Source organism: Roseospira navarrensis (genome assembly GCF_009601025.1).
Taxonomy (GTDB): domain Bacteria; phylum Pseudomonadota; class Alphaproteobacteria; order Rhodospirillales; family Rhodospirillaceae; genus Rhodospira; species Rhodospira navarrensis.
The window spans coordinates 1-50,782 of record NZ_WIVE01000030.1 but is presented as its reverse complement, the minus strand read 5'-3'; the positions used below and the strand labels follow the sequence as shown (position 1 = coordinate 50,782).

Annotated in this window: 42 protein-coding genes; 19 read left to right on the top strand and 23 right to left on the bottom strand. The window is 69.3% G+C overall.

Features of this window, described 5'->3' with window-relative positions; all coding sequences use genetic code 11:
• Positions 1-75: 75 nt before the first annotated feature.
• Positions 76-294, bottom strand: a complete 219-nt coding sequence (locus GHC57_RS10775) for a hypothetical protein (protein ID WP_153344046.1) — start codon at positions 292-294, stop codon at positions 76-78.
• Positions 295-494: 200 nt separating this feature from the next.
• Between GHC57_RS10775 and crcB the strand changes: the two genes are divergently transcribed.
• The 11 genes from crcB to GHC57_RS10720 all read left to right on the top strand — a co-directional run bounded on the left by crcB (position 495) and on the right by GHC57_RS10720 (position 12,850).
• Positions 495-878 (top strand): fluoride efflux transporter CrcB, encoded by a 384-nt coding sequence (gene crcB / locus GHC57_RS10770; protein ID WP_343031157.1) that lies wholly within the window; start codon positions 495-497, stop codon positions 876-878.
• A gap of 53 nt (positions 879-931) precedes the next feature.
• On the top strand, positions 932-1,918 hold the full coding sequence (locus GHC57_RS10765; RefSeq protein ID WP_153344042.1) for an RluA family pseudouridine synthase: 987 nt from the start codon (positions 932-934) through the stop codon (positions 1,916-1,918).
• Positions 1,915-2,361, top strand: a complete 447-nt coding sequence (locus GHC57_RS20450) for a DUF2059 domain-containing protein (protein WP_153344040.1) — start codon at positions 1,915-1,917, stop codon at positions 2,359-2,361. The genes GHC57_RS10765 and GHC57_RS20450 overlap by 4 nt, the downstream gene beginning before the upstream one ends.
• The gene (locus GHC57_RS10755; protein WP_153344038.1) at positions 2,358-3,038 is read left to right on the top strand and encodes an HAD-IA family hydrolase; all 681 of its coding nucleotides are present in this window, start codon (positions 2,358-2,360) and stop codon (positions 3,036-3,038) included. Before GHC57_RS20450 ends, GHC57_RS10755 begins: the two co-directional genes overlap by 4 nt.
• A gap of 149 nt (positions 3,039-3,187) precedes the next feature.
• Positions 3,188-5,701 (top strand): AsmA family protein, encoded by a 2,514-nt coding sequence (locus GHC57_RS10750; RefSeq protein WP_153344036.1) that lies wholly within the window; start codon positions 3,188-3,190, stop codon positions 5,699-5,701.
• Positions 5,702-5,801: 100 nt separating this feature from the next.
• On the top strand, positions 5,802-6,563 hold the full coding sequence (locus GHC57_RS10745; RefSeq protein WP_153344034.1) for an ATP12 family chaperone protein: 762 nt from the start codon (positions 5,802-5,804) through the stop codon (positions 6,561-6,563).
• Positions 6,564-6,632: 69 nt separating this feature from the next.
• Positions 6,633-7,697: an MBL fold metallo-hydrolase gene (locus GHC57_RS10740; protein ID WP_153344032.1), complete on the top strand. Its 1,065-nt coding sequence runs from the start codon at positions 6,633-6,635 to the stop codon at positions 7,695-7,697.
• Between the two features lie 127 nt (positions 7,698-7,824).
• On the top strand, positions 7,825-8,799 hold the full coding sequence (locus tag GHC57_RS10735) for an exopolyphosphatase (protein ID WP_153344030.1): 975 nt from the start codon (positions 7,825-7,827) through the stop codon (positions 8,797-8,799).
• A gap of 69 nt (positions 8,800-8,868) precedes the next feature.
• Positions 8,869-10,158: an adenylosuccinate synthase gene (locus GHC57_RS10730; RefSeq protein WP_153344028.1), complete on the top strand. Its 1,290-nt coding sequence runs from the start codon at positions 8,869-8,871 to the stop codon at positions 10,156-10,158.
• Positions 10,159-10,261: 103 nt separating this feature from the next.
• Entirely contained in the window at positions 10,262-12,331 is a 2,070-nt protein-coding gene (locus GHC57_RS10725; RefSeq protein WP_153344026.1) for a protein kinase family protein, read from the top strand.
• Positions 12,332-12,373: 42 nt separating this feature from the next.
• On the top strand, positions 12,374-12,850 hold the full coding sequence (locus tag GHC57_RS10720) for a hypothetical protein (protein ID WP_153344024.1): 477 nt from the start codon (positions 12,374-12,376) through the stop codon (positions 12,848-12,850).
• Positions 12,851-12,883: 33 nt separating this feature from the next.
• Here the strand turns inward: GHC57_RS10720 and htpG are convergent, their stop codons facing one another.
• Entirely contained in the window at positions 12,884-14,788 is a 1,905-nt protein-coding gene (gene htpG, locus GHC57_RS10715) for a molecular chaperone HtpG (RefSeq protein WP_153344023.1), read from the bottom strand.
• Positions 14,789-15,163: 375 nt separating this feature from the next.
• Here htpG and GHC57_RS10710 point away from each other — a divergent pair, with 375 nt between their 5' ends.
• The 5 genes from GHC57_RS10710 to GHC57_RS10690 all read left to right on the top strand — a co-directional run bounded on the left by GHC57_RS10710 (position 15,164) and on the right by GHC57_RS10690 (position 21,887).
• Positions 15,164-15,505: an HPF/RaiA family ribosome-associated protein gene (locus GHC57_RS10710; RefSeq protein ID WP_153344021.1), complete on the top strand. Its 342-nt coding sequence runs from the start codon at positions 15,164-15,166 to the stop codon at positions 15,503-15,505.
• A 120-nt stretch (positions 15,506-15,625) separates the two neighbouring features.
• Positions 15,626-18,208 (top strand): helicase-related protein, encoded by a 2,583-nt coding sequence (locus GHC57_RS10705; RefSeq protein ID WP_211369173.1) that lies wholly within the window; start codon positions 15,626-15,628, stop codon positions 18,206-18,208.
• Positions 18,205-18,591, top strand: coding sequence for an RNA-binding S4 domain-containing protein (locus GHC57_RS10700; protein WP_153344017.1), 387 nt, complete (start codon positions 18,205-18,207; stop codon positions 18,589-18,591). Before GHC57_RS10705 ends, GHC57_RS10700 begins: the two co-directional genes overlap by 4 nt.
• 299 nt (positions 18,592-18,890) lie before the next feature.
• Complete coding sequence (locus GHC57_RS10695) at positions 18,891-20,924, top strand: elongation factor G (RefSeq protein ID WP_153344015.1); 2,034 nt, start codon at positions 18,891-18,893, stop codon at positions 20,922-20,924.
• Positions 20,925-21,374: 450 nt separating this feature from the next.
• A complete protein-coding gene (locus tag GHC57_RS10690; protein WP_211369172.1) occupies positions 21,375-21,887 on the top strand; it encodes a hypothetical protein in 513 nt (170 codons plus the stop codon).
• Positions 21,888-21,992: 105 nt separating this feature from the next.
• Here the strand turns inward: GHC57_RS10690 and dnaE are convergent, their stop codons facing one another.
• Positions 21,993-25,472, bottom strand: a complete 3,480-nt coding sequence (gene dnaE / locus GHC57_RS10685; RefSeq protein WP_153344011.1) for a DNA polymerase III subunit alpha — start codon at positions 25,470-25,472, stop codon at positions 21,993-21,995.
• A gap of 54 nt (positions 25,473-25,526) precedes the next feature.
• Here dnaE and GHC57_RS10680 point away from each other — a divergent pair, with 54 nt between their 5' ends.
• Positions 25,527-26,954, top strand: coding sequence for a hypothetical protein (locus tag GHC57_RS10680; RefSeq protein ID WP_153344009.1), 1,428 nt, complete (start codon positions 25,527-25,529; stop codon positions 26,952-26,954).
• A 138-nt stretch (positions 26,955-27,092) separates the two neighbouring features.
• Here GHC57_RS10680 and GHC57_RS10675 read toward each other — a convergent pair whose 3' ends face one another.
• The 19 genes from GHC57_RS10675 to GHC57_RS10585 all read right to left on the bottom strand — a co-directional run bounded on the left by GHC57_RS10675 (position 27,093) and on the right by GHC57_RS10585 (position 48,007).
• Positions 27,093-27,974, bottom strand: coding sequence for an MBL fold metallo-hydrolase (locus tag GHC57_RS10675; RefSeq protein WP_343031156.1), 882 nt, complete (start codon positions 27,972-27,974; stop codon positions 27,093-27,095).
• Between the two features lie 3 nt (positions 27,975-27,977).
• The gene (locus tag GHC57_RS10670; protein WP_153344007.1) at positions 27,978-28,775 is read right to left on the bottom strand and encodes a TatD family hydrolase; all 798 of its coding nucleotides are present in this window, start codon (positions 28,773-28,775) and stop codon (positions 27,978-27,980) included.
• Positions 28,776-28,778: 3 nt separating this feature from the next.
• Positions 28,779-30,335, bottom strand: coding sequence for a methionine--tRNA ligase (metG, locus tag GHC57_RS10665; protein WP_153344005.1), 1,557 nt, complete (start codon positions 30,333-30,335; stop codon positions 28,779-28,781).
• Positions 30,336-30,384: 49 nt separating this feature from the next.
• Positions 30,385-31,533: a DNA polymerase III subunit delta' gene (locus GHC57_RS10660; protein ID WP_153344003.1), complete on the bottom strand. Its 1,149-nt coding sequence runs from the start codon at positions 31,531-31,533 to the stop codon at positions 30,385-30,387.
• A 10-nt stretch (positions 31,534-31,543) separates the two neighbouring features.
• Positions 31,544-32,221 (bottom strand): dTMP kinase, encoded by a 678-nt coding sequence (tmk, locus tag GHC57_RS10655; RefSeq protein WP_153344001.1) that lies wholly within the window; start codon positions 32,219-32,221, stop codon positions 31,544-31,546.
• A gap of 7 nt (positions 32,222-32,228) precedes the next feature.
• Positions 32,229-33,497 carry a D-alanyl-D-alanine carboxypeptidase family protein gene (locus GHC57_RS10650; RefSeq protein ID WP_153343999.1) on the bottom strand — a complete coding sequence of 423 codons (1,269 nt, stop codon included), beginning with the start codon at positions 33,495-33,497 and terminating at the stop codon, positions 32,229-32,231.
• Positions 33,498-33,598: 101 nt separating this feature from the next.
• Complete coding sequence (locus GHC57_RS10645) at positions 33,599-34,522, bottom strand: septal ring lytic transglycosylase RlpA family protein (RefSeq protein WP_153343997.1); 924 nt, start codon at positions 34,520-34,522, stop codon at positions 33,599-33,601.
• Positions 34,523-34,700: 178 nt separating this feature from the next.
• Entirely contained in the window at positions 34,701-36,002 is a 1,302-nt protein-coding gene (locus tag GHC57_RS10640) for a lytic murein transglycosylase (RefSeq protein WP_153343995.1), read from the bottom strand.
• Positions 36,003-36,099: 97 nt separating this feature from the next.
• Entirely contained in the window at positions 36,100-37,410 is a 1,311-nt protein-coding gene (locus GHC57_RS10635) for a hypothetical protein (protein ID WP_153343993.1), read from the bottom strand.
• A gap of 165 nt (positions 37,411-37,575) precedes the next feature.
• Positions 37,576-39,354 (bottom strand): single-stranded-DNA-specific exonuclease RecJ, encoded by a 1,779-nt coding sequence (gene recJ / locus GHC57_RS10630; RefSeq protein ID WP_153343991.1) that lies wholly within the window; start codon positions 39,352-39,354, stop codon positions 37,576-37,578.
• Positions 39,351-40,376, bottom strand: coding sequence for a fructose-bisphosphatase class II family protein (locus GHC57_RS10625; RefSeq protein ID WP_153343990.1), 1,026 nt, complete (start codon positions 40,374-40,376; stop codon positions 39,351-39,353). The genes recJ and GHC57_RS10625 overlap by 4 nt, the downstream gene beginning before the upstream one ends.
• 159 nt (positions 40,377-40,535) lie before the next feature.
• Positions 40,536-41,828, bottom strand: a complete 1,293-nt coding sequence (locus GHC57_RS10620) for a homoserine dehydrogenase (protein ID WP_153343988.1) — start codon at positions 41,826-41,828, stop codon at positions 40,536-40,538.
• 5 nt (positions 41,829-41,833) lie between these two features.
• Positions 41,834-43,057 (bottom strand): LL-diaminopimelate aminotransferase, encoded by a 1,224-nt coding sequence (locus GHC57_RS10615; protein ID WP_153343986.1) that lies wholly within the window; start codon positions 43,055-43,057, stop codon positions 41,834-41,836.
• Positions 43,058-43,188: 131 nt separating this feature from the next.
• Positions 43,189-44,460: a TRAP transporter large permease subunit gene (locus GHC57_RS10610; protein WP_170294827.1), complete on the bottom strand. Its 1,272-nt coding sequence runs from the start codon at positions 44,458-44,460 to the stop codon at positions 43,189-43,191.
• Positions 44,457-45,023: a TRAP transporter small permease gene (locus tag GHC57_RS10605; protein ID WP_153343985.1), complete on the bottom strand. Its 567-nt coding sequence runs from the start codon at positions 45,021-45,023 to the stop codon at positions 44,457-44,459. The genes GHC57_RS10610 and GHC57_RS10605 overlap by 4 nt, the downstream gene beginning before the upstream one ends.
• 93 nt (positions 45,024-45,116) lie before the next feature.
• Positions 45,117-46,130, bottom strand: coding sequence for a TRAP transporter substrate-binding protein (locus GHC57_RS10600; protein WP_211369171.1), 1,014 nt, complete (start codon positions 46,128-46,130; stop codon positions 45,117-45,119).
• 252 nt (positions 46,131-46,382) lie between these two features.
• Positions 46,383-46,898 carry a 30S ribosomal protein S9 gene (rpsI, locus tag GHC57_RS10595; protein ID WP_153343983.1) on the bottom strand — a complete coding sequence of 172 codons (516 nt, stop codon included), beginning with the start codon at positions 46,896-46,898 and terminating at the stop codon, positions 46,383-46,385.
• Positions 46,899-46,901: 3 nt separating this feature from the next.
• Entirely contained in the window at positions 46,902-47,366 is a 465-nt protein-coding gene (gene rplM / locus GHC57_RS10590) for a 50S ribosomal protein L13 (protein ID WP_153343981.1), read from the bottom strand.
• A 152-nt stretch (positions 47,367-47,518) separates the two neighbouring features.
• Positions 47,519-48,007, bottom strand: coding sequence for a PaaI family thioesterase (locus tag GHC57_RS10585; protein ID WP_153343979.1), 489 nt, complete (start codon positions 48,005-48,007; stop codon positions 47,519-47,521).
• A gap of 91 nt (positions 48,008-48,098) precedes the next feature.
• Here GHC57_RS10585 and GHC57_RS10580 point away from each other — a divergent pair, with 91 nt between their 5' ends.
• Together GHC57_RS10580 and GHC57_RS10575 are read left to right on the top strand one after the other, a co-directional pair.
• The gene (locus GHC57_RS10580; protein WP_153343977.1) at positions 48,099-48,722 is read left to right on the top strand and encodes a hypothetical protein; all 624 of its coding nucleotides are present in this window, start codon (positions 48,099-48,101) and stop codon (positions 48,720-48,722) included.
• 56 nt (positions 48,723-48,778) lie between these two features.
• A complete protein-coding gene (locus GHC57_RS10575) occupies positions 48,779-49,573 on the top strand; it encodes an enoyl-CoA hydratase (protein WP_153343975.1) in 795 nt (264 codons plus the stop codon).
• 19 nt (positions 49,574-49,592) lie between these two features.
• Here the strand turns inward: GHC57_RS10575 and GHC57_RS10570 are convergent, their stop codons facing one another.
• Positions 49,593-50,447 (bottom strand): hypothetical protein, encoded by an 855-nt coding sequence (locus GHC57_RS10570; protein ID WP_153343973.1) that lies wholly within the window; start codon positions 50,445-50,447, stop codon positions 49,593-49,595.
• Positions 50,448-50,782 lie beyond the last annotated feature (335 nt).

The window sequence follows — 50,782 nt, the reverse complement described above, 5'->3', positions numbered from 1 at the left end:
GCTGGAATTCGAGCAGGGATCGAGGAAACTTGCTCATGGTCGGGCTCCGGAAATGGCGTGCGTTCACGTTATGTTCTACGCCGTTTCAGGCCACCTGTCACCACATGATGTGGTCCCGGACTCAAAGGGATAAGCCCTCTCTGCCTTTTCGGCCTGGGAAATTCCCTCGGGAAACGGCAAAAATACGAACCCGAGTGTGATGAAGAAGCCGAAGAACAGGACGGTCAGGACGATCATCAGGCGGACGAACGACCCGCGGCTGCGTCGCCCACTCAATGTCATGTAGTTCAGCATGCGCCGCCCTCCGCCGTTGGGTGCCAATCCGGTCATTATACCCGCATTGACGGTACGGATTTGCCCCTGATTGATCCACCAAAAAGCGCTTCCTCTCGTGAAAAAAGCCAAAGCGGTGTATGGCGGTGCGTCCCCTTGCCGCCCGACCCGGGCGATGCTATCCCCGCCGTGCCCCCGCTGCCCCAACCGGAGACCCGCCCGTGAACCCGACCCTGTTGATCGCGGTTGCGGCCGGTGGAGCCGTGGGCGCCATCGCCCGCTACACCGTGACGTCGGCGGTGCCGCGCTGGCTCGGCCACGGGTTCCCCTGGGGCACGGTGGTGGTCAACGTGGCCGGGTCCTTGCTGATGGGCCTGCTGATCGACATCATGGCGCGGCGCTGGTCCGCTCCGCCCGAGGCCCGGGTGTTCCTGGTCACCGGCGTGCTGGGGGCGTTTACCACGTTCTCGACCTTCTCGCTGGACGTGGTCACGCTGTACGAACGCGGGGCCCTGATGGCGGCGGCGCTGTACGTGGCGGGCTCCGTCATCGCCGGTGTGCTCGCCCTGTTCGCCGGGATGTGGCTCGGCCGGGTTCTGCTTTAAAACCAACGGTCTTTGCCGAAGGCCGGTGCCGCTGATACAAGAGAGGGCCGCTCATGAGCGGGGTTCAGACCATTCAGGTGACGCCGGACGAGGCCGACCAGCGACTCGATCGCTGGTTCCGGCGGCGCTTCCCCGCGCTGTCGCACGGCCGGCTGGAAAAGCTGCTGCGCACGGGGCAGGTGCGGGTGGATGGCGGCCGGGTGAAGGCCAGCACCCGTCTGGCCACCGGGCAGACGGTCCGCGTGCCGCCGCTCGATCCCGCGCCGGACGCGCCGCGTCCGGCGAAGCCCGCGCCCGAGGTTCGCGAGTCCGATCTCAAGGACCTGCGCAAGACCATCCTGCATCAGGACGACTGGCTGATCGCGCTGAACAAGCCGGCCGGCCTGGCGACCCAGGGGGGCAGCGGCCTGACCCACCACCTGGACGCCATGCTGGACGGCCTGAAGCGTCATCCGAACGACGAGCGGCCGCGCCTGGTCCACCGTCTGGACAAGGACACCTCGGGCGTCCTGCTGCTGGCGCGCACGGCCAAGGCGGCCAAGGCGCTGGCCGAGGCCTTCCGGCGGCGCGAGACCCGCAAGGTCTATTGGGCGTTGGTGGTCGGCACGCCAAAGCCGCGCGCCGGCACCATCCGCGCCGGGCTCGCCAAGGAGGGCGGGGCGCGCGGCGAACGCATGGTGCATGACGACACCGAGGGCAAGCCCGCGATCACTGACTTCCAGGTGGTGGACGACGCGACCGGCACCGTCTGCTGGCTGTGGATGGAGCCGCGCACCGGCCGCACCCACCAATTGCGCGCCCATGCCCTGGTGCTGGGCACGCCGATCCTGGGCGACGGCAAGTACGGCGGGCAGGGGGCGTTCCTGCCGGGGGCCGAGGTCGCGCGGCAGATGCACCTGCACGCCCGCCTTCTGTCCATGCCCCATCCCGCCGGTGGCACCCTGACGGTCGAGGCGCCGCTGCCCCGCCACATGACGGAGGCGTTCCGGTATTTCGGGTTCCAGCCCAAGGACGCGCCGCCCCTGGAGGAGATCGCGTGAGCCCGAACCGCATATCCTGGATCGCCGCGGGCCTGCTGACGGTCGCCCTCGGCGGGCCGGCCCTGGCGCTGGAAGACACGCCGGAGAACCGGCGCGCCCAGGCCATCCGCTACGAGGCCGCCATGCCGGTGCGCGACACGCTGGAGACCAGCACGTTGCGGGTGGCCCGCATGCTGCCCCGCGAACACCGCCAGGACTTCATCGACTTCGCCATGGTTCGGCTGGATCACGCGGAAATCCGGTCCACGGTGCTGGTGGTGCTGACCGAGACCTTCACCGCCCGGGAACTCAAGGCCATGGCCGATTTCTTCGGCTCGTCCGTCGGCCGGTCCGTGGCCGGCAAGATGGGCGTCTACACGGACCGGATCATGCCCCTGATGATGATGTCGGTGCAGCAGGCCGCCACCGCCTATGCCCGCGACCATGGAGCCGCGCCCGAATGACCACGCTGTGCCTCGCCGTCTTCGACGTGGACGGCACGCTGGTGGACAGCCAGCACAACATCGTCGCGGCCATGGCCATGGCCTGCCAGGCGGCCGGCGTCACCGTCCCGTCCGACGACGCCACGCGGGCGATCATCGGGCTGTCGCTGGACGAGGCCGTGGCGGCCGTCACGCCCTCGGCCACACCGGATCAGCAAGCGCGCGTCGCGGACCTGTACAAGCAGGCGTTCGTCTCTCTGCGGGCGCGCCCGGATCACGACGAGCCGTTGTTCCCGGGTGTGCACGCCATGCTGGATCGGTTGGAGGCGGACGGCGTCCTGCTCGGCATCGCCACCGGCAAGTCCCGCCGGGGCGTGGATGTGGCCCTGGAGCGGCACGGGCTCGACGGCCGCTTCCTGAGCATCCAGACGGCCGACGACGGCCCCGGCAAGCCCCATCCGGGCATGCTGCTGCGGGCGATGGCCTCGCTGGGCACGGACCCGGCGGGCACCGTCATGATCGGCGACACCACCTTTGACATGCAGATGGCCCGCGCCGCGCGGACCGACGCCATCGGCGTGGCCTGGGGCTATCATCCGGCGGCGGCCCTGCTGGGCGCGGGCGCCCGTGTGGTCGCGGCGGACTGCGATGCGGTGCCGCTGCACGTGGGCGGCGCGCGGGCGGTTGCCGCATCCTGACGCGGGTTTTTTCTCGCCGGGCGTGGCGCGCGCGCCCAAGGACAGCCACATTTGAGGCATGAGATCGCTTCGGTTGCGGCGGGCCACGGGGGCTCGGGGCACCGACCGGGCCGGGCCCGGAGCATGCGGACCGTGGGGAGGACCGTTCCATGAAACTCTCGACCATCCTGAAGGTGCTGGTCGGCCTGATCCTGTTGATCGTCGGGGCCATCGGCGTGTTCATCGCGACCCTTGACGTCAGCCAGTACAAGGGCCGGATCGTGGCCCTGATCGAGGAGAACACGGGCCGGTCGGTGGCCATCGACGGCGAGATGGACCTGGCCATCGGCCTGACGCCCGCCCTGGTGGTGGAGGGCGTGACCATCGGCAACGCGCCCTGGGCGCAGGACTCCGACATGGTCACGGTGGGCCGCCTGGAAGCCCAGGTGGAACTGATCCCCCTGATCTCCGGCGACATCAACGTGGTGCGTCTGGTGCTGGTGGAGCCGGTCGTCAACCTGGAGACCAATGCCGAGGGCGAGGGCAACTGGGTCCTCGCCGGACCCACCGACGAGGCCGCCCCAGACGAGGATGCGGCCGAGACGGCCGCCGAGGACACCGCGGACGCCACGGAAGAGGGCGGTCCGGGCGACACCGGCGCCGCGCCCAATCTGCAGATTCAGGAAGTCCGGCTGGAGAACGGCGCCCTGGTGTACCGCGACGGCGTCTCCGGCCAGACCATGTCGGTGGCGCTGGAGCGGGTCTCGCTGACCGGCGGCGGCCTGACCGATCCGCTGACCCTGGACATCGCCGGCGCCTACAACGAGGCGGCCTTTACCCTGGCCGGCACGGTCGGCGCGCTGACGGCGCTCAACGATCCCGGATCGTCCGGCTGGCCGCTGGACCTGGAGGCCACGGCCGGCGGCGCGACCGTCACGGTCAACGGCTCCATCGCCGACCCGGCGGCCGCCAAGGGGATCGACCTCGCGGTTACGGTGCGGGGATCGCAGGTGGCGGATTTGGCCGCGCTGGCGCAGGCCGCCGGGCAGACGGTGGACATCCCCGCCCTCGGTCCCTACTCGGTCGCGCTGAAGGTGCAGGGGGATGCGGATGCGCTGTCCGTCAGCGACCTGGACGCGGGCCTGGGCTCCCCCGATGCCTTCCGCGTCGCCGCCACCGGCGCCATCGCGAACGCGCTCGCCCCCTCGGGTCTGGACCTGACCCTGTCGGTGAACGTGCCCGATCCGGATGCGCTGGCGGACCTGGGGGCCACCCTCCCCGTGCCGCTGAAGGCCAACGCCTCGGTCATGGACATCGAGGGCGGATACGGCCTGCGCGATCTGGCGGCCACGCTGGGCCGCAGCAGCGTGACGGGCTCCCTGGACGCCCGCCTGGACGGTCCGCGTCCGGCGGTGTCGGGGCAGTTGTCGTCGCCGCTGCTGGACCTGAACGAATTGTCGGGGAGCAGCGGGCCGGGCGCGGACTCCGGGTCAGGATCGGACGGGGGCGCGGCGACGGGCAACCAGGCCACGGCCGGCGGTCCCATGATCCCGGACACGCCGCTGCCGCTTGATGCGCTGACCCTGGCGGATGCCGATCTGACCATCGGCGTGGACACGGCGGTGCTGCCGGGCGGCGCGGAGGTCTCGGGCCTGACCCTGGGCATCACGCTCAATCGCGGCGCGCTGGCCATCAGCCCGATGCAGGCGACCGTGGCCGGTGGATCACTCTCGGGGTCGGTGGGTCTTGAGCCCGTGGGCAACGGCGCGGCCAGCGTCGCCGTGGAGCTGAGCGGCGAGGGCGTTCGCCTGGGTGATCTGGCGAAGACCTTCGGCGGATCGGACGCCCTCACCGAAGGCCCGTCCACCATTCGCGTGCAGTTGACCGGGCGGGGGGCCACGCCGCACGAGATCGCCGGCACGCTCGACGGGTCCGTGCTGCTGCACACGGTCGATGCCCGCATCAACAACGGCGCGGTCAACTGGGCCGGTGGCGACGTGTTCACGCAGTTGGGCAGTCTGGTCAATCCGTTCGCCCAGAAGGAGGACACCACGCCCGTTCAGTGCCTGGTGTTCAACATGTCGGCCGCTGATGGCGTTCTGACCAACGACAACGGGATCGCCATGGAGACCGACAAGATGGTGGTCGGCGGCGGCGGGGCCATTGATCTGGGCGAGGAGCGCCTGAGTGTCCGCATCGCGCCGCGTCCCCGTCCGGGAATCGGCCTGGAGACCGGCTTCGGCAAGATCGTCGAACTGTTCGCCGTGACCGGCCCCTTCGCCAATCCCTCGCTTGAGCTGGACGCCGAGAAGGCCCTGGAAACGGGCCTGAGGACCGCGGCCAGCGCCGCCGGGGCCGTGGCCACGGGTGGTCTGTCGTTGCTGGGCGAAAGCCTTCTGGTCAGCGAGGACGGCGAGATGGAACCCTGTCTGGTCGCCCTGGGCGAGAAGGAGCCCGGCACGGGCGGCGGCGGGGCGGCGGACGCCGGCTCCGGCGAGGCTGCGTCCGACCCGGTCAGCGGGGCGGCCGAGGACATCGGCCGCGCCGTGGAAGGGATCATCGGCGGCGGCAGCGGCGGGGGATCGTCCGACGGCGGCGCCACGGACGGCGGCTCCGACGGTGGTGGCAGCGACGATGTGGGCGGCGCCATCCGCGAGGGCATCGGCGGTCTGCTGGGGAACTGATCGGGCGGATGCCGCGGGCCTCCGGAGGCTGGTCCGGGGGCCCGGTCCGTGGTACCGCAGGGTCGCATTCACTCCCACGCACCCGATGCCTGATCTGACCATGACCGAGAGCAAGTCCATCGATCCCGTCGCCGCCGCGCGCGCCAGCCAGGCCGCCAAGCGCGCCCGCCGCTTTTATGCCGCCGCAACGGCCGCGCCGCTGGGGGACGGCGGCCACGGCGTGTGGCTGGATGGCCGCCCCGTCCGCACCCCGTCGCAGGGGCCGTTGCGCCTGCCCACGCCGGCCCTGGCGGACGCGGTGGCCGTCGAATGGAACGACCAGGGCGAGTCCATCGATCCCACCACCATGCCGCTGACCCAGCTTGCGAATACGGCGCTGGAGCGGGTGGCCTCGGGCCGGGCCGCCGTGGTGGCGGAACTGGTCCGCTTCGTGGATGCCGATGGGCTGTGCTATCATGCGGACCATCCGCCGGAACTGGCCGCCCGTCAGGCCGAAGCCTGGCAGCCGCTGCTGGACTGGGCGTCGGCGGACCTGTCGGCGCCGCTGGTCGCCACGCAGGGTGTCATGCCGCTGCGTCAGCCGCCGCAGGTCTCGGCCGCCCTGGAGGGCGCGCTGTCCGATCTGGACGACTGGGGCCTGACCGCCGCCCAATGCATCGCGGGCGCCGCCGGTTCGCTGGTGCTGGCTCTGGCGGTCATCCACGCCCGCCTTGACGGCGCGACCTGCTTCGCCCTGTCCCGGCTGGACGAGTCGTTCCAGATGGAGACATGGGGCGAGGATGCCGAGGCGATGGCGGCCCGCGAGGTGGTGCGCCGCGACATCCTGGCGGCGGAAACGCTGTGGCGCCTGAGCCGGGCCTGAGCCGGGTCGGGGAGGGGCCGGCGTGCGGGCGGCCTTGCGCCGGGACCCGGAGCGCGCTACCACCCGGGCATGACCACGCATTCCGATGGCGCCGGACCGGGCGGCGCGCTCCGTTTTCCCCACGCCGACCCGCCGGCCCCCGGCACGGTCGTCAGCGTGGCGCCGGGCGTCGGCTGGCTGCGCATGCCGTTGCCGTTCGCGCTCGACCATATCAACCTGTGGGTCCTGGAGGACGGCGACGGCTGGACCCTGGTCGATACCGGCATCGCCAACGACCACACCCGGGATCTTTGGCGGACGCTGATGGAGGGGCCGTTGGCCGGTCGGCCCGTCAAACGGCTGATCTGCACCCACTTCCATCCCGACCACATGGGGCTGTCCGGGTGGCTGACCGACTGGCTCGGCGTGCCGCTCTGGGCGCCGCTGGGCGAGTGGGCCTTCGGGCGCCAGCTTCAGGCGCTGTCCGATGCGGACTTCGCAGGCATTTCGCGCGACCTGTACGCCCGCGCCGGCGGCGGACCCGACCTCATGGCGCTGGTGGACCGGCGCGGCAACCCGTACCGCAAGCGCACGGTGGCGCATCCGCTCGCCTTCCGCCGCATCCGCACCGGGCAGGACGTCCGCATCGGCGATCACGACTGGCGCGTGATGATGGGCCACGGTCACGCCCCGGAACACGCGGGGCTGTGGTGCCCTGGCCTGGGGGTTCTGATCTCCGGCGATCAGGTGTTGCCCCGGATCAGCCCGAATGTGAGCGTCTGGCCGTCGGAGCCGGACGAGGACCCTCTGTCGCTGTTCCTGGAGAGCCTGCGCCTCTGGCACGACGTGATCGACGATCCGGACGTGCTGGTGCTGCCCTCTCACGGGCTGCCCTTCCACGGGTTCCACGCCCGGGTCACGGAGCTGCTGCACCATCACGACGCCCGGCTGGAGGAAACGCGCGATCTGTGCCGCGCCGCGCCCCTCAGTGCGATGGCTCTGCTGCCGCGCCTGTTCAATCGGACCCTCGACGATCACCAGATGTTCTTTGCGCTGGGCGAGACTCTGGCGCACCTGCACCACCTGGAGCGAACCGGGGCCGTCGTCCGCCACCGGGGGCCCGACGGCGTGGAGCGGTTCGCGGCCGCGGAATGACACCAGGGCGCGCACGCCGGTTGGCCACCACCGTGCGGGCGGGTATTGTCCTCCGGACGGGGCAGCGGGGGCGATCGGCCCCCGGTCTTGACGGTGGTATCCCGGAACAGAACGGCATGAGGCATCCATGAGCGCGGGCAACGGCGACGACACGGGCGAGATCGAGGCCATCGGCGGGCAGGGGCCCTACCGTCTGGTCACGCGCGCGGATCTGGACGGCATCATCTCGGCGGTGCTGCTGCGCGAACGCGGGCTGATCGGCGATGTCGCCTTCGCCTCGCCCAACGCCATGCAGGGGGGGCGCGTTCCGGTCTCGGACCAGGACATCACCTCGAACCTGCCCTATGTGGAGGGCGTGCATCTGGCCTTCGACCATCATGTGTCCGAAGTGACGCGGGTGGGGGCGCGCGAAAACCTGGTGAACGACCCGGAGGCACCGTCGGCGGCGCGCGTGATCTACAATCACTATGGCGGAGCGGAGGGCTTCCCCGGCATAAGCGAAGAGATGATGGCCGCGGTCGATCAGGCCGATTCCGCCGACTATACCGAGATGGACATCCTGGCGCCCGACCGCTGGACGATGCTGAACTTCGTCGTGGATCCGCGCACCGGGCTGCACCGCTTCGGGGATTTCGAGATCTCCAACGAACAACTGATGCACGATCTGACGCGCTACTGCCGGCGTCACTCCATCGAGGAGATCCTGCGCATTCCCGACGTCGAGGCGCGCGTTCACCTCTACCTGGAGCACAAGGAGAAGGCCGAGCATCAGGTGCGCCGTTGCGCCACCCGGCGCGGCCCCCTGCTGGTGGTGGATCTCCGCGAGGAGCCGGTGCTCTATCCCTGCAATCGGTTCATGATCTACGCGCTCTATCCCGAGACCACCGTTTCGCTGACGCTGGCGCGCGCCTCGCGGCCCGGGTTCACCGAGATCGCCCTGGGCCGGTCCATCCTGAACCGGGCCTCGCGGACGGACGTGGGCACCCTGCTGCTGGACTTCGGCGGCGGCGGGCACGCCACCGCCGGCACCTGCCAGATCGAGGAGTCGCGCGCAACGGAGGTTGCCGAAACGCTGGCCGCCCGCATCCTGGCGGACGGCTGATCGACCGGGCGGCCGCCGCCGCGCCGTCACACCTGACACACCCAGACGAGCAATCAATCGGAGCAAGGCATGACCAATGTGGCCGTGGTCGGCGCCCAGTGGGGCGACGAAGGCAAAGGCAAGGTGGTGGACTGGCTGTCGGAGCGGGCGGACGTGGTCGTGCGGTTCCAGGGCGGCCACAACGCGGGCCATACGCTGGTCGTGAACGATGCCGTGTACAAGCTCAGCCTGCTGCCGTCCGGCGTGGTGCGCGGCAAGCTGTCCGTCATCGGCAACGGCGTGGTGATCGATCCGTGGGCGCTGTTTGACGAGATCGACCGCGTGCGCGCCCAGGGTGTGGACATCACGCCCGAGACCCTGCGCATCGCCGACAATGCCTGCCTGATCCTGCCGATTCACGGGGAACTGGACCGGGCCCGCGAGGAAGCCGCCGGGGGCGGCAGGATCGGCACCACGGGGCGCGGGATCGGCCCCGCCTACGAGGACAAGGTGGCCCGCCGCGCCGTGCGCGTCTGCGATCTGGCCGAGCCGGAGACGCTGCGCTTCAAGATCGACCGGCTGATGACCCATCACAACGCCCTGCGCAAGGGCCTGGGCGCGACGCCGCTGGACGGCGAAAAGCTGTTCGAGTCGCTGCAGGCGCTGGCGCCGCGCTTCGCGCCCTATGTGGCGCCGGTCTGGCGGGTGCTGGACGAGGCCCGCCGCGCCGGCAAGCGCATCCTGTTCGAGGGCGCGCAAGGCGCGATGCTCGACGTGGAACACGGCACCTATCCCTATGTGACCTCGTCCAACACGGTCTCCGGGCAGGCCGCCGCCGGCTCAGGCATGGGGCCGGGCGCGGTCGCCTATGTGCTGGGCATCACCAAGGCTTACACCACCCGCGTCGGCAGCGGCCCGTTTCCCACCGAGCTGTTCGACTCCGTCGGCGAGGGACTGGGCGAGCGCGGCCGCGAATTCGGCACCGTGACCGGCCGACGTCGGCGCTGCGGCTGGTTCGATGCGGTCATGGTCCGCCAGGCCATCAAGGTGGGCGGCGTGGACGGCATCGTGCTGACCAAGCTGGACGTGCTCGACGGCATGGACCAGTTGAACGTTTGCGTCGGCTATGAACTCGACGGGCAGGTGCTGGACCACTTCCCGGCGGGCATGGACGCGCAGGCGCGGGTGACCCCGGTCTACGAGACCATGGAGGGCTGGGCCGACAGCACGCGTGGGGCGCGCACCTGGGCGGACCTGCCGGCCACCGCGATCAAGTACATCCGCCGGGTGGAAGAGCTGATCGAAGCGCCGGTGGCGATCCTCTCCACCGGGCCGGATCGCGAGGAAACCATCCTGGTTCACGATCCTTTCGCGGATTGATCCAGTCGATCGCGACCGTGAGCGATTGTGGGGCGGTGCGCAAGGTCGTATCGTGTGACGGGGACGAAGGGGTGGTTGGCCCGGCCAGAACGGCGGCGGACGGATGGCACTGACAGCGCAGAGCAGCGACAGCGGCAAGCAGGCCGACAGCGGCGCCACGTCCGGCACGCTGACGGGCCAGACCACCATGCTGCGCGATCGGTTCGCGATCTATTACGAAAGCCCCATCCCCGACCTGGACACGGCCAACGCCACCGCCTTCGCCGCCGAGGACCGACGCCAGCGCGGCCGCCCGCTGTTCGCGCTGGTGGTGACGGGGCCGCTGCCGGCCCGCGTCATGATCATGAAGCACCTCAAGGGGGTGCGCGCCGCCGGTCTGATGCCGCTGATGGAATGGGGGCCGGTGGACTGGCCTCCGCAGCAGGCCATCCGCCTCGCCCTGATTTACGAAAAGCCGGCCGGTCGTCGGATCGTGCGACGCATGGGCGACGTCATCAAGGCCCACCAGGACCAGCAGTTCGCCAAGACCCTGCTGCGGCCGCTGGTCATGGCGCTGGGGGAACTGCACAACAACGGTGTCATGCACCGGGCCGTGCGGCCCACCAACCTGTTCTACGCCGATGCGGCGGAAAGCCGCATCGTTCTGGGCGATTGCGCGACGGGTCCGGTCGCGCTCGACCAGCCCGTGGCCTGCGAGACCATCGAGTCCGGCATGTGCCAGCCGGAAGGGCGGGGCGCCGGCAATCTGGCCGACGACTTCTATGCCCTGGGGGCCAGTGCGGTGATGCTGCTGACCGGGCGCAACCCGCTGATCGATGTGGCCGACGACGAGATCGTCAAGCGCAAGCTGACCCAGGGATCCTACGCGACCCTGGTCAGCGACCAGCGCGTGCCCCTGAACATGATCGAGGTGCTGCGCGGCCTGCTGGCCGACGACAAGGAACAGCGCTGGGACTTCGAACAGCTTGATCTGTGGTTCAACGGCCGCCGGATGTCGCCCGTGCAGGCCAAGCCGCTGAAGCGCGCGCAGCGGGCCTTCGTGTTCATGAACCAGGAGTTCCTGAGTCCCCGCCATCTGGCCCACGAGATGGCCACGCACTGGGACAAGGCCGCCCCCATCGTGCTGGAGGGCAAGCTGGAAATCTGGTTGCGGCGCGGGTTGGAGGACAACCAGTTGGCCGACCAGGTGGCCATGGCCATCCGGAACGCGGCGGCGGGCAGCCAGCACAGCCGGGGCGGCATCAACGACCTGGCGCTGGCCAACGTGCTGATCGTCATGGACCCCGACGCGCCGATCCGCTTCCGGGGCTTCCGCGCCCACATGGATGGGTTCGGCGGGGTGCTGTCCGCCGCCATCGCGCGCGGTCAGGACACCAAGCCCTTTACTGAAGTGATTCTGGCCGAGATTCCCAAGATGTGGCTGGGCGTGCGGGATCATTTCTCGCCCGAATACGTGCAACTGGACGGCACTTTCCGCGAGCTGCGGGAATTTCTCATCGACGGGGTCAACAAGGGGTCCGGACTCGAACGCTGCCTGTACGAGATGAACGAAAGTCAGCAGTGCATGAGCAAGCTGTTCGAGAAGGACCTGGTGCTGACCATCCGCGACGTGCTGCCGGCCCTTGATCGGCTCGGCGCGCGCATGGACAGCAAGACCCATCCGCTCGATCGGCACGTGGTCGCGTTCGTCGCGGCGCGCTTCCCGAAGGAGATCGGCCCCCAGTTGCTGGCGCTGAACGAGTCCGATCCCAAGCGCTCCACGCTGGGCATGCTCAGCCTGCTCGCCGTGCTGCAATGGCGCCTGGGGCCGGAGGCCGTGCACGGCCTGTGCAGTTGGGTCGGCGGCCTGATGGGACCCATCATCAACAGCTATCAGAGCCGCGAGCGGCGTCGCTGGCTGGAACGGGAGATCCCCCGGCTGGTACGCAAGGGCAGTCTGCCGGAACTCTACAATTTCGTGGACGATGCCGAGGAGCGGAAATCGGATTTCGACGAGTACCGGCGGGCCCGGGCCGAATGGAGCGCCGCCAACCACCAGATCAAGGCGCTGGAAAGCGGGCAGGTCGGGGCCGACGAAAATGCGGAACGCATGGGCGAGAAGGCGGCCGCCACGGGTTCGGTGGGCATCGCCATCGTGACGGTCGCCATCGTTCTGGCGGGATATTTACTGTAACGGCCGGCAGATCATCGGAAGGCGGACGAGGAGACGACGCACATGGGATCGGGCATGGCCCTCAAGGTCGGCGTGGTGCTCATGCTGGCCGTCGGATTGTTTCTGTTCCTGCCCACGGTGCTGGTGCTCGTGGTCTGCATGCTGCCCACGGGTGTGGCGCTGGTGGTGGACCGCTCCGCCAGCCGCAGCGGCTGGCTGTGTGTGGGCGGGCTGAACTTCGCCGCCATGGCGCCCAGCCTGTTCGAGTTGTGGTTCGAGGACCACTCGCTGGAGTTTGCTACGTCCGTCATCAGCGATGTGTTCGCCCTGATGCTGATCTACGGGGCGGCCGGGATCGGGTGGCTGGTGTACATGACCACACCCCGCATCATCTCCAGCGTGATGGAGATGACCTCGTCCCACCGGATCGAGAAGCTGAAGGCGCAGCAGCAGCGCCTTGTGGAGGAGTGGGGCCCCGAGGTCACCCGCGACGACAGCGGGTCGGGGGAGGGCAGGGGACGGGCGTCGGCCGCCGGGTGATCCCGCCCGCCAACCGACGCCCGAGGGTCGGGGTCAGAGCGCCCCGGCCATGATGCTGCTCATGCGCCGCGCGAACTCGACCGGATCGGCCGGCGGCTCTCCCTCGACGATGCGGGCCTGATCCAGCAGCAACTGACCCATGTCCGCCAGCATGCCGGAGCCCGCGCCCCCATTGGCCGCCTTTGCCGCCATGCCCTTGATGAGCGGGTGCGACGGATTGATCTCCAGGATCCGCGCAGCCCCCGGGCCGAGGCCCATGCCGGACTGCCCGGCGTTCTTGAGCATGCGCTCCAGGTGCAGGCTCATGCCGCCATCCTCGGCGACGAGGCACACCGGGCTTTCCTTCAGGCGCGAGGAGGGACGGACCTCCTTGACGGACTCGCCCAGGGACTCCTGAAGCGCCTTCGCCAGCGCCTCCACCTGATCGGCCGGGGCCTTCTCCTCGTCGGTCTTGTCGGCCTCGTCCTCGGCGTCGGCGACCGCATCCAGGCCCTCGGCGCTGCTGGCGGCCGACTTCAGCGGCTTGTCCTGATAGGTGGGCACGCTGTTGATCCAGAACTCGTCCACCGGATCGGTCAGCAGCAGCACCTCGACACCCTTGGCGCGGAAGCCCTCAAGCTGCGGCGAGCGCTTCAGCACCTCCGGATCGTCGCCGGTGATGTAGTAGATCGCCTCCTGCCCGGTCTTCATGCGGGCCACGTAGTCCGCCAGCGAGACCCACCCGTCGGCGGTGGTGGAGCGGAACCGGGCCAGCTCCAGCACGTCCATGCGCCGGTCCTGGTCCTCGTAGACGCCTTCCTTCAGCACGGCGCCGAAGGTTTCCCAGAACGTGGCATACTCGTCGGCATTCTCGGCCCGCTTCTTCAGGTCACCCAGGATGCGCTTGACCAGACCGTTCTGGATTTTGCGCAGCACCGGGTTGTGCTGGAGCATCTCGCGGCTGACGTTCAGCGGCAGATCGCTGGAATCCACGATGCCGCGCATGAAGCGCAGGTAGGACGGCAGCACGTCGGGCGCTTCTTCCGTGATGAACACCCGGTTCACGTACAGCTTGACGTGCGTCTTGCGCTCGGGCTGGAACAGGTCGAACGGCTTCTGGCTGGGGATGAACAGCAGGCCGGTGTATTCGATGGCGCCTTCGGCCTTGAAATGCACGGTGTGCCACGGCTCGTCAAAGGCATGGGCGGTGTGCCGATAGAATTCCGTGTACTGCTCGTCGGTGATCTCCGAGCGGGGCCGGGTCCACAGTGCGGAGGCCTCGTTGAGAGTCTCCTCCGTGTCCTTGGTCTCGCCGTCCTGCTCCTCCGTGCCCAGCAGCACCACCGGGATGGCGATGTGGTCGGAGTAGGTCTTGATGGTGGACTTGAGGCGCCAGGGCTCCAGGAACTCGGCGGCGTCGTCGCGTAGGTGCAGCACGATCCGCGTGCCGGGCGCCGACACCTCGGCCTCCCCGATGGTGAACTCGCCGCCACCGTCGCTCGTCCAGTGCCAGCCCTGGGTGTCGCCGGCGCGGCGGGTGTAGACCTCGACGTGCCCGGCCACCATGAACGACGAATAGAACCCGACGCCGAACTGGCCGATCTGGTTCGCGTCACCCGTCTTGCCGGCCGCCTGGAGTTGCTTGACGAAGGACTCGGTGCCCGATCGGGCGATGGTGCCCAGGTTGTCGATCAGGTCGTCCCGGGTCATGCCGATGCCGTTGTCGGCGATCTCGATGGTCTTGGCGTCGGCATCGACCCTGAGCGTGATGCGGAACTCGCCCGCGCCCTCGCGCAGGGACGGGTCGGTCAGGGCCTCGTAGCGCAGCTTGTCGCAGGCGTCAGAGGCGTTGGAGATCAGCTCGCGCAGGAAGATGCGGCGATCCGAGTACAGCGAGTGGACGACGATATCCAGCAGCTTGGCGACTTCGGCCTGGAAGGAAAGCCGTTCTTCGGTCATGGGGATGGAACCCTGTTCTGTCTTGAGGTTGAACCGGGGCGGCGGGCGATGGAATGCACCATCCACCGTTCGCGCGGGGCGCTTCGGCGAAGCGATATGGGCCACGCCGGGGGCGCGCGCAACCCCGCGTGGCGGCCCGGAGCCCGGACGCGATGCGAGTCTTCGCGACAGAGCCGTGAGGTCCCTGTTCGCGCCGTCAAAAATGGGTCATGATGATGAAAGGAGGGACGGCTGGCCCGCCGAATGCGTGCCAACGGTCGTGTCTCCGGCTCGACGGGGAGGGGACGGACCGCCCTTTCGCATCCGGCGCCCCGTCCGGTCCGCCCGGACACCTCGCTCGTGGGCTGTGAACCTTTTGGCGAGTAGGAGACGTCTATGCAGACTCCGCTGCAAATCGCTTTCCATGGACTGGACCATTCCGACGCCGTCGAGGCGCGCGTCCGGGAAAAAGTGGAGAAGCTGGAGCAGTTTTGCGACCGGATCACCAAGTGCCGCGTGGTGATCGAGGTGCACCACAAGAATGTCTCCAATCTGCATCGCAAGGGAGAACCGTACCACGTCTCCATCACCTGCTCGGTGCCCGGCGACGATCTGGTCGTCAAGCGCGATCCCAAGGAGCCGAAGGCCCATGAGGACATCAACATCGCGCTGCGTGACGCCTTCGCCACGATGGAACGCCGGGTGAAGGACTACATGGCCCGCACCAAAGTGAGCTGAGTCCGCGCGAGCCCGACCGGCTCCGGCGCCCGCCCATGCGCGGCGCCGGGGTCGGTCGGGCAGCCCGCCCCCTTGCCATTCCGGTCCCGACCCCCCATCCTCCGGGGTGCCATGACACCCATGACCGACTGCGCGCGGGTGTGGGCGGCGCTCGGGCCGACCAACACCGGCAAGACATTCCTGGCGGTCGAGCGGATGCTCGGCTACCCGTCGGGCATGATGGGGTTCCCCCTGCGCCTGCTGGCGCGGGAGAACTACGAGCGTGTGGTGCGCGCCAAGGGGCCGGACCACGTCGCCCTCATCACGGGCGAGGAAAAGATCATCCCGCCGAACGCGCGGTATTTCCTCTGCACGGTCGAGAGCATGCCCATCGGCCGGCCCGTGGACTTCCTGGCCATCGACGAGATCCAGCTCTGTGCCGATCCGGACCGCGGGCACGTGTTCACGGATCGCCTGCTGCACGCGCGCGGGCGCGAAGAGACCGTGTTTCTGGGCGCGGCCACCATGGAGCCGCTGCTGCGGCGGCTGTTGCCGGACTGCCTGTTCGAAACCCGGCCGCGCTTTTCCAAATTGACCTACACCGGCCCGCGCAAGCTGACCCGCTTGCCCCGGCGCAGCGCCATCGTCGCGTTTTCGGCGGCGGATGTGTACGCCATCGCCGAGTTGGTGCGGCGCCAGCGGGGCGGGGCGGCGGTGGTGATGGGGGCGCTCAGCCCGCGCACCCGCAACGCGCAGGTGGATCTCTACCAGAGCGGCGAGGTGGACTATCTGGTGGCCACTGACGCCATCGGCATGGGCCTGAACATGGATGTGGACCATGTGGCCTTCGCCGCCATGGAGAAGTTCGACGGCACGCGCCAGCGCGCGCTTCGCAGCACCGAGGTGGCCCAGATCGCCGGCCGGGCCGGGCGCTACATGACCGACGGCACCTTCGGCGCCACCGCCGACGTGGGGCCGCTGCCCACCGAACTGGTGGAGCGGGTCGAGGGCCATCAGTTCCAGGCGGTGCGCCAGATCCAGTGGCGCAACAGCGCGCTGGACTTCGGCTCGGTGGCGGCCCTTTTGAACAGCCTGAACGCGCCGCCCGTGCTGGATGTCCTCCGGCGGACGCGGGACGCCCCCGACCACGTGGCTCTGGAGACCCTGACCCGGGACGAGGACCTGCGCCGGCGGGCGCGGGGCCGCGAGGCCGTGGCGCTGCTCTGGGATGTCTGCCGGGTGCCGGACTTCCGCAAGATCCACGAGGAGTCCCACATCCGCCTGCAGGGCCAGATCTTCCAGCATCTGACCGGCCGCGCCGGACGGCTGCCGCCGGACTGGATCGCCGGGCATATCAAGCGCCTGGACAGCACCGACGGCGACATTCACGCCCTGACGGACCGCATCGCCAGCATCCGCGTTTGGACCTATGTGGCGCACCAGAACGACTGGCTCAGCGATGCCGAGCACTGGCGCCAGCGCACCCGCGCCATCGAGGACCGTCTGTCGGACGCCATGCACGAGCGCCTGACCCAGCGCTTCGTCGATCGGCGCACGGCGGTGCTGATGCGCAAACTTCACGACCGGGAGGCGTTGATCGCGGTGGTGGACCGCGACGGCGCCGTGCGCGTCGAGGACCATCATGTGGGCCGGCTCGACGGGTTCGTGTTCACGCCGGTCAGCGGCGGGCGCGGGCGGGGCGACAAGGCTGTGCTGAACGCCGCTTTGAAGGCCCTGCACGGCGAGATCGGCCGGCGTCTGGTCGCACTGGAAACGGCCGACGACGCGGTGATTTCACTCGCCGATGACGGCACGGTGCAATGGGACGGCGCGGCGGTGGCGCGTCTCGGCCGCGGTCCGGACTGCCTGCGGCCCGCCGTGGACCTGCCGGTGAACGACCTGCTGTCGGGCGAGCGGGCGCGGCGGGTGCGGGACCGGCTCTCCGCTTGGCTGGACCGGCTGGTGGCGCGCGATCTGGCCGCCCTGCTGGCCCTGCGCGCCGACCACGGGCTGTCCGGCGCCGGACGCGGCCTCGCCTATCAGATCGGCGAGGCCCTGGGCACGCTGCCCCGCGCCGCCGTCCAGGATCAGATCGCCCGCCTGACCCCGGCGGACCGGAAGGTGCTGGCGCGGCTGGACGTGCGCATCGGCGTGGAGAGCGTGTTCATGCCGCCGCTGCTCAAGCCCGACTCCCAACGGCTGCGCGCGCTGTTGTGGGCGACCGCGCGGGGCGAGACTGCCCCGGCGCCGCCACCACGGGGGCGCGTGTCGTTCGCGGTTGCGCCCGACGATGCGGCGGGGCAGGGCGGCGAGGCCGACCGCCTGGACGCCTATCACCGGGTGCTTGGATTCCGCGTGGTGGCGGGCCGGGCCGTGCGCGCCGACATGCTGGAACGGTTCACAGCCGCGCTGCGTCAAGCGCAGCGGGATGCCGCGCGGGCGGAGCACGGCGAAGGGCAGGGCGGCGCCGCCCTGCCGCCGGCCCTGTGCTCCATGCTGGGCGTGTCGGTGGAGGAGGCCGAAACGCTGTGCCGCGCCCTGGGCTACCGCACGTGGCGGGATGACGCCGGCGGGGTGCGATTCCGCGCCGGCCGACGTCGGCCTCGCGCGTCCGGCCACGACCGCGCCGAGACGGCGGCGGAGCGGCGGCGACGGCTCGCCAAGGGCGCGGCGCGGGCTTCGGACTCGCCGTTCGCCGTGCTGGCCGAGAAGGTGCGCGCATGACCGAACCCGACGCCGGACAACGCCTCGAGAAGTGGCTGTGGTTCGCCCGCTTCCGCAAGACGCGGGGGCTGGCCCAGGACCTGTGTACCGGCGGGCATGTGAAACTGAACGGAGCGACCGTCGCGAAACCCAGCACGACCGTGCGGCCGGGCGATGCGCTCGAACTGATCCTTGGCCCGTATCGCCGCCGGCTGCGCGTGGTGGCGCTGGGCGAGCGCCGGGGCCCGGCGCCCGAAGCCCAGGCGCTCTATGAAGAGACGGACCCGCCGGAACGCCTGCGCGATCCCGTCATGGCGCCCACGCCGGTGCGCGAGGCCGGCGCGGGTCGTCCCACCAAACGGGACCGCCGGGTCATGGACCGGCTGCGAGGCGGATCGGTCTAGGACCGGCGCGGTTCGCTGCCGATCCCGAAAACTGCGTCATTGGAAGCAGGCTGCCCTCCTTTGGACAGCTTGAGGAACCGCGCCGCCCCGTGCTACCCGAACATCAGCAGTCTGCCGCAGTCTTCAGGGCCGCTTTGTCCTTGAATCTCTCGAAATCCATGGTGACCATGCGGGATCGGCCGTTGCGCCGCCGGTGCCCCGTGGGGCCGTCTGGCCGGCCGCCGGCCCTGGCCCCGGCCGCCCGTGCGTGCGCTTCCTTCAAGCGCTTCCTTGACCCAAGCTCAGTGAGGACCTGACCTATGCCCGACCGCGTTGCCTCGCCCCGGGTTGCCGCCCTCGTCGGCCCCTACCTGTCCGGCAAGACCAGCCTGCTGGAAAGCCTGCTGATGGCCTGCGGGACGGTCCACAGGAAGGGGCGCATCGAGGACCGGAACACGGTCGGCGACGCCAGCCCCGAGGCCCGCGACCGCGCCATGTCCACCGAGGTCAACGTGGTCGAGACCGAGTATCTGGGCGACCGCTGGGCCTTCCTGGACTGCCCGGGCTCGGTGGAGTTCCGTCAGGACGCCGTGGACGCGCTCATGGTCGCCGACGTGGCCGTGGTGGTGGTCGATCCGGACCCCGCCCGCGTGCGCATGGCCATGCCGGTCATGAAGCTGCTGGATCAGCGCAGCATCCCGCACATGATCTTCATCAACAAGATCGAGACCGCCCAGGTGGGCCTGCGCGAGCTGATGGAGGCCCTGCAGAGCGTGTCCGACCGCCCGCTGGTGCTCCGCGAGGTGCCGATCAGAGAGGGCGACAAGGTCACCGGCTATGTGGACCTCGTCAGCGAGCGCGCCTATCGCTACAAGCCGGGCGAGCGCTCCGATCTGATCCAGATGCCCGAGACCGTGCGCGACCGCGAGGAAGAGGCCCGACAGGAGCTGCTGGAAAGCCTGGCCGACACCAACGACCACATGCTGGAGGAACTCCTTGAGGATGTCGTGCCGCCCAAGGAGGAGGTGTACGAGACCCTCGCCAAGGATCTGGCCGACGACCGCGTGGTCCCGGTGTTCTTCGGCGGCGCGCTGGAAGACAACGGTGTCGTGCGTCTGCTGAAGGCGCTGCGTCACGAGACGCCGTCGGTGGACGAGACCATGGCCCGCCGGCTCGTGGACCCCGGCGAGGACGGCCCCCTGGTCCAGGTGTTCAAGACCGTGCATGCCGCCCACACCGGCAAGATGTCGCTGGCCCGCGTCTGGCGCGGCCCGGTCAAGGACGGCACCCAGGCGGGCGGGGAAAAGATCAACGGCCTCTATGCCTTCACCAACCCGGGTCAGCCGACCAAGATCACGTCGGCCGAGGCCGGCTCGGTGGCGGGTCTGGGCCGTCTTGAGTCCGTGACCACGGGGGCCCTGCTGGACGCCAAGGGCGCCCGCGAAGCCGACTGGCCCGCGTCCATGTCGCCGCTGGCCGCGCTTGCCGTGCGTCCGGCCAAGCACGGCGACGACGTCAAGCTGACGGGCGCGCTGGCCAAGCTGGCCGAGGAGGACCCGAGCCTGCGGGTCGAGCAGAACAGCGAGACCAACGAGCTGCTGTTGTGGGGGCAGGGGGACATCCACCTGCAGGTCGCCCTCGCGCGCCTCGCCCGCCAGTACAACGTCGAGGTGGCCTCCGAGAAGCCGCTGGTGCCCTATCAGGAAACCATCAAGAAAAGCACCAAGAAGCAGGGCCGCTTCAAGCGCCAGACCGGCGGCCACGGCCAGTTCGGCGACGTGCACATCGAGATCGGGCCGCTGTCGCGCGGCGCCGGCTTCGCCTTCCACGACAAGATCACCGGCGGCGTGGTGCCGCGCCAGTACATCCCGGCCGTCGAGCAGGGGGTCAAGGAATGGGCCCGGCAGGGGCCGCTCGGCTTCCCGGTCGTGGACTTCGAGGTGACGCTGTACGATGGCTCCTACCACACCGTGGACAGCTCGGAGCAGGCGTTCAAGACTGCTGCCCAGTTGGCCATGCGCGAAGGCATGCCGGACTGTCAGCCGGTGCTTCTGGAACCGATCCTGAAGGTCGAGATCAGCGTGCCCAACGACGCCACCAGCCGCGCCCAGCGCGCCCTGTCCACCCGGCGTGGCCAGATCCTGGGCTTCGACCAGAAGGAAGGCTGGGACGGCTGGGACGTGGTCCATGGCATGCTGCCGCAGTCGGAGATCCACGACCTGATCGTGGAATTGCGCTCCGCCACCATGGGTGTGGGCACGTTCTCGTGGGAATTCGACCACCTGCAGGAACTGAGCGGCCGCGAGGCCGATCAGGTCGTGGAACGCCGCAAGACCTTGCTGGAGAACGGGTAACTCGTGGGCGGGCGGGCCGGTGTCACCGGCCCGCCTTGCGGACCCAGCATGTCGACGCTCATGCGAAGCTACAGCCCCCGACAACTTCGGTTCCTTATGAAATCTTGGGCCCTGTCGTCGCCAACCGCTGACAAACTGTGCAAGTTAAACTACATTCAAATAGTCTCTTTTCGAGGAGTCGATTCGAATGAAGGACAAGGTTGTCACGTTTGTGCCGATTCGGACGGCGCGCGACTTCGCAAAGTACGTTTCGAAAGCGCACGTCGCTGGGGATGCGTCTGAAGCCCACGATATCAGCGCCGAAAAATTGCGCGGGCGGAGCAGGGGTCTCTCTGTCGATGATGAATACGTCACTCATAACTCTCTCGCACAGCGCAAGCGAGCGCATCAGGCGGCTCTGAGACAAGCCAATTCGTTTCTGAGGAATATGAGAGGCGAATAAAGGGCGTGATGGCGCTTATGTCTACTAAAGACCAAAACGGACAAGAAAAATATAGTACAGCTTTTGAAAAATTAGCTGGCGAGGGAAATGATCTCGTCGGATTGGTGGCGTATGCCCTTTATAAACGACATAAACGGGCTTGGATTATAGACTGTTGTCCGGATGAGGTCGCCATCCGCGATCATCACAAGCTACTTGTTCAGCCTTACATTGATACACTCATGGACTCTGCGAATAATTTACTTCAGGAGTATGGTGACGGCCGAGTTGAGCAAGAGCGGGACCGGCTCCTCGCGGCAGGATACGATCTTCAGGTTCAAAATATTTCGGATCAGATACAGATTCATTCTGATCACATTTTAAACACGGTCGTTAAAAAAACTAACCCGTGGGCTACTTTTTGGCCTGGTCTCACAGTATGGTTTGTTGGGGTATTTGTTTCTGTCATCATTGTCACATCAAATCTCATTCCCACCCTAATAGAGCACTTGAAGAGCTTAATTGATAGTGCGCCGCAGTGATTAAACGGCTTTGAACATTATGTTGATAATACGGCCTTCTTCTCAAAAATACATGCGGCAAGCGCAATCAAGATACGTCATAAATTCTAGATGAATTGATCGATATCACACCTCCCGCACATCCAGCACGCCGGGCACGCCGCGCAGGGCCATGATGGTTTCGGCCGTCAGGCGGTGGCGGCGGCCCAGTTCCACCTCCACGTCCCGGTCGGGACTGCGCGGCACCACGAACACCTTCTTCTGGCCGGGCGGGTCGCCGGCCAGGATCTCCTTGACCCGGGCGAGGGGACCGGCCTCGCCCACATAGACCTTGAGCTGCGCCACCGTCTTCGCCGCGGCGACGTCCAGACTCTCCACCGCCTGGACCATCAGCCGCACGTCGTCGCCTTCGCCTTCGACGCGGGCATCCACGCTCACCAGCAGGGGTTTCTGGGACTCCAGCAGGTCGCGGGCGGTGTTCAGGACCTCGGAGAACACGACCGCTTCCAAGGTCGCCGTGGCGTCGGACAGTTCCACGAAGGCATAGCGCTTGCCGGTCTTGCCCGTGCGCTCCTTTTTGGCGCCGGCGATGACCGCGATCCGGATCGCGCCCCGGCTCTCGCCCCGCCGCACATGGCGGGCGAGGGCGGACAGCGGCACCACGCTCAGCCGTTCCAGGCTGGTGCCGTAGCTGTCCAGGGGATGGGCCGAGAGGTAGAAGCCGATCGCCTCGCGCTCCTTGGCCAATCGATCCATGGAGTTCCAGTCCGAACACATCGGCAGGGGCAGGGCAGGGGCCCGGTCCTCGCCGCCGAACAGGTTGACCTGGTTGGAGGTGCGTTCCTCCGCCGCGCTCTGCGCGTGGCGCATGATGGTGTCGATGGCCCCGAACACGCGCGCCCGGTTGGGCTCCAGGCTGTCGAAGGCGCCGGCCTTGACCAGGTTTTCCAGCAGCCGCTTGTTGACGGCGCGGGTGTCCAGGCGGCGAGCGAAGTCGCTCAGGTCCCTGAACGGCCCGTTCTGGCGGCGCTCCGCCACCACGGCCGCCATGGCGGCCTCGCCCACGTTCTTGATGCCCGCCAGGGCGTAGCGCACGGCGCCGTCCTCGACCGAGAACGCCACCTCGGATCGGTTGATGTCCGGTCCCAGCAGGGCGATGCCCAGGCGCTGCAACTCGACCTTGAAGGCGCCCAGCTTGTCGGTGTTGTGCATGTCATAGGTCATGGTCGCGGCCATGAACTCGACCGGGTAGTTGGCCTTCATGAACGCCGTCTGATAGGCCACCAGGGCATAGGCGGCGGCGTGCGACTTGTTGAAGCCGTAGCCCGCGAACTTGGCGATCTGGTCGAAGATCTCGCTGGCCTTGCTGGCCGGAATGCCCTGCGCCTCCGCGCCCTCGCAGAACATGGACCTCTGCTTGTCCATCTCGGCCTGGATCTTCTTGCCCATGGCGCGGCGCAGCAGGTCGGCCCCGCCCAGGGTGTAGCCGGCCAGGACCTGCGCGGCCTGCATCACCTGTTCCTGATAGATCATGATGCCGTAGGTCTCGCGCAGGATCGGCTCCAGCTTCTCATGCATGAAGTGCACGGGCTCTTCGCCCTGCTTGCGCTTGATGTAGCTGGGGATGTTGTCCATCGGGCCGGGCCGGTAGAGGGCCACGACGGCGATGATGTCTTCCAGCGTGTCCGGCTTCAGGTTGCGCAGCACGTCGCGCATGCCCGTACTTTCCAACTGGAACACGCCGGCGGTCTCACCGCGGCCGAGCATGTCGTAGCTGGGGCGGTCATCCAGGGGCAGGGCGGACAGGTCCACGGTGATCTCGCGTGGCCGCAGCAGCTTGACCGCCGTATCGAGCACGGTGAGCGTTTTCAGGCCCAGGAAATCGAACTTCACCAGGCCGGCCTGTTCGACCCATTTCATGTTGTACTGGGTCACCGGCATGTCCGCGTTGGGATCGCGGTAGAGCGCCACCAGCTCCGACAGCGGCCGGTCGCCGATCACCACGCCGGCGGCGTGGGTGGAGGCATGGCTGTACAGCCCCTCCAGCTTGACGCCGATGTCGAGCATGCGGGCCACCTGCTCGTTCTCGCGCTGCAGTTCCTGCAGGCGGGGCTCACCCTTGATGGCCTCGGGCAGGGTGACCGGCTTGGCCGGGTTGTTGGGGACCATCTTGCAGATCTTGTCCACGAACCCGAGCGGCATCTGCAGCACCCGGCCGACCGAGCGCAGCACGGCGCGGGCCTGCAGCTTTCCGAAGGTGATGATCTGCGCCACCTTGTCGCCGCCGTAGACCCCCTGGACGTAGTGGATCACCTCGGCCCGGCGGTCCTGGCAGAAGTCGATATCGAAGTCCGGCATGGACACGCGCTCGGGGTTCAGGAAGCGCTCGAACAGCAGGTTGAAGCGGATGGGGTCCAGGTCGGTGATGGTCAGCGCCCAGGCCACGACCGAGCCCGCGCCGGAGCCGCGCCCCGGTCCGACGGGGATGTCGTGCTCCTTGGCCCACTGGATGAAGTCGGCCACGATCAGGAAGTAGCCGGGAAAGCCCATGGACTCGATGATGCCCAGCTCGTAGTCCAGCCGCTCGCGGTAGGGGCGGGCGGTCTCCTCGCGGTCCGCGTCGCTCTGGCTCTCGGTGAAGACGTGCTTGTGCAGGCGCTTGGTCAGGCCGTCGTGCGCCAGATCGCGCAGCGCCTCGGTCTCGGTGCGGCCGCTGGCCTGGTGGGCGTGCGGCAGGATCGGCTTGCGCCGTTCCGCCATGACCGCGCAGCGCCGGGCGATCACCAGCGTGTTGTCGCAGGCTTCGGGCAGGTCCTTGAAGACCTCGCGCATCTCGGCGGCACTCTTGAAATAGTGCTCCGCCGTCAGGCGGCGGCGGTCCGGCTCATCCACAAAGGTCTTCTCCGACATGCAGATGAGCACGTCATGGGCCTGGAACATCGCCCGGTTGGGGAAGAACGGTTCGTTGGTGGCGACCAGCGGCAGGGCCTGGGCATAGGCAAGGTCGATCAGCGCCGGCTCGATGCGGTCTTCGGCGGCCATGCCGTGGCGCTGGATCTCGACGTAGCAGCGGCCGTCGAAGGCCGCCGCCAGCCGGGCCAGCATGGCGGCCGCCTCGTCCGGGCGTTCCTCGGTCAGCAGGCGGCCGACCGGGCCCCCGACTCCGCCGGTCAGCAGGATCAGGCCGGCATTGCGGGCCTCCAGGTCCGTCACGTCCACCTGCGGCTTCTCGCCGCTCGGCGTTTCCAGAAACGCCTTGCTGAGCAGCGCCTGAAGGTTGGTCAGCCCCGCGTCGGACTGCGCCAGCAGCACGACCGAGTCCGGGTCGGGCCGGCGCAGATCGCGCGGGCCGACCCCGCGCCGCCGCGCCGAGGGGTCGTCGGGGTTCCGGACCGCGACCTGACAGCCGACGATCGGCTGCACGCCGGCATCGGCGCAGCCCACCGAAAACTCAAGCGCCCCAAACAGGTTGCCCGTGTCGGTGATGGCAACCGCCGGCATGGCCTGGCCGGCGCACAGGCGGACCAGATCCTTGACCTGGATCGCGCCCTCGGACATGGAATAGGCCGTGTGGACACGGAGATGAACGAAATCGGCATGGGCCATGGAGCGTGTGCGCCTTGTGGTTCGGTCGGTTCGGCGATCGGGAAAGGGTAGGGAATGGTATCGAACCGGGGCGGCTTTGTCCCCCGTTGCGGTCGTGGCGTGGCGGTGCTTGTGGTGGCCGGCGGACTGGCGGTGTCTCCCGCCCGGGCTGCGACGGACGCGGTGGACGCCGCCGGCGAGGACGACACGCCCGCCCGCCCGATCACCCTGTGCACCACGCCATGGTCGCCGTTCGTCGAGGCGATCCCGCCCCTGGTCCCGCCCTGGCCGAAGCCCGACGCGCTGGCTTTGGGGTTCGCCGGTCCCGCCCTGACCGATGGTGCGCTGGCCGAAGAGGACGGATCGGGGGGCGGGGACACGGACGGGCCCGCGGCGGACAGCGCCGCGCCCGTGGCGCCGCCCCCGGTGCCGCCGCTGCCCGCCGTGACCGCGGGTGATGAGACCCCCTCCCCGGACGGCGATGCCGTCGGAGGCCCCGCCGCCGACCTTGAGGTGCTCGCGGTGGCGCCGGCGTCCGAGGCCGAGGTGCTGCCGCCCCCCGCGCCGTGGGAAAAGCGGATCGCGCGCATCGCCGTGGCCAACGCCATGACCCGGCAGCGGATGGACGCGTCGGTGGTCCAGCCGAACGACGCCGAGGCGCCGGACGAAGAGACCCCCGCACGGATCGCCGACGCCACGCCCGATGTCCAGACGGGGGCCGGCGACGCGGCGGCCGTCGCCGAGCCGGAGTCCGCGCCCGACGATCCGGCCGATGATGTGGCCGCCCCGGAGCCGGCGGCGGGCCCGACCACGGCCGAGGACGCCCTCCAGGCCCTGAGCATGCCGGCCGCGCGCGCGCTCATGCCGCAGGGCAGGGCAGGCGGTCCGATGCCCCGCGCCGTCATGGCCGCCTGCCGCGAGGGCGGCCTGGACTGCCGCATCTCGCTGGTGCCCTGGGTGCGGCCCGGCAGCCAGTTGGAGAGCGGCCCGTGCGACGCCGTGTTTCCGGTTGAGGACACGGCGGACTCTCGGTCCTACATGCGGGCCTCGCGCCCCATCGTGGACAGCCGTCTGGCGTTCTTCACCCTGAACACGTCCATTGATCGGGTGGCCGACCTGACCGAGTTCGTCGTGTTGGCCAAGGGACCGTCGGATGTGGCGCGTCGCCTGGAAGCGACCATCGGCACTCTGGACAAGACCGCCCTGGTTCTGGGCCCGGACCTGACGTCGCTCATCCGCCGGCTGATCGGGTTGCGACCGACGGACCGCGTGGCGCTGTACGGCAATTATCACGTCGTCACCCGGGCCATGGAGGAGGTCGGCGAGAGCGTGCCGGCTCTGGGCGTGGTGCCGCATCGGAACCAGCAGTTCCGGGTTGGGTTCTCGCGGGCGCGGGTTCCCGGGCCCGTGATCGAGGCGTTCAACGCCGGGCTGAAGCGGATTGAGGACACCCGGGCGCTGCGGGAAATCCTGGACGAGGGCAACATCCGGCCGGTCAACTGACCGGCCGGGCGGCGCTGTGTTTCCGATGGGACATCAAGGGGTTGCGGCTGGCCTGCTGTGCCGTTTGTCGCATAATGTATATTATGAATAGTAATATTTGGCGGTGAGAGGCGCCGCGGCGTCCTGGTCCGGTTCGGTTCAGGACGCGGCCGTGCGTTCGGACGAATGTCTACTAGTAGATCCCGCCGCCGCGGTCGCGGGCACGTCCAGCACCATGCCGTCATAGGCCGGCTCGGCATCTGCCGGCAGCGCCCGGCGCAGGGTCTCGTAATCCAGACCGATGCCCAGATGCGTCAGGATCAGCCGCCGGGGCTGGACCCGCTCGGCCCACTCCAGAACCTTGTCCACGTGGGCATGGGTGGGATGCGGCTTCCAGGACAGGCAGCCGACGACCCAGGTGTGGACCCCCGTCAGGGCGTCCAGCGCCGCCTCGTCCATGGTCACGACATCCGTGCTGTACGCGAACCCGGGTCCGAACCGGAACCCCAGCGTGGGCATGACCTTGTGATCCTGCGGGATCGGCGTGACGGTCAGGCCGGCCACGGAGACCGGACCGTCGATCCGGTGCGGCACCAGGAGCGGCCGCCCGATCCAGCGCGGCTCCGGCGGCGGAGGCTCGACGGCGTACGGAAACCGCGCCGCGATCACGGCCAGGGTGTTTTCGTCGGCGAAGATGTCCAGCGGCCCGAACATGGCGCGATTGACCTCGCGCAGGTCGTCCAGACCATGCAGGTGGTCGGCATGGGCATGGGTGTAGAGCACGGCGGACAGGCGGTTGACCCCGGCGACCAGCAACTGGTCGCGGAGATCCGGGCTGGTATCCACCAGGATCGGGTCGGGGACCGCCGGCGGCCCGCCCTGCCCTGCCCCGTCCTCGGACTCCCCGTCCGGTGCGACCAGGATCGAGGCGCGGCTGCGCCGGTTGCGCGGGTTGGCGGGATCGCAGGCGCCCCAGCCGTTGGCGATGCTGGGCACGCCGGGCGCGGCGCCGCTGCCGAGAATGGTGATCGTCAGGGACACGCGCTACTCCGCCGCCATGCTGGCCGGGCGGCGGGCCTTGGTGAACAGGCGGTAGAAGTTGGCGGTCGTCGCCTCGGCCAGTTCGGCCGGGGCCATACCCTTGACCTCGGCCACCACGGCGGCGGTGTGGACGGTGAACGCCGGCTCGTTGCGCTTGCCGCGTTTGGGCACGGGGGCCAGGTACGGCGCATCCGTCTCGACCAGCAGATGGTCCAGGGGGACGGCCCGGATCGTGTCGCGCAGCGCGTCCGCCTTCTTGAAGGTGGCGATCCCGGAAACGGATATCATCATGCCCATTTCAACCGCTTTTTCAGCGAGTTCCGGGCCGGAGCTAAAGCAGTGGATGAGCCCGGGGAAGGGGCCTTTCGCCTGCTCCTCCTCCAGGATCCGGATGGTCTCGGGGTCGGCGTCGCGGGTATGCACGATCACGGGCAGGCCCATCTCGCGGGCGGCCCGGATGTGCTCCCGGAAGCTGCGCGCCTGGGCCTCGCGCGGGCTGTGCTCGTAGAAGAAGTCCAGCCCGGTCTCGCCGAAGCCCACCACCTTGGGATCGCGGGCCATCTCCATCAGGGTCTCGGCCGCGGTCTCCGGCTCGGTGCCGGCCTCGTGCGGATGAATGCCCACGGTGCAGTCCACCGTGTCGAACCGGCGCGCGGTCGCCAGCACCCGCTCGAACCGGGTGACGTGGGTGCAGATGGTCAGCATGTGCCCCACGCCGGCCCGATGGGCGCGCGCCACGACCTCGTCCAGGTCCTCGGCAAGGTCCGGGAAGTCCAGATGACAGTGACTGTCCACCAGCATGAGTCAGGCCTCTTTGTCAGGCTCCACATATCGCGGGAAGATGCCCTGCGGCTTGGGCAGCGCCGTGCCGGGCACCAGCGCCCCGCCCTCGCCCAGGGTCTCGAACCCGCGCGCATCCGGACCCAGCGCCAACTGGTCCAGCATCCGGGCCGCCGAGTCCGGGACCACCGGCTGCATCAGAATGGCGACATGGCGGATGGTCTCGGCCAGCACGTACAGCACGGTTGCCATGCGGTCCGGGTCGGTCTTGCGCAACGCCCACGGCGCTTGATGGTCCACGTAGGCATTGGCCGCGCGCACCACAACCCAAACGGCCTCCAGCGCCTCATGGAAGGCCTGGCGATCGAGGGCATCGCGGACCTGACCGAGCAGCCCGTGCGCCTGCCCCAGCAGGGCGACGTCCTCGTTCGAATGGTCCCCCGGCGTGGGCACGGCCCCGCCGCAGTTCTTGCCGATCATGGACAGCACGCGCTGGGCCAGGTTGCCCAGATCGTTGGCCAATTCTCCGTTCATGCGGCCGACCATGGCGCGGTGGGAGAAGTCGCCGTCGTTGCCGAACGGCACCTCGCGCATCAGGAAATACCGCACCTGATCGAGACCGTAACTCTCCACCAACTCCAGGGGGTCGATGACGTTGCCGAGGGACTTGGAGATCTTCTGCCCCTCGTTGGTCCACCAGCCGTGCGCGAACACGCGCTTCGGCGGCTCCAGACCGGCGGCCATCAGGAACGCCGGCCAGTAGACCGCATGGAAGCGCAGGATGTCCTTGCCGACCATGTGCAGGTCGGCCGGCCAGTGGGTGGCGTACTGGCCCGTTTCCGTCTCAGGATACCCGACGGCGGTGATGTAGTTGGTCAGCGCGTCCAGCCAGACGTACATGATATGGGCATCGTCGTTCGGGACCGGCACGCCCCACGAGAACGTCGTGCGCGACACCGACAGGTCGGTCAGGCCGCCCCGCACGAAGCTCATCACCTCGTTGCGACGGCTGTCGGGGGCCACGAAGTCCGGCCGGGACTCGTACAGGTCCATCAGCCGGTCGCCCCACTGCGACAGGCGGAAGAAGTAGCTGGGTTCCTCGACCCACTCCACCTCGGCGCCGCTGGGGGCGCGGCGCACGCCGTCCGCGCCTTCCGTAAGCTCGTCCTCGCCGTAGAACGCCTCGTCCCGCACGGCGTACCAGCCGGCGTAGCTGCCGAGGTAGATCTCGTCGCGCTTGATGAGTTCGTCCCACAGCTTCTGGCAGGCGCGGGTATGGCGCGCCTCGGTCGTGCGGATGAAGTCGTCGTTGGAGAAGTTCAGGGCGGCGGCCAGGTCGAAGAAGTTCTTCGACACCATGTCGGTGAACGCCTGCGGGTCCATCCCCTTGGCCTGCGCGGACTTTTCCACCTTCTGGCCGTGTTCGTCGGTGCCGGTCAGGAACTTGACGTCGAAGCCGTCCAGCCGCTTGAACCGCGCCATCACATCGCAGGCGAGCGTCGTGTACGCATGCCCGATGTGCGGGCTGTCGTTGACGTAATAGATCGGCGTCGTGATGTAGAACGGGGGGCGGCCCAACATGGGAACGGCTCCGGGACAGAGGGTTGTCGGGACCGGCGCGAGGGAGGAGTCAGGCGCGACCGGCGGCCCGCTCGATCAGCAGGAGGGTCGCCAGCACAGCCTGTTTGCGATCCAGATGAACGGCCTCGGTCCGGCCCAGCAGGTGGATGGTCTTTTCCCACACCGCGACCCACCGATCAAGGGGCGCCGCCCGGCTGAGGCGGGCCATGGCGGCCCCGGAGGGCGTTTCGTCCCCCGGGGGCCTGCCCGTCGCGCCCAGGCGGGCCATGTCCGCCAGCCAGCCCGGCAGCAGATCGCGGAACAGGGCCCAGGTGTCGTCGTCGCGCGCCACACGGTCGCCGAGCGCGTGGCAGCGGGCCACATCCATGCGCGGGGTCTGGCCCAGCAGGTCGATCAACTCGCCGTAGACCTCCAGCCCGCCGGTGCGGGCCAGCGTCAGGGCGCGCCCGATGCTGCCCCGGGCGAGCCCGGCGAGGGTGGCCCGGTCGCTCTCCGTCAGGTCGGGGCGGAGGCGGCCCAGCAGGGTGGTGATGTCCGCCGGCGCCAGAGGGCGCAGCGGCAGCCGCCGGCAGCGGGACGGAATGGTGGCCGGCAACCGGGCCGGATTGTGCGCAACCAGCAGCAGGATGGCCCGGCGGGGCGGCTCTTCCAGCACCTTCAGCACGGCATTGGCCGCGTTCCGGTTCATCTGGTCGGCGGCGTCGATGACCACCACACGCCACCCGCCCTCGGCGGGCGTCAGGGACAGGAACTGGCCCAGCCCGCGCACGTCGTCCACGACGATTTCGCCGCGCCGACGCGGGGCGCGGCCCGCTTCAAGGTCGCGCTGGGCCTGTTTGGCGTCGGAAAAGCCCGGTTCGATGACCCGCAGGTCGCCATGGCTGCCCGCCTGGACGCGATGGAACACCGGATCCGACGGCGGCACGGCCAGATCGGTCGGCGGCGGCGGAGCGCCGAATAGAGTGCCGCCGGCCTCGTCCGGCGCCGGCTGGGAGAGCACGAACCGCGCCATGCGATACGCCAGCGTGGCCTTTCCGATGCCTTTGGGGCCGGTCAGCAGCCAGGCATGACTCATGCGGCCGCCGGTCCAGGCGCGCAGGACTTCGGCTTCCGCCGCCGCCTGCCCGATCAGGTCCGGATTGGCGCGCGGGGGCGGGACCGCGTCCGCGGCGGCGTCCGGGGCAGGGGCCCGCGCCATGCCGCCTCCCCTACCCGTCCACGGGCGCGGCGCCGTCCACCACGTCCGCGTCCGCCGTCCATTGGGCCATGCGGGCGTCCATGGTGGCCATCACCCGGGCCGCCACCGTGTCTTCGTCCCCCATGGCGTCGATCAGCGCGCATCGCTCGGGGTCGATGGCCGCGATCTCGTGAAAGCCCAGGTGGACCCGCTCGTGGAAGCCCAGGTCCAGGCCCTCGAACCGATTGACCACCCCGCGCGCCGCCGCGCGGGACAGGCCGAAGCGGGCCGGCACATCCAGGATCAGCGTGAGATCGGGCGTGAACGGCCCGGCGGCCAGATCATACAGCATCTCCAGCGTTTCCAGCGAAACGCCGTGGCCGTACCCCTGATAGGCCGTCGTCGAGTCCGCGAACCGATCGCAGACCACCCACGCGCCGCGTTCCAGCGCCGGCCGGATGGTGTGGCGGATGTGGTTGCGCCGGGCCGCCGCGAGAATGAGCGCCTCGCTGACCGCGTCCCAGCGGTCGCCGGCGGGGTCCTCGAACAGGGCGGCGCGCAGATGCTCCGCGCCCGGCGCGCCGCCGGGCTCGCGGGTCTCGATGACCTCCAGGCCATGACCGCGCAGGGCCGTGGCCAGACGCCGGGCCTGGGTGGACTTGCCGGCCCCCTCGCCGCCTTCCAGAGTGATGAACCGCCCGCGCCGCATGGATCCGTTACCCTCCGCTGGCGCCGTCAGCCGCCTCCGGCTCGCCGTCGAGGCCGGTTTCGGGCAGCGCGAGACCCAACACGATGTGCTGCAGGGCCGCGAACATGCGGTTCACCATGCCCATGCGCTCCACGTCGGTGCCGGCCTGGAGGGGGAAGGTGAGCGGCTGCATGTCCGGAGCCTCGATGGACAGGGTGGCGACCTCGTCGCCCCGCGCGATGGGGGCCGGGATCGGGCCGTCGTAGCGCACGGTCACGGTCATGGTCCGTCGGGCGTTGCGCGGCAGCGTGACCGTCAGTCCGTCGGGCAGCACCAGCGGCACGGTCTCCGTCTGGCCCAGCCAGACCTCGGCATCCGTGACGGTCTCGCCCGGCTTGAACATGGCCACGTTCTCGAACGTGCGGAAGCCCCAGGACATCAGGCGCTCGGACTCCTCGGTCCGCGCCCGCGTGCTTTCCAGGCCGTTCAACACCAAAATCAGCCGCCGCCCGTTCTGCTTGGCCGAGGCGGTCAGACCGTACCCCGCGACCGAGGTGTGGCCGGTCTTGAGACCGTCGGCCCCGATGTTCTTGTAGAGCAGCGGGTTGCGGTTGTGCTGGGTGATGCCGTTGTAGGTGAATTCCTTTTCGGAATAGAACGGATAGTATTCCGGGAAATCCCGAATGATGCGCTCGGCCAGCGTCGCCAGATCGCGCGCCGTCATCAGGTGTTCGGGATGGGGCAGCCCGGTGGAGTTCCGGAAGGTGCTGTCGGCGAGCCCGATCTCCGGCGCGCGGCGGTTCATGGCGTCGGCAAAGGCCTGCTCCGTCCCGGCCAGATGTTCGGCGACCACGATGCAGGCGTCGTTGCCCGACTGCACGATGATGCCGCGCAGCAGGTTTTCGAGCGTGACCGACGAATTCGGGTCCAGGAACATGGTCGAGCCGCCGCTGGCCGCCCCGCCCTTCTCCCACGCGTTCTTGCTGACCGTGAACGTGTCGTCCAGCGACAGACGGCCGGCCTTCAACTGTTCGAACACCATGAACACCGTCATGAGCTTGCTCATGGAGGACGGCGGCATGGGGGTGGTGGCGTTCTTCTCCAGCAGCACGGTGCCGGTGTCGATGTCCACGAGCAGCGCTTCGCGCGCCGTGGTTTCGATGCCGGCGGCGCGGGCGGCGGGCGCCGCGACCAGGACAAGCGCAACGCCGAGCAGGACCGCCCCGGCGCAGGCCCGGGCGAAAGAACGGAGCGTGGCGACCCCCTGATCGGAATCGCGTCGGTCTGAACGGAACATGGTGGACCTGCTGATACGACGGCGCACGACGGGACCCGCCCGACCCGCGGCGCCGGCCTTGATGGGACACGGCCCCAGGCGCGGGGCCCCCGGTTCGGGGGTCAGTTGGCCACGAGACGGGCGTCAGGATACCCCGAGGCCTGAACCGCCTGCAACAGGCGGGCGGCCTGACGGCCATCGGTGACGGGCCCCACCCGCACCCGCGTCAGGGTCCGGCCGTTGCGCTGGACAGAGGTGATCCGCGTCGGTCCGACGCGGGAGAGGTGGTCCGCCACCTCGCGGGCGTTGCCCAGGTCGCTGAACGCCCCGGCCTGCACGTACCAGCCGGTCGCCCCCAGCGTGACGGCCGGGGCCGCGCCCCCCCGACGTGGCGGCACGGGCACGGGGGTATGAGTCGGCGCCCGCGCGACCTCGGTCGCGGTCGGGATGAAGGCTCCGGCCGGTCGGGTGGACGCCAGCCGAACGGTCTCGGACCGGACCTCGGCCGGGTCCCGGCCCTCGCGCAGGGCGAGGCTCTGCTCGGGCAGGATGATGACCCGGACCCGGGCGGTGCCCTGGCGCCGGAAGCCCAGCAGCTCCGCCGCCTGCTTGGACACATCCAGGATGCGGTCGTTGGCGAACGGCCCCCGGTCGTTGATGCGCAGATCCACGGTGCGACCGTTGTCCAGGTTGGTCACCCGGACCATGGAGGGCATGGGCAGCGTGCGGTGAGCCGCCGTCAAGGCGTTCTGATCGAAGCGCTCGCCGTTGGCGGTCGTCCGACCGTGGAACTTCGGCCCGTACCAGGAGGCCATGCCGACCTCCTCGTACTCATAGTCCTCGCGCGGCGTGTACCAGCGGCCCGCGATCTCGTAGGCGGTGCCGACCTTGTAGCGACCCTCGGCCCAGGGATCCGTCGGGCTGTCCGTCACACTCTTGGCGGCATTCACGGTCACCGCCGTTTCGGCGCATCCGGCGAGCGCAACCACACCGGCCACCACCAGGGCACGGACGGCGAGCGCGGCGGGCCGTTTCCGGATCGTCATCGGTATCGCCTTTCCCTGCTTGCGAACACTGCGCCGTTTCAGCCGGGCCTCTCGAATCGACCCCGGACATCTCCCCACATCAGGTGCCGCCTTCGCGGTGAACCCCGAGATGTTGACACGACACCAGCACTCTACCCCGCGGCGCCCCCTGTCGCAAGACGAGCCGTTCCGGGCCGGATCAGTTCAGGGACCCGCCCGCGGCCCGGACCACGCGGGCATAAAGAGCCGGGTCGGCGAAGCCATCGGCGGGCAGACCCACGGCGGCCTGGAAGCGCCGGATGGCGCCCCGGGTGCTCGGGCCCACCAGACCGTCCACGCCACCGGCGTCGTATCCCAGCCGGTTCAGCAGCGTCTGCAACTGCTCCACCTCGACCCGGCGGAGGGGGCGGGGCGTGCGGTCGAAGGATCCGATCAACGCCCCCTGCCCCGCGATGCGGTCGGAAAGATGACCGATGGCAAGGGCATAGACGCTGGAGTTGTTCCAGCGCATGATGATCCGGAAATTGTCGTAGACCAGGAAGGCGGGCCCGTCGTGACCGGCGGGCAGCAGCAGGGCCGCCTGCATGCCCTCGACCACGGGCAGCGGGCCGCCGTCTGCCCGGCGCAGGCCGAGCGCGGCCCAATCAGACAGCGGCTTGCGCAGGTCCAGGTCCGACTGACTGTAATCGAAGCCGGCCGGCACCAGGACCTGCCGACCCCATCGCTCGTCCGCTTTCCAACCCAGATCGGCCAGGAATTTTCCCGCCGAACCGAAGGCATCGGGCAGCGTGCCCCAGATGTCCTTGCGGCCGTCGCCGTCCCGGTCCACGGCGTGGGCCGTGTAGGTGGTGGGCATGAACTGCATGTGGCCCATGGCCCCGGCCCAGGAGCCGGTCATGGCCTCGGGCGTGATATGGCCCTGGTCCACGATGCGCAGCGCCGTGAGCAACTGCGTGCGGAAAAACGCGCCCCGGCGCCCTTCCCACGCCAGGGTCGCCAGGGCCTCGATGACGTTGAACCCGCCCATGTTGCGGCCGTAATTGGTCTCCAGCCCCCAGAAGGCGGCGAGCACGGCGGCGGGCACGCCGCTCTCTCGGGAGACGGCGCCCAGAAGGCCGGCATGGCGGGCCAGCCGCTCCCGGCCGTCCGCGACCCGCCGGTCCGACACCGCCTTGTCGAAGTAGCCCCAGAACGTGCTGGTGAACTCCGGCTGGCGGCGGTCCAGTTCGATGACGCGGTCATTGGGTTCCACGCCCGTGAAGGCCCGTGAGAGCGTGCCCGCGCGGATGCCCTGGTCCAGCGCCTCCGCCTTGACCGCCTCCAGCCAGGTGGCGAACGGAACGGCCGGGGCCGGCATCGGCGCCGCACCCGACTCCATCGCCGGCCCTGATGACGCCTCGACCTGGGCGCGGGCCGCCGTGGCGCTCCCCAGCGCCAGACTCAGAGCGAGACCGCCCACAATGAAGCGGGCGCGGCGCACCGCGTCGGACCCAAGCAGCATGACGAGACTCCTCTGTCGTGGTCCACCAGACGTGCCACACTTGTCGCGCCCGCACAACGGCGGGCGACGACCGGATGGTCCGTGCGAGAATGGGGGATCAGAGCTTCTTCGCGAAGTCGCCCGGCGATGACTTGTAGGCCTGGAAGATGAACGGCAGACGCTTTTCGAAATCATCCGGGTCGGAGGGATCCAGGCGGATCGTGGCGGCCTTCTCCGCGAACACCTTGGCCAGCCGCTGGTCACCGGGCACGCCGAAGATGGCGTCGAACTCGGCCGCCGGCAGCACCTGCTCCGCGACCCTCAGGAACGGCGCGATCTGCGGGCGCTGCAGGTGGGCGATCAGATAGTCCACCGTGGACGGGCTCATGCGGTCCAGGTGCGACGCCATCTCAACGATGTCGGCCGTGGTCTTGTGCTGCAGGCTGTCCAGAAGCTCGGTGCCCGTGAACACCTTCCAGAACCGCGCCCCCATGGTGTGGTAGAGGCCGTTCAGAAGCCGTTCGTATTCCACCGTCCCGGCATGGGAGACCCCGACGGTGGCCCGGGGATCGGTCTTCAGCATCTCCTGGGCCAGGTCCCCGGCGATCTGCTGGGCCTCGTTGAAGTTGCTGCGCCCGATGCTGAGCAGGAATTCCAGGTCCTCCGGCCGGCGCATGCTCAGCAGCCCCTCGTCCAGCTCCTGGATCAGCGAGCGCGGCAACGCGGCGTAATACGGGATCAACGGCACCTGCCAGCGGTGGCGCAGCAACGGGGCGATGGTGTCGTAGAAGCGGTCGGCTCCGCTGTGCCGGTTGGCCGCCGGCTTGGCGCCCCGCGCTCCGGTGGACGGCCCGCCCGACCACATCCGGGACACGGCATCGAACAGGCGTTCCAGAAGCGACACGTTGACCTTGGAGTCCGCCCGTTTGGCGTGCTCCGACACGTCCTTGAAGCGGTCGCCGTGGGTGCGGAAGTACTTCTTGGCCGTGGTGCGGATGACCAGCACGCGCACGTCCTCCACCGACCGCCCGCACCACAGGGGAGCATCGTCGGTGGTCACGGGCTGGCCGTCCTTGTCCTTCAGCAGGGTTGCAAACAGGGCGCGCTGCTTCTCGAAGATCAGCAGGCACCCGTTGACCAACTCCGGCGAGGCAAGAATGTCGGTATAGGTCAGGGAGTTAAGGTTCGGCAGAAGGGTCCGGTAGATGTCCAGGACCGGACCGCCGAGCTGCTCGTTGATGGTGTGGATCTCGCGCGCCTGCTCGGCCGAGCGGGCGGCGGCCCCGCCGTCGGACTCGGGCGTGGCCGGATCACGCCCGGACGCCGCCGCGCGCTTGTGCGTGGCCCCCGCCTTCCCGGCCGGCCTGCCGCCGGGGGTCGCCGTCGACCTGGCGCTGGATTTGGATTTGGCACTGGGTTTCGCCGCCATGATGCGCCGCGCGCTCCCTGGCTGTCCTTGCGGCCGTCGTCTCGCAATAGGGTTCCGCACCCCCACGGCCCGCCCACTCGGAGCGTGAGGTGGAGAGTGTATCGGATCGCAACTGCGCCGCAAAGGGCGCCCACAGAAAATCTCCTGTCGATGGGCACGCCTGCATCACGGCGAGAGAACCGTGACGGCATCCTCAATGATGAATTGTGGCTGGGTGCGCCCCTGCCACCGATCAACGCGCAGCGTGCCGGCGAGATGCATGGTGCGGCCCTGCCCGGTCAACAGGGCCTGCCCCAGGTCGTTGTCGGCGGCCTTGAACGCGATGGCCTTGAGCTGGCCGCCGCCGCGCCCACCCAGGCGGCAGCGGACATGGCCCATGCCGACCACATCCGCGAACAGCACGCGGGCGTCCGTCAGCATGAAGCACGGTTCGGGATGGCCGGAGCCGAACGGGGCGAGTCGCTCCAGATGGGCGATCAGGTCCAGCGTCACGCCCTCGACGCCCAACGCGCCGTCCAGATCCACGCGGGGGTCCAGGGTGCCGTCGCCGAGCTGGTCGGCCAGATGACCGGCCAGGAAGGCGCGCAGGGCGCCGATGCCCTCCGGATGCAGACTGAACCCCGCCGCCATGGCGTGCCCGCCGCCCAGCGTCAGCAGCCCGGCCTCGCGCGCGGCCAGCACCGCCGCGCCCAGGTCCAGGCCGGGAACGGACCGCCCGGAGCCCTTCGCCTGGTTGGCCTCGATGGCCACGACACAGGCGGGCAGGTCGTAGCGCTCCCGCAGCCGGCTGGCCACGATGCCGATGACGCCGGGATGCCAGCCGTCCCCGGCCGCCAGCACCAGCGGCCCGTCGGCCGGCGCCGCCTGCCCTTCCACCTGCTCGATGGCTTCCATCAGGACCTGGGCCTCGATCTCGCGCCGGTCCATGTTGAACCCGTCCAGAGCCTCCGCCAGCCGTCGCGCCTCGTCGGCGTCGGCCGTGCTCAGCAGACGCATCCCCATGGGCGCCTCGCCCACGCGGCCGCCGGCATTGACGCGCGGCCCCATGACATAGCCGAGGTGGAAGGCGCCCGGCGGCTCCTTCAGCCCAGCCACGTCGGCCAGGGCGGCCAGCCCGGCATTGCCGCGCCGCGCCATGACCCGCAGGCCCTGCGCCACGAAGGCCCGGTTGAGCCCGGTCAGCGGCATGACGTCGCACACCGTGCCCAGCGCCACCAGATCGAGCAGCGCCATCAGGTCGGGCTCGGGGCGGTCCTCCGAGAACCACCCGGCCGCGCGCAATGCCCGGTTCAGCCCCACCGCCAGCAGAAACGTGACCCCGACGGCCGCCAGATCGGTGTGCGGCGAGGTTTCGTCCGCGCGCTTGGGGTTGATGACGGCCAGCGCGTCCGGCAGCCGGTCTCCGGCGGCGTGATGGTCCACCACGATGACGTCGAGGCCGCCCGCCCGCGCGGCCTCCAGCGGCGCGAAGGCGGTCATGCCGCAGTCCACGCAGACGCAGACCGAGGCGCCCTGAGCGCGCAGCTCCAGCAGGGCGGGCGCATTGGGGCCGTAACCCTCCGCCAGGCGGTCGGGAATGTAGACCAGAGGCGGACAGCCGACCGCCTCCAGATAGCGCCTCAACAGGGCGCTGGAGGTCGCGCCGTCCACGTCGTAGTCGCCGAACACGGCCACGGTCTCGCCGTCGGCGACGGCCGCCGCAAGGCGCGCCACCGCCCGATCCATGTCGATGAGATGACTGGGGTCCGGCAACTGCTCACGCAGGCGCGGGGCCAGGAAGGCCGGCGCGGCATCCAGGCCGATGCCGCGCATCGCCATCAGGCGGGCGACCACGTCGGGCAGGTCATGGCGCTGGGTCAGGGCCTGGGCCAGCCGGTCGTCGCTCTCCCGCAGGCACCAGCGCCGTCCGAGCACGGACCAGAGGGCCCCGTCCGCTGCCGTCATGCCGACCCGTCGCCCGGGGGCGGCAGGCCGTCCTTGCGGCCTAGATTGTGCCTTGCCTCGATCCGGCGCACGGTGCCGGAGGTCGTGCGGGCCACGATGCTGTGCGTGACCGCACCACCGGGCCAGCGGCGCACACCCTGAAGGATGGCTCCATCCGTGACCCCGGTGGCGGCGAACATCACATCGCCCTTGACCATGTCCTCCATGGAAAGGAGGCCGTCGGGCTGGCGGAGCCCGGTGGCGCGCAACGCGGCCTTTTCCGAGTCCGATCGGGCGATCAGCCGCCCCTGCATCCACCCGCCCAGGCAGGCCAGCGCGGCGGCGGACAGCACACCCTCGCGCGCCCCGCCCGATCCCATCAGCATGTCCACGCCGCTGCGCGGATCGGTGGTCGCCATGATGCCGGAGACGTCACCGTCCTGGATGAGCTGGACCCGCGCCCCCGCCGCCCGCACTTCCGCGATCAGCGATTCGTTGCGGGGCCGGTCGAGGATGCACACCACCAGATCGTTGGGTTGCGCGCCCCGCACCCGGGCCAGCGCCTGGATGTTCTCCGCCGGCGAGCGGTCGAGACTGATTTCGCCCTCCGGCACGCGTGGGCCGACGGCGATCTTTTCCATGTACAACCCGGGCGGCACCTGCAGGAACCCGCCGGATTCGGCCAGCGCCAGCAGCGACAGGGAATTCGGCATGCCGGTCGCGCAGATGGTCGGGCCCTCCAGGGGCTGGGCGGCGAGTTCCACGTTCGGCCCCTCGCGGGTGCCCACGGCCACGCCGTCGCCCATGCCGGGCCCGTCCTCGTCGTCCTCACCGCCGGGATCCGCATCGCCGAAGACCACCCGGCCGGCGATTCCCACCCCGCTCAGCGCCGTGCGCATGGCCCGGCTGGCGGCCCGGACGGCCGCGCGTTCGTCTCCGCGTCCCAGGTGCATGGCGGCGGCCAGCGCGCTGGCCTCCGTGACCCGCGCCATCTCTAACGCAAGGTTGCGTTCGAGCACGTGATACTCGTCTTCCGGAATCATGCCACTTGATCCTTGACCTGCGCCTGCGGCATGGCCGCATTGAAGGCGGAGGGCCCGCCGATCCGGGCCCCGGTCCTTCCTTCGAAGGACGCTCAATCCCTTCGGTTCTGATCCTAACACAGGAACGCGGCGTCGCGGCCCCTCCGGGGGCTGCCAAGGTCAGAGGTCTTCAATGCGGATCATGCATGGCGGCTCCACCACCGCATCGATGTGGGCTATGCGGTCGATGGCCCGGGTCGCGGCGGCCTCCACAGTCGGGTGGAAGGTCATGACCACCTGGACAACCTCGCCGGGGTTGTGCCCCCGCTGCAGAATGGATTCCATCGAGACCTGGGTGTCCCGCAGCGCGGTTGCGATGTCGGCGAATACACCGGGCCGGTCGAGCACCATGAGGCGAACGTAATAGGCCCCCACGTGGGTGTCGATGGAGGCCGCCGGTCCGGTCTCCAGCCGGTCCACCGGCACGCCGAACGTGGGCGCGGTGCGGCCGGCGGCCACGTCCATGATGTCCGCGACCACGGCCGAGGCCGTCGGACCGGCGCCCGCGCCCCGCCCCTCCAGCTTGGCGCGGCCCACGTAGTCGCCTTCCGTCACCACGGCATTGAACACCCCGTCCACGGACGCAATGGGGCCCTGCTTGGGCACCATGCAGGGATGCACGCGCTGCAGGATGCCGTGTTCGGTTTCCTCGGCCACGCCGAGCAGCTTGATCCGGTAGCCCAGTTCGTCCGCCTGCTGGATGTCCATGGCCGTGACGTGGCGGATGCCCTCCATGAACACCGCGCCGAAGTCCACGGGCCGGCCGAAGGCGATGCTGGTGAGCAGGGTCAGCTTGTGCCCGGTGTCGATGCCGTCCACATCGAAGCTGGGATCGGCCTCGGCATAGCCCAGGTGCTGAGCCTCCTCCAGCACGTCGTGGAACTCGCGGCCGGTCTCCTCCATCGTCGTGAGGATGTAGTTGCAGGTGCCGTTGAGGATGCCGTAGACGCGCCGCGCCCGGTTGCCGGCCAGCCCCTCGCGCAGCGCCTTGACGATGGGAATGCCCCCCGCCACCGCCGCTTCGTAGGCCAGCGGCACACCCGCCGCTTCCGCCGCGCGCGCGAGATCCGTGCCATGCTCGGCCAGCAGGGCCTTGTTGGCCGTCACCACGGCGCGCCCGGCCGAAAGGGCCGCTTCCACCGTTGCCCGGGCGACGCCGTCCGATCCGCCGATCAGCTCCAGCACCACGTCCGCCTCGGCCTCGCGCGCCATGACCACCGGGTCGTCATACCAGGTCGCCATGGACACGTCGCAGCCCCGGTTGCGGTGCCGGTCGCGGGCGCTGACGGCGGTGACCTCCACCGGGCGTCTGCAGCGCACCGCGATGGCCTCCGCGTGCTCCTGGAGGAGCTGGACCGTTCCGACCCCGACCGTGCCCAGGCCGGCGATGGCTATCCTCAGCGGCGCGCCCATGCGACTCAAACCTCCGTGCGTTTGCGTTCAGATTCTTCAAGCACCGCGTCATAATTCGACAAGAAGGCCTTGATATTCCTTGCGGCCTGTCGGATGCGCTGGCGGTTTTCCACGAGCGCGACGCGGACATGCTGATCCCCGTGCTCGCCGAAGCCGATGCCGGGCGAGACCGCCACCTTGGCTTCCTGCAGCAGCAGCTTGGAGAACTCAAGCGAGCCCATATGGGCGAAGGCCGGCGGCAGCGGCGCCCAGGCGAACATGGTGGCCGGCGGCGACGGGATCGGCCAGCCGGCCTGCTCGAACGCCTCCACCATGGCGTCGCGCCGGTCCTTGTACATGGCGCGGACCTCGGCCACGCAGTCCTGCGGACCGTTGAGCGCGGCCGTGGCGGCCACCTGCACCGGCGTGAAGGCGCCGTAGTCCAGGTACGACTTGATGCGGGTCAGCGCCCCGATGAGCTGGCGATTGCCGGCCGCGAAGCCGATGCGCCAGCCGGGCATGCTGTAGCTTTTGGACAGCGAGGTGAACTCCACCGCCACCTCGCGGGCCCCCGGGACCTGCAGGATGGACGGCGGCGGCTGGTCGTTGAAGTAGATCTCGGAATAGGCCAGATCGGACAGGATCCAGATGCCGTGGTGCCGGCAGAAATCCACCACCTGACCATAGAAATCCAGGTCGGCCACCAGCGCCGTGGGGTTGGACGGGTAGTTCAGCAGTACCGCGATGGGCTTGGGCACCGAGTGCTGGACGCCGCGTTCCAGCGCCTCCAGGAAGGTGTGATCCGGCTGGCAGGGAATGTGCCGCACCGAGCCGCCGGCGATGATAAACCCGAAGGCGTGGATGGGATAGCTGGGGTTGGGGGCCAGCACGATGTCGCCCGGACTGGTGATGGCCTGGGCAAGGTTGGCGAGGCCCTCCTTGGACCCCAGGGTGACGATCACCTCGGAGTCCGGGTCGAGGCTGACGCCGAAGCGGCGCTCATAATAGGCCGCATGCGCGCGGCGCAGCCCGGGAATGCCGCGCGAGGCCGAATAGCGGTGGGCGCGCGGGTTGGCGGCGGCCTCGGCCAGCTTGTCCACGATGTGCTTCGGCGTGGGCTGGTCGGGGTTGCCCATGCCCAGATCGATGATGTCCTCGCCGGCGGCGCGGGCGCGGGCCTTCATCGCGTTGACTTCGGCGAAGACGTAGGGGGGCAGCCGCTTGACGCGGTAGAATTCGGAGTCTGGCATGGTCCCGGGGTCCCTGGGGAACGGCGATACCCCGCCCCGCGCGGGCGCGCGGGACGGGAAGCGCGAGACAGTGGCGCAGCCGCCGCCCGGGGTCAAGGTTTCGGTCGGTGGCTGCAGCGGCCGTCCCTGCCCTACAGCTTGAACGGCAGGTACAGCGCCAGGTCCGGCACCAGGTAGAGCAACGCCGCCGTGCCCAGCATGAACAGCACGAACGGCCAGACCCCGCGTGCCACGTCGGTGATCTTCGCTCTCGCCACGGCCTGGATCACGAACAGGTTCAGCCCGACCGGCGGCGTAATCAGCGCGCATTCGATCATCACCACGAAGAAGATGCCGAACCACACCGGGTCCAGGCCCATGGGCATGAGCGACGGATACAGCACCGGCACCATGACCAGCAGCATGGACAGGCTTTCCAGGAACAGGCCCATGATCAGCAGCACGCCGGCGACCACGGCGACGAACAGCATGGGCTCGGAAATGTTGGTGGTCAGGAAGGTCGAGATGTCCTGCGGGATGCGGTAGAGCGTGATCGCCTTGCCGAAGATCTTGGCCCCGGCCAGGATCAGCAGGATGCTGACCGTGGTCTTCATGGAGTCCATCACGGCCTGTTTCAGGCGCGCCCAGGTCAGGCGCCCCAGCCCGGCCACGATGACGAGGGAGAGCACGAAGCCCGCCCCGGCGGCCTCGGTCGGGGTGAAGATGCCCTGGTAGATGCCGATCAGGATGAACGCGGCCAGACCGAAGCTGGGCAGCGCCACCAGGGTCGCGCGCAAGCGCTCCGCCGGGGCGGCCTTGGGCACGGGTGTGAACCCGCTGCCGAAGCGGGCGAGCAGGATCGAATAGACGATGAAGATGGTCGCCAGCAGCAGCCCCGGGCCGACACCGGCCAGGAACAGGGCGCCGATGCTCTCCTCGGTGATGACGCCGTAGATGATGAGCGGGATCGACGGCGGAATCAGGATCCCCAGCGTGCCGCCCGCCGCCAGCAGGCCATAGACGAAACGGCGGTTGTAGCCGCGCTCGATCATCTCCGGGATGGCCACCGTGCCGATGGTCGCGGCGGTGGCGACCGACGAGCCCGAAATGGCCGAGAAGATGGCGCAGGAAATAATGGTGGCCACACCCAGCCCGCCGGGCCAGTGGCCGACCCAGCTTTGCACCGCCGCGAACAGGTCCCGCCCCACGCCGCACTTCAGCAGCACGTTGGACATCAGCAGGAACAGCGGCACGGCCACCAGGATGAAGTTGTCCATGGTGCTGTACAGGCCCTGGGGGATCATCACCAGGTTGAAGTCGGCCAGGTACAGCAGCGCGAGGCCCAGCATGCCCAGCGTGAAGGCGATGGGCACGCCCAGCGCCAGCAGCGAGACCAGGGCGCCCAGGATCAGGAGTGTGGTCACGACCGCCCCTCCCCGTCTCCGCGTCCGCCCGCGTCCTCAAGGGAGTCGCCGGTCTCGGTCTGATGGCCCACGGGTCGGGGCGCCTCGCCCGTCCAGGCGCGCGCCAGCTCGATCAGGGCCTGGGCGAGCAGCAGCGCGAAGCCCACCGGAATCGACAACTCGGTCATCCACTTCGGCACCTGCAACATGGTCGAGGTGCGTCGCCCCTGCTCCACCGAGTCCACCAAGACGTCGATGCCGTGGACAACGGCCACGCCGGAAAAGACCGCGATGATGGTCAGGGAGACGGTGTCGAACAGCCGTCGGCCCAGCGGCCCGACCACGTCATACAGCAGCGTGATGCGGATGTTCTCCCGGTGTCGCAGCACAGAGGCGGCGGCCAGGTACGTGGCCCAGAGCAGGAAGAACTCCGAGATCTCCAGCGCCCACTTGGTCGGGGCGGTGAAGACGTAGCGCATGGTCACGTCATACGAGACCATCAGGCCGATGGCGACGAACATCCAGGCGGCCACATGACCGAGGATATCGCTCGCCCGGTCGATGCTGCGGACGAAGGCGGGCATGGCGGCGGCGCTCTCATTTGCGGTGTCCGGCCGAACGACCGCCGCCCCGCCCCGGAGGCCGGGACGGGACGGCGAAGACGGTGGAGCGGCGTTCTAGCGCAGGGCGAGGGCCGCGTCGAGAAGCTGCTGGCCCATGTCCCCGGCGGACTCGATGTAGCCCTGGCGGACGGGCTCGACCGCCACTTCCCAGGCCGCCAGTTCCTCGGGGCCGAGGATCACGACGTCGGCATGCTTCTTCGTCTCCTCGATGGCCGCGGCCTCGATCTCCTGGATCCGGCTGTTGACCCACGCCTCGGCCTCGGCCGCCGCCTCGGTCAGGATGGCCCTGTGCTCCTCGCTCATGTCCTGCCACAGGTCCTCGTTGATGAGCACCAGGAACTCGATGGCGGCCACGTTCGCGACGGTGACGGTGTTCATCACCTCCCACAGCTTGCGGCCGGTCACGCCGGTGATGCCGGTCAGGCCGGCGTCCACGGTGCCGCGCTGATAGGCCATGTACTGCTCGGACCCCGAGGTCAGGGTCGGCACGCCGCCCACGGTCTCGACGAAGTCGCCGAGGGTCTTGCCGAACACGCGGACCTTCATGCCTTCCATGTCCGCCGGCGTGCGCAACGCCGTGTCGTTGGACAGCATCACCGCGCTGCCGTAGGCCTGCCACCACAGCACGCGGGCCCCCGTGCCCAGAATGGCCTCGTCGATGGGACCGCGCACGGCGCTGTCCTTGGCGGTGGCGGCGAACAGCGTCTCGTAGTCGGGGAAGGTGAACGGCACATAGAAGATGTCCACGGCCGGAATGGTGCCGGCGAAGCGGGTGATGGAGGCCACGCCCATCTCGATGGCGCCGGAGGCCACGGCCTGCGGCACTTCCTTGTCCTTGTAGAGCTGGGCCGAGTCATAGATCTCGACCGTCAGGTCGCCGTTGCTCTTCTCCTCGACGATCTCCTTGAAGACCTGCAGGTTCTGGCCGAGGTGGTGCTTCATCGGCAACTGAAGCGTGACCCGCAGGGTCTCCGCCTGGGCCGTCGAGGCCAGGGCGCCGAGGGACAGGGCGCCGGCCATGGCGGCGGCGGTGAACGCGCGCCCGAAGGCGCGGGGTGTCATGGTCATGGATGCATCCTCCCGAGGAGACGACAGGCCCGGCCCGTTGAGTCGGACCGGGGCGGAACTTTTGAGACGGATCGGCGATGCCCCGGACTCGTCCGGTTCATCGCCCGGATAGACCTGTTCGCATACGCGCAGATCAGGGTTCTCGGAAGCAGGGGCGCAAGTCAACCCTGGTCGGCGCGGCCCAACGGCAAAAGGGGCCGCCCACCGCCGTGGACGACCCCTTCCGTCGGATCGGGCAGAGCCCGGACCGGATCAGCGCTTGGAGAACTGGAAGCTGCGGCGGGCCTTGGCCTTGCCGTACTTCTTGCGCTCCACCACGCGGGAGTCGCGGGTCAGGAAGCCCTGCGCCTTCAGCGGCGGGCGCAGCGACGGGTCCCAGCGGCCCATGGCGTGGCTGAGGCCGTGGCGCACCGCGCCGGCCTGGCCGGACAGACCGCCGCCCTTGACCGTGCAGATGACATCGAACTGGCCCATGGTCTGCGTGACCACGAAGGGCTGGTTGATGACCATGCGCAGCACCGGGCGCGGGAAGTAGGTGGTCACGTCACGGCCGTTGACCGTGATGCGGCCGCTGCCGGCCTTCACCCAGACGCGGGCGACGGCGTTCTTGCGCCGGCCGGTCGCATAGGCCCGGCCGAAGGAATCGCGGATCGGCTGGCGGGCTTCGGCGGCAGAGGTGGCAGGGTCGCCCGCCGTTGCGGCGGCCGCCGCCGGCTGGGCGCGCATGGCGTCCTTCAGGCCGTCCAGGCCCGTGCGCTCGTCGGCCATGGCTTAGACACTCCTCTTGTTCTTCGGGTTGCGCGCGGCCAGGTCCAGAACCTCGGGCTGCTGCGCTTCGTGCGGATGCTCGCCGCCGGCATAGACCCGCAGCTTCTTCATCTGGGAGCGACCGAGCGGGCCCTTGGGCACCATGCGCTCAATGGCCTTCTCGACCACGCGCTGGGGGTGCTTGCCGCCCAGGATCTGCTCCATGGTCTTGCTCTTGATGCCGCCCGGATAGCCGGTGTGCCAGTAGAACCGCTTCTGCGTGATCTTGCGGCCGGTCAGGCGCACCTTGTCGGCGTTGATGATGACGACGTGGTCGCCGGTGTCGATGTGCGGCGTGTACATGGTCTTGTGCTTGCCGCGCAGGATGTTCGCCACGGTGGCCGCAAGCCGGCCCAGCACGACGCCCTCGGCGTCGATCAGGTACCACTTGCGCTCCACCTCGCTGGGCTTGGCGGAATAGGTTTTCATTCGGCTCTCCGTCCGCGAAGGATCGCTGGCGCTTTCTGGAAGGAAGCGGGTGGGACGGCAGGTCCGTCCCGTCCTGGGCGCGCACTATGCCACCGGCCCGGCCGATGTCAACGCAAAAACGGGTGCCAAATCAGAAACCTACGGAGACGGTATCAGGATACCGCCGACCAGTCCCCGGCCTGGATGGCGCGTTCGACGGCGCTTCGGTCCGGCAGCGGCGGCGCGGAATAGGTCCCCACCGTGTGCGCCACCAGGGCGCGGCCGTCCGGGCTGTCCGCATCCTCCGAGAACAGTTCGACCTCCACCACGATCAGGCGTTTGCCGCCCTTGAGCGTGTGCGCCTCCGCCACGATGTCACCGGGGGCTGGCTTGCGCAGGAAGTTGATCGACAGGTTGGTGGTCACGGCCAGTTCCACCGGCCCCAGCAGGCTGAGGACGACCGCGTACATGGCGATATCCGCCAGCGCCATCATGGCCGGGCCGGCCACCGTGCCCCCCGGCCGCACCAGATCGGGATTGTAGCGCATGCGCAGCCGCCCGCTGCCATACGCGATGCTCTCGGTTTCGATGCCGAGCAGGCGCGTCATGGGCAGTTCGCGGTCCAGGATGGCGGAGAATTCCGGCAGTGAAATGCGGGACATGGGTGGGTATAGTTCCTGTCTGAACCTTCCGATGGGGGCAGTCTATCTCCAAACGGTGGCGTATGGAACAGAACGGGAAGGGACCGTCAGCATGCATGGGGGACAGGGAAGAGCGGGCCCGCGCCCGCGTTGGGCGCCGGTCTGCCTGATCGCACTGGCCGTCGGGGTATCGACGTCCGCCCGGGCCGCCGAGGAAACCACCGACGCCGAGGCCCGCGCGGCGGTGGACCGCGCGGCGGAGAGCGTCACCGCGGGAGAGCCCGCCGCCGCCGTCGAGGCGCTGCGCGAGGCCATGCTCGCCGTGTGGACGGCAGCGCCCTTCGCGCTCACCCGGATCGAGCCCAGCACCGAGGCCGCCACCGGCTTCCGCGCCTATACCCCGCGAGAGGCCGCACCCTACCCCGCCGGTACGCCGCTGCACCTGTACATCGAGCCGATCGGCCTGGATTACACCCTTGAGGACGGCCGTTACGCGATGGGCCTGAAGGCCGACTTCCTGCTGCTGGACACCAAGGGGACCATCCTGGGCGGCCAGCGGGATTTCGCCGACGTCCCGTTCCGCAGCCGTGTCCCCTCGACCGACGTCTTCATGACCATGTCCCTGGGCACGGAGAGCCTGCCACCCAACGACTATGTGCTTCAGGTCACGGTGCGCGACGGCCTCGGCGATGACTCCGTGACGGAAGAGGTCGCCTTTACGGTGGTCGCACCCTAGGGGCATGCCCACGTAACGGGGTGCCCGAAAGACCCAATTCAGCGAGGACCGCGATCATGGACACCGTGACCGATGCCCCCCTGCTCCTGCGCGAGGACGCCGACGGCGTCGCCACACTGACCCTGAACCGGCCGGCGGCGCGCAACGCCCTGTCGGTGGACCTGATGAGCGCCCTTCTGGACGGACTCGCCGCCGTGGCCGACGACGACAGCGTGACGGTGGTGGTGCTGGCCGCCGGCGGTCCCGCCTTCTGTGCCGGCCACGACCTGAAAGAGGTGCGGGCCAACCCCACCCGGGGCTTTTACGAGGACCTGTTCCAGCAGTGCTCGAACCTGATGCTGGCCATCACCCGCCTGTCCAAGCCAGTGATCGCCCGGGTCCACGGCATGGCCACGGCGGCCGGCTGCCAGTTGGTGGCCACCTGTGACCTGGCCGTGGCGACGGAAAACGCCAAGTTCGCCACGCCGGGGGTCAATATCGGCCTGTTCTGTTCCACGCCCATGGTCGCGCTGTCGCGCAACGTGGGCCGCAAGCAGGCCATGGAGATGCTGTTGACGGGCCGGCCCATCACCGCGCACGAGGCCCAGGCCGCCGGCCTCGTCAACGATGTGGTGCCCGACGAGGCCGCGCTGGACGCCCGCGTCTCCGAGCTGGCGCGCACCATCGCGTCCAAGTCGCCACTGACCCTGGCCATCGGCAAGGAGGCGTTCTACCGCCAGCTCGATATGCCGCTGGCCGACGCCTACACCTATGCCAGCGATGTCATGACCACGAACATGCTGGCCCGCGACGCCGAAGAGGGCATCGACGCCTTCCTGGAGAAACGCAAGCCCGAGTGGCGCGGCGAGTAGCCGCGTCGCGCGGCGCGCACTAAGGATCGCGAGCCTTGCGCGCGCCGCCGGGCGTTTCTGCCGGGGCCGAGACCGCGCCCGGGTCGACGGGATCGTCGGGAGGTCCATCTTGCTCGCCGCTGAAGGCCAGGCCCAACAGGACCACGGCCACCGCCAGCGCGGTCATGTACAGTCCGGCCACGGACAGGCGGGTGGGTGCGGCCCGGCGCGGCAGCACCCACCGTGGCTGCACCATGCCGACCAGGAACGCCACCGGCGCGACCGCCAGGGCCAGCAGCAGCGTAATGGCCAGCATCCCCTTGAAATCGTAGTAGAACCCGGTCAGGACCAGAACGCCCAGCAGGTCGATCCAGAACAGGCCCAGGATCTCCAGCACGCGCGACGTCTCCCGGCCCGCCGGAGGGGACGGCCGGTCCGGCCGGACCCGTGGCAGACCCGTTCGTGCGGCGGGGGGTGAGATACCGCCGTCCCGCGCCGGCACCAGCGATCGCGATCGCGACCACGTCGCCACCCCGAACAGCGCGAGCACGTCCGCCAGGGAGCGCGCGGCGTCCGCCCCATCCCGCACCGCCGCGATGTCCGTGAACCGGAAGGTTCGGGACCGGCCCTCATGCCAGCAGTACGCCTGGAGCGCGTGGGGCGGGCTTCCCCGGGTGCGCTCCAGCGTGACCCACCGTGGATCGGGCAACGCGCCCGGGCGGGCGGCATACTCCAGACACAGAGTCAGGCCGCTCAGAGACTCCAGCGCCAGAGGCGCACCCGCCTCCAACGCCGCGAAGTCGGCCATGCGCGAGCGGCCGGCCCGGGCGTCGGCCCGCGCCGCCGCCTCCGGAGAGCCGGGCCGCGCCGGATCACTGTCGTGCGTGTCCCCCATGCCTGTGCCGTCCCCCCATCGCCCTTCCGCATCCCCAGCGTAGCAAACCGGCGCATGGCATGCAGCCACCGCGCGCCCGGACCTCGGTGTCTGCGCAGCCAGGAATCGAGACATGGCTCCGAACCCGGATTGCCGTTCTGTGACACGGGTGGGGTCGAACCCACCTTTCGAGATCCTTCGGTCGCTTCGCTCTCTCAGGATTGTCTGTTTGATTTGTGGCATTGTGGAGATGCCGGGTTGCGGGGCCCCGGGTGGCCACCCGGGGCCCCGCACCGGATCGTGTGATCGTCTCAGGATGGGGTCTTTGCCCGTTGTCATCGTGATCCGCGATCCGG

Excerpts from the sequence above, each read along its gene's own strand:
- GHC57_RS10645 (WP_153343997.1), bottom strand. The coding sequence starts at position 34,522 with ATGACGATCCGGAAACGGCCCGCCGCGCTCGCCGTCCGTGCCCTGGTG.
- GHC57_RS10705 (WP_211369173.1), top strand. The coding sequence starts at position 15,626 with ATGACCGACTGCGCGCGGGTGTGGGCGGCGCTCGGGCCGACCAACACC.
- GHC57_RS10600 (WP_211369171.1), bottom strand. The coding sequence starts at position 46,130 with ATGACCATGACACCCCGCGCCTTCGGGCGCGCGTTCACCGCCGCCGCC.
- GHC57_RS10750 (WP_153344036.1), top strand. The coding sequence starts at position 3,188 with ATGAAACTCTCGACCATCCTGAAGGTGCTGGTCGGCCTGATCCTGTTG.
- GHC57_RS10690 (WP_211369172.1), top strand. The coding sequence starts at position 21,375 with ATGGCGCTTATGTCTACTAAAGACCAAAACGGACAAGAAAAATATAGT.
- GHC57_RS10745 (WP_153344034.1), top strand. The coding sequence starts at position 5,802 with ATGACCGAGAGCAAGTCCATCGATCCCGTCGCCGCCGCGCGCGCCAGC.
- GHC57_RS10580 (WP_153343977.1), top strand. The coding sequence starts at position 48,099 with ATGCATGGGGGACAGGGAAGAGCGGGCCCGCGCCCGCGTTGGGCGCCG.
- GHC57_RS10615 (WP_153343986.1), bottom strand. The coding sequence starts at position 43,057 with ATGCCAGACTCCGAATTCTACCGCGTCAAGCGGCTGCCCCCCTACGTC.
- GHC57_RS10605 (WP_153343985.1), bottom strand. The coding sequence starts at position 45,023 with ATGCCCGCCTTCGTCCGCAGCATCGACCGGGCGAGCGATATCCTCGGT.
- rpsI (WP_153343983.1), bottom strand. The coding sequence starts at position 46,898 with ATGGCCGACGAGCGCACGGGCCTGGACGGCCTGAAGGACGCCATGCGC.
- GHC57_RS10640 (WP_153343995.1), bottom strand. The coding sequence starts at position 36,002 with ATGCTGCTTGGGTCCGACGCGGTGCGCCGCGCCCGCTTCATTGTGGGC.
- GHC57_RS10725 (WP_153344026.1), top strand. The coding sequence starts at position 10,262 with ATGGCACTGACAGCGCAGAGCAGCGACAGCGGCAAGCAGGCCGACAGC.
- GHC57_RS10650 (WP_153343999.1), bottom strand. The coding sequence starts at position 33,497 with ATGTTCCGTTCAGACCGACGCGATTCCGATCAGGGGGTCGCCACGCTC.
- GHC57_RS10710 (WP_153344021.1), top strand. The coding sequence starts at position 15,164 with ATGCAGACTCCGCTGCAAATCGCTTTCCATGGACTGGACCATTCCGAC.
- rplM (WP_153343981.1), bottom strand. The coding sequence starts at position 47,366 with ATGAAAACCTATTCCGCCAAGCCCAGCGAGGTGGAGCGCAAGTGGTAC.
- GHC57_RS10635 (WP_153343993.1), bottom strand. The coding sequence starts at position 37,410 with ATGGCGGCGAAACCCAGTGCCAAATCCAAATCCAGCGCCAGGTCGACG.
- GHC57_RS10660 (WP_153344003.1), bottom strand. The coding sequence starts at position 31,533 with ATGGCGCGGGCCCCTGCCCCGGACGCCGCCGCGGACGCGGTCCCGCCC.
- GHC57_RS10695 (WP_153344015.1), top strand. The coding sequence starts at position 18,891 with ATGCCCGACCGCGTTGCCTCGCCCCGGGTTGCCGCCCTCGTCGGCCCC.
- GHC57_RS10775 (WP_153344046.1), bottom strand. The coding sequence starts at position 294 with ATGCTGAACTACATGACATTGAGTGGGCGACGCAGCCGCGGGTCGTTC.
- GHC57_RS10585 (WP_153343979.1), bottom strand. The coding sequence starts at position 48,007 with ATGTCCCGCATTTCACTGCCGGAATTCTCCGCCATCCTGGACCGCGAA.
- GHC57_RS10570 (WP_153343973.1), bottom strand. The coding sequence starts at position 50,447 with ATGGGGGACACGCACGACAGTGATCCGGCGCGGCCCGGCTCTCCGGAG.
- GHC57_RS10735 (WP_153344030.1), top strand. The coding sequence starts at position 7,825 with ATGAGCGCGGGCAACGGCGACGACACGGGCGAGATCGAGGCCATCGGC.
- GHC57_RS10625 (WP_153343990.1), bottom strand. The coding sequence starts at position 40,376 with ATGATTCCGGAAGACGAGTATCACGTGCTCGAACGCAACCTTGCGTTA.
- GHC57_RS10670 (WP_153344007.1), bottom strand. The coding sequence starts at position 28,775 with ATGCTGGTGGACAGTCACTGTCATCTGGACTTCCCGGACCTTGCCGAG.
- GHC57_RS10575 (WP_153343975.1), top strand. The coding sequence starts at position 48,779 with ATGGACACCGTGACCGATGCCCCCCTGCTCCTGCGCGAGGACGCCGAC.
- dnaE (WP_153344011.1), bottom strand. The coding sequence starts at position 25,472 with ATGGCCCATGCCGATTTCGTTCATCTCCGTGTCCACACGGCCTATTCC.
- metG (WP_153344005.1), bottom strand. The coding sequence starts at position 30,335 with ATGTTGGGCCGCCCCCCGTTCTACATCACGACGCCGATCTATTACGTC.
- GHC57_RS10620 (WP_153343988.1), bottom strand. The coding sequence starts at position 41,828 with ATGGGCGCGCCGCTGAGGATAGCCATCGCCGGCCTGGGCACGGTCGGG.
- tmk (WP_153344001.1), bottom strand. The coding sequence starts at position 32,221 with ATGCGGCGCGGGCGGTTCATCACTCTGGAAGGCGGCGAGGGGGCCGGC.
- GHC57_RS10755 (WP_153344038.1), top strand. The coding sequence starts at position 2,358 with ATGACCACGCTGTGCCTCGCCGTCTTCGACGTGGACGGCACGCTGGTG.
- GHC57_RS10680 (WP_153344009.1), top strand. The coding sequence starts at position 25,527 with ATGGTATCGAACCGGGGCGGCTTTGTCCCCCGTTGCGGTCGTGGCGTG.
- htpG (WP_153344023.1), bottom strand. The coding sequence starts at position 14,788 with ATGACCGAAGAACGGCTTTCCTTCCAGGCCGAAGTCGCCAAGCTGCTG.
- GHC57_RS10740 (WP_153344032.1), top strand. The coding sequence starts at position 6,633 with ATGACCACGCATTCCGATGGCGCCGGACCGGGCGGCGCGCTCCGTTTT.
- GHC57_RS10720 (WP_153344024.1), top strand. The coding sequence starts at position 12,374 with ATGGGATCGGGCATGGCCCTCAAGGTCGGCGTGGTGCTCATGCTGGCC.
- GHC57_RS10730 (WP_153344028.1), top strand. The coding sequence starts at position 8,869 with ATGACCAATGTGGCCGTGGTCGGCGCCCAGTGGGGCGACGAAGGCAAA.
- GHC57_RS10765 (WP_153344042.1), top strand. The coding sequence starts at position 932 with ATGAGCGGGGTTCAGACCATTCAGGTGACGCCGGACGAGGCCGACCAG.
- recJ (WP_153343991.1), bottom strand. The coding sequence starts at position 39,354 with ATGACGGCAGCGGACGGGGCCCTCTGGTCCGTGCTCGGACGGCGCTGG.
- GHC57_RS10700 (WP_153344017.1), top strand. The coding sequence starts at position 18,205 with ATGACCGAACCCGACGCCGGACAACGCCTCGAGAAGTGGCTGTGGTTC.